The organism is Natronococcus sp. JC468, from assembly GCF_012163165.1.
GTDB lineage: Archaea > Halobacteriota > Halobacteria > Halobacteriales > Natrialbaceae > Natronococcus > Natronococcus jeotgali.
This window is the reverse complement of the sequence record NZ_JAAVUO010000018.1, coordinates 1-57671: the sequence shown is the minus strand read 5'-3', so window position 1 is coordinate 57671 and position 57671 is coordinate 1. Positions and strand designations below refer to the sequence as shown.

Sequence of the window (57671 nt, the reverse complement as noted above, 5' to 3'; positions counted from 1 at the left end):
GACACCTCGTTCGCACCACAGCTCCCAAGCCCACAGCAGGTCCGGATCATCCGCCGCCAGCCGATCGAACAGATCGGAATCCGGTCGCATACCCGTATTCAGGGACGGCCGGGATTTGCCTTTGTCGCCCGTTACAGCCCTCGAGACAGTCAGTTACGCGCTATTATCCTCGGCAGCGAATCGTGATGTAGCCCCGAACACTGTAGTGGGACCGCCCGGTGTCTCGAACGGTGCCCGAGACGACCGGGGTCTTGGGCGAGAGCCCTCGCCCGCGATCGTCCACCATGTGCGACGGTGCCGCATCATGCAACGACTCGCGTCCGCTGGAACTCGATCGTTACCCCTTACGGCGTGTCGGTGCAGACGTGGGCCACGAAGGATGGCTCGAGCGCACGTCTCGAGGCCGGCGAGCCCGTAGAGGGTGACTATGTCGAGCAGAAGGACGACGAACAGGAAGGCAGCGTCCCCGAAGATCCCGCCTTTAGGCCCGCAGTGCTGACGTGATCGGGATGCTTATCCCGGTTTGTGTCTCCAGAGTTAAGCGTGACTGTCTGACAATGGGGGATACTAACGCGGAGCTTTCCTTTGCCGCACTCGCGCATCGCCGTCGACGGGTCGTGCGGTCTCCCGTCCACGAACACAACGTCCTGCGCTTGCCGACCTCGCGGTCCGGGAACATGGAGCGCCGATCGACGGGATTCCAACCGACGCGATCACCGAGATCTCTCTGAGTTTGTACAGAGACCAGCTGAGAACGAGTTTGAGAAACGGATCTCTGAGCTGATAGCCGATCGTCACAGACTATCATGAAACATTAGTTATTTGTATTTCGCCAACTATTTATTCTCCGTCAAAGAATCTGCGTTCGACTTAATTGTCGCGCGCATCGTCTTGTAGTCACCCATGAGCCCACACCTAACAGAGCGGAGGAACAAATGAGATCCGGGGTACCGACTCACAACCACTCAACCGATCGAGCGGGGAGACCCGTATGAGCGAGTCCCAGTACGACTCTCCCCTCGAGACGGCCGCTTCCGTTTGTGTCGTCGGCCTTGGCTACGTCGGCCTTCCGCTGGCTGCCGCGTTCGACGCGGCAGGCAACGCCGTCACGGGGGTCGACGTCGACCCCGACAAGGTCGACACGCTCGAGTCGGGGATCGATCCCACCGGAGACGTCGGCGACGCCGCCATTGTCGACGGCGAGATCGAGTTTACGACCGACAGCGCGGCCATCGCCGATTCGGAGTTCGTGATCGTCGCCGTGCCGACCCCCGTCGACGACACCGAGACGCCGAACCTCGGGATCGTCGAGGCCGCCGCGCGGAGTGTCGGCGAGCAGATGACCGAGGGGACGACCGTCGTCCTCGAGTCGACCGTGTACCCGGGCGCGACCCGGGAAGTGGTCGTCCCAGCACTCGAGGAGGAATCAGGGCTGACTGCAGGCGAGGAGTTCGGCGTTGGCTACTCGCCCGAGCGGATGGTGCCCGGCGACACCGAGCATGGGCTGGCCAACGTCGTCAAGATCGTTAGCGCGCTGACCGAGGAAACCCGCGACGATCTGGTCGACCTCTATGGGACCGTCGTTGATGCGGGACTGCACGAGGCGCCCTCGATCGAGACCGCCGAAGCTGCCAAGTGTGTCGAGAACACCCAGCGCGATGTCAACATTGCGCTGATGAACGAGCTCGCGATGGTCTGTGCCGAGCTTGGGCTGGACACCGACGCGGTGCTCGAGGCCGCGGGCACGAAGTGGAACTTCCACGACTACCGCCCCGGACTGGTCGGCGGCCACTGCATTCCGGTCGATCCTTTTTATCTACTCTATCAGAGCGAACGCCATGGGTTCGATCCCGAACTCATCCGGACGAGCCGCGGGGTCAACGAGGCGGTGCCGGACCATATCGCCGACATGACTGTTCGGGCGTTGAACGAGAGCGAGAACGTACTGAAGAACAGCCGCGTGCTCATCACAGGACTGACCTACAAGCCCGACGTCGAGGACATCCGCACCTCGAAGATCAACAACGTCATCGCGGAGTTGCGGAGCTACGGAATCGAGGTCGTCGGCTACGACCCCCACGCTGACCCCGACGCGACGCGGGCGGCCTTCGACATCGAGATCCAGGACGCCTTCGACGTCACTGACTTCGATGGGATCGTCATCGGGACGCCCCATAGCGAGTTCCGCAGCCTGTCCCCCGGGACGCTGGCCGATCAGATGGCTGCCGACCCCGTTATGGTCGACGTCGACGGATTGTTCGACGACCACGCAGCAGAGCTGTTCACCTACAGGAGGCTGTAACCCATGTATCGCGATCACACGATCGGTGTTGTTATTCCGGCGTACAATGAGGAAGGATTCATCGGCGACGTCATCCGCGAGATGCCCGACTATGTCGACCGCATGTTCGTCATCGACGACTGTTCGAGCGACGGCACCTGGGAGGAGGTCCAGCAGGCTGCCAAGGAGGATGCGGGCGTCAGCGAGTCGTTGGTCGAAGCAAGCGGCGAGTCGCTCGGGTACGCTCAGGAGGTCCAAACCGACGGCGGGGTTCGGACCGACGGCGGCGGGATGCTCGCTGAGCGCGCGATCGTCCACGACCCCATCGGACGCGTAGTGCCGATCGAGCACCGTGAAAACCTGGGTGCTGGCGGCGCGATCAAGACCGGATATCTGGCCGCCCGTGAGGACAGTGTCGATATTACTGCTACAGTGGACGGCGACGGCCAGATGGATCTCGAGCAGATGACGCGGTTGTTGGATCCGATCGTCGAGGACGAGGCCGACTACGCGAAGGCGAATCGGTTGCTCTACAAGGAGTTCCGCGAGGAGATGCCGCCGTTTCGGTTCTTCGGGAACTCGATTCTGACGTTCCTGACGAAGATCGCCTCGGGCTACTGGAAGACGATGGACCCTCAGAATGGGTACACCGCGATCTCGAGCTACGCGCTGGATAACGTCGGGCTCGAGAGCATGTACGAGTACTACGGCTACTGCAACGACATCCTCGTCAAACTCAACGCAAAGGGGATGCGCGTTGCCGACGTCGCGATGCCCGCGGTGTATGGCGACGAGGAGTCCTCAATCTCGTATCCGAGCTACATCTGGAACGTCTCAGGGATGCTCCTGCGGGATTTCCTCTGGCGGCTGAAGACGAAGTACCTCGTGCTGGATTTCCACCCGCTCGCGCTGTTTTACTTCTTCGGTGCCGGAACAGCCGGTATCGGAATCCTCTCGGGTCTGTGGGCGATCTATACCGAAATCACGTCCAGTGCAGGAATATTTATGCGCGGTTCGGCGAGCATGATGCTATTCACGATGGGGAGTATGTTCATTATGTTTGCCATGCTGTTCGACATGCAGGTCAACAAGGACAGCGAAATCCAGATTCACGACTAATTCGTCTCTGGATCCGTCTCTCCCAGAAAATATTCATAATCGTATTTGATTATGACAGGTTCATCCTAGAGGGGTACTATTATATATTGGAACGAATAACGTATGCAGTAACTAATGAATTGTCAGATAAGCGTCTTTAGTCAGACGCCTGGATGGCGAGAGAGAACAAGGATCGGTGGAGGCGATCACTCGTGAGCGGAGACCGTACCGCGTGTCTTACGCTTGACCTCGAGAACGACTGGTACTTCGACGATCCCGAGTACGACCATCTGACGTTCGAGTATATTGACGACTACATCGCACAGATCCAACGCCTCAACGTTCCCGTCACCTTCTTCGTCGTCGGGAAGACCATCGAACGCTACCCCGAGGTCATCGACAAACTTGACACGGAGTTGGACAGCGAGTTCCACCTCCACTCCTACCAGCACGACACGTCGAAATCCTATGACTTCCGAACCGAGATCCAGCGCGGGAAGGACGCGTTCGAAGCGCACTTCGGGTACGAACCTCTGGGGTATCGTGCACCGCAAGGGAATATCGCCCCTGAGGAGTTCGCGATCCTCGAGGACGAGGGGTTCGCCTTTGACTCGAGCGTTTTTCCCTCGTATCGGCCCGGCATCTACAGCAACCTCGACAAACCGCTCGCGCCGTACGTCGCCGAGGGGACCGAGGAACTCGTCGAGGTCCCGATCGCTGCGACGCCCGGTACCCGGATCCCGGTCTGTCAGAGTTATCTCAAGCTGCTGGGACGGCCGTATCTGACGTATCTGAAGTACGCCCCATTGCCGGACCCACTGGTCTTCAACACGCACTTGCAGGACTTCTATCAGACGGCCTCGCACGACCGTCTCGAGCAGCCCAAGCAGTCGATCATGAAACGGAACTTAGATGAGTCGCTCGAGCTGTTCGCGGACGCGGTCGAACGGATTCGGGGTCGAGGGTATGAGTTCGGAACGATGGCTGATATCGTCGGTGCCTCGGCTCGAGCCGACACCAATCTGTCATACGACGAGTCTGAAGATCAGCTAGAGTCTCGAAAGACAGCGACCCAAACAGATAGATCAATAAGATTGGACTGAATCTGTTCGAACAGTAAGTCGCGATGATCCCTGAAAAATTCCGGCGGCACCTCTGGTACCGATTGGCTCGAACGGCGCCAACCAACTCGAGCCGCCGGTACGCGCTTCGAAGAATGAGCTTCGTCGAAGCCGAACCCTCCTCATACGTGGGACCGTCCGTCACGATTACGCCGTTGGGCGGACCAACGCCGAATCGGACGCTCCTCACGCTCAAAGAGCGAGCGACCGTGAGTCCGGACGTCACGTTTCTCACCTCGATGCACCCCGAAGAGGCTGAGATTCCGGGCTATGACGGCGAATACGCGCCGATTATTGTCAGTGAGGACGCCTGGATCGGTGCCGACGCTACGATCCTAGGTGGCGTGACGATCGGCGAACAGTCGATCGTTGGTGCCGGGGCTACTGTTACCGAAGATGTTCCACCACAGACGATCGTTGGTGGCGTTCCAGCAGAGAAGCTGAAAGATATCCCCCATACAGAATGACGCAAAAGAAAGCACTCGTACTCGATGGACGCACGCTCTCGAGTCTAGCCGTCGTTCGATCGCTCGGCCAGAAGGAGTACACCGTCCACTCCGGTGAATCGTTCAAGTGGAACCTCACCCGGTTCTCGAAGTACGTCGACAAACATTTCTCGTACCCTCCAGCCGAGGACGAGCCAAAACACTTCGTTAATACATTACTGAACGTCGTCAAGCAGGCCGATTACGATGTTGTGATTCCGACTCGCGATCGGACCACCGAACTCCTCGCCAAACACCAGGATCGGTTCCAGGAGTACACGAACCTCTACCTGGCCGAGGCAGACGTCATTTCGACGTTCATGGATAAGGGCGAGACGATCAAACTCGCTCGCGAGGCCGACGTTCCGACGCCGCCGACGTACTTCCCCGAGGAGACCGACCTCGAGACGATCAAAGACGAAATCGAGTATCCCGCGCTAGTGCGAGCGCGGCGGAGTTCGGGATCTCGAGGAATCGTTCGGACTGAATCGGACGAGGAGCTCGAGGACGCCTACGAAACCGTGCAGGAGGAGTACGAGACTCCGATGATTCAGGAGTATATCGAGAAGACGGGCTACACGACCGCCTGTATTCTGCTTGACGACAACCAAGAGCAAGTTGCCTCGTTCTCGTATGAACGGATCAAGGAGTATCCCCTTACCGGCGGGCCGACGGTTGTCGGCGTCAGTACTGACGACGCAGAGGCCAAGGAGGCCGCAACGAAGCTACTGCAGGAAGGGTCCTGGAAAGGTGTTGCAGAGGTCGAATTCATCCTTGATCAAGATGGTACGCCGCGTCTGCTTGAGGTCAATCCACGATTCTGGATGCCAGTTCATTTGGCTGTAAAATCTGGTGTAGATTTCCCATATTTAATTTCTGAGATAGCAATGGGTAATAATATTGAATATGATGAGAGCTACAATAGACAGCTTACTTATAGGTGGGTTCTTCCAAATGAGATTCTCTGGTTTTTATCCTCGGATAGTATGAATTTGCCTATTAAAAATATGTTTGAATCCAATACGTGTTATGGAGTCTTATCGGCTAGTGATCCATTCCCAATTGTAGGAACATTCGTACAATCATTATTCTTCTTACTAGATGATGAAAAAAGAGCTATGGTACTCAATAGAGGCTCCTAATGATGGATAATAACTCTTCAGAGGTGAAAGTGAGAGCTGTTGGTGATATAATGACGGGGATAGGGTACTTTCGCTCAGTAGCTAGTGAAGAAAATATACCAAAAAGAATTAAACGTCCGGAGGATTGTGTAGTTGAAAATGAAGTAATGAAAGAACTAAAAGAATCAGATATTTTGTTTGGGAATCTTGAAGGTGTAATATCCAGTGATTTTGAGAAAGTTAGAGAGAGTAAACCTCAGTGCTATATGTTTCCAATAGAAACTATAGAGATGTTATCTAAATGTGGTTTTGACATTGTAAATATTGGAAATAATCATATATTGGATAACGGGGAAGAATATGTAAGAGAAACTATAGAACATCTTAAATCAGCAGGCATTACTCCAATTGGTAACCCTTTAATGAGAGAGGATACAGTTAGAATAAATAAAGGATATAACTCCTTTGACTTTTTAGGATACAATCTTTGTAGAGATGATATGAACACTAGTAATATTATAGACGATGTAAATAGAACTAAATCAGAATCGAATATAGTAGTCGTATCTCTTCATTGGGGTAGGGGATCGGAACACATGCTTGAGCCGTCTCCAAAACAAGTTAGAATAGGCAGAGAAATTATTAAAAGCGGAGCAGATATCATTTTTGGCCATCATTCACACACATTCCAACCAGTAGAAAAATATAGAAATGGAATTATTGCCTATAGTTTGGGTAATTTTATATTTGACATGTGGAGAAGGGAGAATAAGGAATCGGGGATACTAGATATTAATGTCCATAGCGGAAAAGTAAGATCAGTAAATATTATACCAACTGAGGAGAGAAACTACAGAATACAGCTATCTAATAGCAATAGGATGCTGAATTTATCAAAGAGAGCTGGAGAGTCACAGCTAAATAGAGAGATTCAACCAGATGACTACTCCAAAGAAGCTAGAAGAATTATAAAAAACCATAAGAAGGAAGTATTAAGGCAATATATATCGAGTATGCATAAAATACCAATTTCAGTCCATAAAAACACTCTAAAACGGTGGATGAAGAAGGGGAACCAAAAGATAATTAATAGATATTCATGAACGTATTACAAATATCGACAACAAGCAATAAAAGTTTTTTGCAAGATCAGTTGAGATCACTCGGAGAGAGAGGAATAGAATGTGATCTAGTTGTTGTTAATTCTGGCCCAGACGATTATAACAAGAATTCGAATATAATAACGAAAAGAATTATAGGCGAGGCAGAATATTCTCCTCGATACTATGCATATGCCGCTGGAAAGTTGTATGTGAAAATTTGGCATAAAATAGTCCGGAATGATTACGACCTCGTACATGTGAATTCTGGATTAGCAGCACCAATGGGTCTACTTCAACCTACTCGACCAGTTGTAATATCATTCTGGGGATCCGATGTCATGGGTGCATATTTAGGAGGAAAATCAACTGATATTTGTGATTATTGTGCTAAAATAGCTGATAAAACAATCGTTATGAGTGAAGAAATGGATTCAAAACTAACATCTGATTGTGAAATTGTGCCCCATGGAGTGGATCTCAATAAGTTTAAGCCAATCAACAAACAGAAGGCAATAGATGAAGTTGGTTGGGATCCAAAGGAATATAATATACTATTCCCATATAAGAAAAATAGAAAAGAAAAAAGATACAACCTGGCTAAAAAAATCACAAGAAGAGCTGGAGAAATGACAAAGAAGCCTATTAATATACATAATGTAACCGGAGAGCCACACGAACGGATACCATATTATATGAACGCGTCTGATTGCTTACTTATTACATCTACTCATGAAGGCTCTCCGAATACCGTTAAAGAAGCGATGGCATGTAATCTTCCAATAGTATCGACGGAAGTAGGGGATGTAGTAGAGAGACTCAAAGGTGTCTCAAACACATATGTTGGGACTGATTCAGAAGAACTATCATCTGCCCTTGCTAATATACTTATGTCTGAACAACGGTCAGATGGGAGGAAGAAGACTAGTGAGTTTAGTATAGATAAGATGGGTTCTGACTTAGTTAAAATATATAAAGAAGCTTTTAGAAACCACCATGGCAACTAATCCAAAAGTTAGCGTTATCATACCCTTATACAATAGGGAAGATACTATATTACGCTGTATAAAAAGTGCATTGTACCAAACATACAAAAATTACGAAATTATAGTTGTGGATGATTGTTCTGACGATGATTCCGTGGGAATAGTTGATGATATAAATTCAAATAATATAAAATTGATAAGACATAATGAGAATAAAGGTGGAAGTGCTGCTAGAAATACCGGCATCAACCAATCTAATGGGGAATATATAGCTTTTCTTGATTCGGATGACGTATGGCATCCCCTCAAAATTGAATCTCAGGTAAATTTACTTGAATCTCGCGGAAAAGAATGGGTTGCCTCATATTGTAATGTTTGTTATATTTCCAATAGTATTTTGTTCAATACAATAAAGAACTCTAATGAGAAGGTGGAAAAAATGGAGGGGGGATCAGATCTAATTCCAGAAGTTCTATCTATGAATTTTGATTTGGGTGGATCCTCTACTCTGCTTGTGAAAAAAGAGACTGTTGATGAAATTGGTGGATTTAATGAAGAATTCGATCGGCACCAAGATTGGGAGTTTTTAATCAGATTACTAAAGATCGGAAAAATAACTCATCTGCCATATCCATATGTACGGAAGTATTCCACTTCCAGTCCTTCTATAGAAAAAGTGAAGAATGCAAAATACAAACTGATGTCTGAGTTCAGACGAGAAGTAGCAGCTGCGGAATCAAATGGCTATCCAGTGAGAAAGTATCACCGGCTTGACTTAGCTAACCAACATATGAGAAATGGTAGTATGTGTGAATCACTAAGGTTGCTTTCTCAATCAAAGTTCTATCTCAGCGGAGGAATGGGGTTTATAAAGGCGACCTTAGATAGACTGTTTCTAAACAAGATAAAATGATGGAATATATTCTAAACAGATCTGGGAAAATTTTATCGTTATCTATAATCACAGCTGTAGTAGGGGGTGTTAGTTTTGCATTTTATATTCAACAGCCAAATTTAGCTATTGAAGGTATGAAAATATTAGGAATCCCACTTATCATATCTGCAGTATTTATATTATCATTGGAGGATCCAATAAGGTTGAAAAACTATCTAAACATGCATGAATATTTGAACTATAGTATAGATACACATCTAAACCAGTCAAGAATAAATAAAATATTCTTTATAGTGTTTTCTCTTACAATTTTTTCCCTCTTACTAAGTTCTGAACGATATTGGTACTTCTTCGTGTTAGTTTCTTTATTGTTTTCTATAATATTGATCGAGGTGATTATTGAAAAGACTAGGAATAGTTATTCAATTATAATACATTGTGTGCTAACGCTGTTATTGATCTCCTTTAGTGTGACCCTTCTCCAACCGTTATACTATGGAATGACAGATATACTGTCACATTTTCAAAGGTCGGTGTATACGGGGTCAACTGGAACAATAATTGGTGAAAACGCTACCAGTTATGCAAGTTTCCCATTATACCATATATTTGTCGGATCTTTATTATCTTTGTTAGGAGACTATACCATAAAAACATTTTTCATAATTACAGGCCTTTCTTATTCCTTCACTCCTTCATTTGTCTATATATTCGCAAGGAGAATAACCAAACATGAAGGGTTATCTTGTGGATCTGTATTAGCATACTCAACATTACCAGTAGTTATATACTATTCAACATATGTTGTAACTAGAACGTTTGCATTTATCGGGTTTTTGCTCCTGCTGAGTCTCATCTTCCCAAGAAGAATTGGGAAACGGCCTGCATATTATGTACTATTCCTAGTCATATCTGTCTATATCCTCCTCGTTCACCAAGTGTCATTCATACAAATAATGTTCTTATTGGTGTCCCTTACCGTGGCATCTGCTATTATTTTGAAAAAGAACATACGAGAGTATAAGATGATATTATTCTTATCCATCATATTTATTTCATACTGGATATATAATGCTTCAGATCTCTTAAGTCACCTAATATCTATTCAAATACTTGGATTAGAGCATGCTTCTAATTATAGTGGTGCTGGAGTATCAACAATTAGCTTTCACCCTATCGAGTATCTAAATAGCCACTTCATGGTGTTATTTATATTTATTGGCATTGCAATAATCCTAAAAAGAAGGGAAGATGATTTGGTTATACTGGGAGTATTTGCTCTTATATGTTCTTCATTTATGGTATATAATCCGCTATATGTCATAGAGAGATTACAGTTATTTAGATTAGATCGGTTAGTATTATTAGTGAGTCCAATTACGGGTATAGTGATTGGGTTTACATTATGGTCCTTTGGGTCTAGTAATCAGAATAGACAGATACGCGTCCAAAATCTGGTATTAATCTTCATATTCTTTATATTCGTATTTTCATCGGTTACTGGTGGTATATATCACGATGCAGCTGCTGATTCTCCAGATATTGACTGGGCAGAGCCTCCAGAACATTTTTCTGAAAAGGAATTGCAGTCATTTGATTTTTCAGAACGTATCCCAGACAATTCTGAAATAGGAACAGATTATCACTCATATCGGTATTTAGACTCACGTTCCATAGGTGATCAAGAACATTCTCGTCAAGTGACTAGCATTGAAGACCCGAAAGAAACCCACATGGATTATTTACTAATCCGGTCAGGGCGACTATCTGGATCAGGGGTATACTTTGGTTCTGGGCGATCAAAATATTTATATAACTCCAGCATCCCAGTTTCAGACAAATCGGCTATTTACTCTAATAATAAATCTAAAATATACACATGACATCAATATTCACCAGATTTATCTCTGTTATAGGGTCGAAGTTTGGCACATTGTTGATAACATTAATATATACACCAATCTTCGTACGTTTGTTAGGGAGTGGTGGGTATGGTGATTATTCATTAATCCTTGCTATATTAAGTGTATTAATGACATTCATTAATGCAGGAGTGTTTGACGGAGTGAGGAAGTTCATTTCGGAAGATAGAGATTATGATAAGTGGGAAATGAAGGTTTTTGCATATTATTTTAGAATGGCAATCTTACTCCTGCTGGTTGTTTCATTAGGTATAGTGATATCTGTGTTCTCAGGTATATCTGACCTTATTTTAGGGGCCGAGTTTAGGTATTACTTTTTGCTTGCAATTTTTATATTAGTGTTCAGGCAAGTATTTGCAGTTAGTAGAGCGGCTTTAATGGGAATTGGAGCTGAGTCAGTTTCGGAGCCATTAGGTATCATAAATAAATTGATATTTACTTTAGTAGCAGTATCGCTACTTCTTCTTGGTTTTGACATCTATGGGGTATTATTAGCAGAAATAATATCACTATCAGTCATAGTGTTACTATCTTTTATTTACTTAAGAAATTATATAGATTTTTCATACATAATTAAACCAATAGGAGAAGAATTCCCAAAACATGAACTAAACAAATATAAGAAACAATCTGTAGTGCTAGTGTTATTACTGACCACATTATATAAGGTAGATATTATTCTGCTCAATCCGATTGCTGGTAGTACAGAAACAGGATATTATAGAGCAGCGTTAACTATTGCTGAATTTCTTTGGTTTATTCCAATGGCTTTACAAATGACTCTCCTACAGTCTACATCAGAGTTCTGGTCTAATGGACAAATTGGAAAGGTAAATAACATTTCTTCTCGTATAACCAGATATACTATTCTCTTAGTTAGTTTACTATCCATAGGAATTGCTATATTATCAAAATCATTTATTCCTCTCTATTTTGGTGAGGAGTTCTCAGATGCAGTTCTCCCATTGTTGATCCTAATTCCTGGTGCGTTCTTTTTCTCAATACTTAGACCGATGCTGTCAATTGGCCAAGCAAGTGGTAATTTAAGACCTTTAGTAATCTCAACCACGATTGCAGCCCTTCTAAATATCGTGCTAAATCTTTTACTTATACCTAAATATGGTATGTATGGAGCCGCAACCGCGACAAGCCTAAGTTATGGCTCTATGTTTGTGTTCCATATATGGGCTGTTTATAAAATTGGTTTTGATCCCTTCCAAGATCTGAGACTTCTTTCCATTGTGGCTACAGTACTTTCCTCTGGTGGACTTCTATTTGTTGTAGACCGCCTTATTTCGTCCCAACTTTTATCAATTATTGTGGTACCACCACTTGGATTATTTATATTCATTCTATTCTCTATAGCATACAAATCTATTTCAGCACAAGAGATTCAGGTAGGGGAAAGAAAAATTCAAAATATAATACATAAACTAGAATAAATTCGATTTAGAGATACATTCTCGCTGAGTTAGATATCGAAGGCTCTCACGGAGCAGTCTGGAACTGGTATATCGGCTGGCTGGCAGCGAACGCGACCCTCTGACGGTGTAATAATCAATATAATTTTACAAATTCCAGACCTGTTCGGTTGGGTTCAGAGATGATGAAGGCCAGAAGAAAGACGAGATCGATGTCGAGTTGATGTGCGCGCTTACGCGTGTGTTCGCAGATGTGTGACGAGAAGGTATCCAAGACGAGCAGAATCTGTCTTCATCGATTGGTTCACGAACTTGCCGAGCCGAACCTGCTCGGCAAACTCTTCCGAATCGACGGGACAGACATTCCTGTTGATCACCGTGACGACGACGCGAACTGGAACTACGACCACGCTGAAGACGATTACTACTACAGGTACGGTTGCTGTGTCGTGACCGCGGCAAACAGTATTCCGATCGCAACGGTGTTCACTCCCACGAAGAAGGTCGATGAGGAGACGGCGATGCGCGTTACGAGTGACGCGCTCGCCGTCGAAACCCCACGGTGAATGATCGGTGATTCCGAGTTTGACATGCTCAAGTGGCACGACTACCTGCTGGAGCAGGCGGTCGTGCCGGTTACTCCGTACAATCCACGAAATACGGACGACCCGCTGGAGATTAAGTATCGCGTCGAAGACAAAATTAAACAGTACAGCGACACAGTTCATCTCTGGCAGAAACAACTCGATAAGACGTATGATCAACGCTCACGGGTGGAAACCGCGATTGGTGTCTGCAAGGATCTCGGCCTCGGGACCACAGGTCCGAGGCCGAGTGAGGGTCAAAGCACACGTCTTTCTCGCTCTTTGTCTTCGCTTGGCTGTTGCGCTCGCTAATCACCATCGAGGGAACGATGTCGCCAGCCCAAACATCATGGTCTGAGAACCGTTCTGCACCACCACCCAGTTCGTGCATTATTATAATCGCCAGAGACCGCATCAATCGTTCGGTGGAAAGACGCCAGCGGGGTACTGAACTATACAGTGCTAGTTATCTTATTGATTAATATATCCGAGGTCCTCAAGATGTTCTTTATCAATCTCGTCCTGTTCTCGAACTGAACGGCTGTGTTTTTCAGAAAATACATTACTAGCTGTTTTTTTAGCCTCATTCCGGCCGAATCCTGGTTCTCCATAAATTACTTCACCACTTCTCCAGCCTTTTATTGCAGTATTCATCAATTGAATTGCATGATTCCTATTTAATGGAGAATATGAACTTTTTGTGAGAAGGTATCCCCACCATCCTAGTCGGTATAATAAATTCTTCTCCGTAAATAGATATCCTCCAGATTCATCCCATAAACTCCACTCAGTATCATCATGCTGGTTAAAAATAATCCGGTCTGTAGAACTCTGAGATAGTAGGTTACACCCATCTGTGTTTCCTAATAGAGACTTTTTATTTAATAATTCAGCAACAGTTGGAAGAATATCAACCTGGCCCATCCACATATCAGAATCGTGGCCTAATGAATTATTGTAAAAGACAGTTGGTACGTAAACCAATTCTGGGACAGTTCTATACCCATGCCCGTAAAATCCATGATCACCAAGAACCTCACCGTGATCTGCTGTAAATATGATTAGGGTATCCTCTAATAACCCCCTGTCCCTTAATACATCAACTCTTTTTTCGAATTTTTTAATGCTATTTGTAACACTATCATCATAATCTTGGCTTGCATTTTTTCGGTTATTGCTGCAATAGTCGCGGACAGAACCATCATATTCTTCTTCGGAATAATTATACGGAGCATGTGGGATTAAATCCCGTTCAAAATACACGAATGGTGGTTCAAGATTGTTTATAGACTCATGCGATAACCTTTTTGAAGTTCCTAGTACTTTCCCTAGTTCCTTTCCTTCATTGTAGAATGAGCTATTTTTGCACAGGTCGAATATTGTCTTATGGCTACTATCTAACTTATTATTGAATGATAAAACACCATGTTGAGTAGGATATTTACCAGTGAGGATAGACGCAAAACCAGGCGGGCTAGATATACCTGAAGCAACTGTCTTTATAACCTGTTGTCGGTCAAATTCCGATATAGCAGAATCATATCTGAGCGAATCCGATACAAATATAAATACGTTTTCAAAACCATCTTTTTTCTTAAGTTCCATATCTCTACCAATATGCTCATAATTTATAAATTATTCGGTAGCCTATTTATATAGTTTCTCCATCTACCTAATTAGTAATTGGTATATATTCAGTACCTCACAAAGCGTTCCTGCTCACTTGGGCTGAAGCCACAGTTTCATCCTGATCAGTAGTGATTGACGAAAGTTCTGACCGAAGATCGAGCAGAGTCGTCGCTGTCGGCGGCGGTCAGCCGCCGACGCGACGGCGTTCCACTTGCAGGGAGGCTGGCGCGATCGGGCGTTAGCGGTGAAACCGATTGTCCGGTGGCCGATTTGCAGGGACGGCCCGACGCACCGCGAGGGCCGTCCATGCTGCCCGACATACCATCTTGATGAATTCCTTGAACGACCAGGACCAGAGACGACGCCCGCCACGGCGGGGCGTTGCCACATACTCCCAATGCAGATACCGCCAAACGTTCTGTAACAGCAGACTCACCACGACATACAACAGCCGAACCACCGGATTTTGCGTTGTCGTCATTGCAATGCTTTGCTCGGAGAGCCGGTACGTCGCTTCGATACCGAAGCGTTTCGTGTAGTGGTATCGGGCGTCGCGTGGTGAGTCGATGAACGGCGCGTCAGCGGCATAGCCGTGACGCGCCACTCCATGTTCGTCGTACCGCCCGTTTTGGCAGGTACAGTCGATATAGACGGGAAACTTGACGATCACAGCTGGACCATCGAGTTTCGCCGTCAGATCGTATTGGATGACGCGGCTCCAACTTTCCGAGAGTTCCTGCTTGATCGTCTTTCCTCAACTAATGATTGGTATCACGTAGGCGTGGTTGTGCGCCTGAAGTAGCGTGAGACACTTGCTATCGTAGAATTCACGGTCAAGATAGACGGCCTTGACGCTGAGGTCAAGGCCGTCCAGAATCCCGAGAAACTCAGCGAGGACGCTGCTGGCGGTGTCGCCGTCGATGAGACGGCGCACCGCCAGCGTATAGCGCTTGTTCTGTACACGCACGTAGAGGTGGCATAGGCATGGAACGCGGTGGTTCCACGTTTCGCTTCTGAGTGATAGAGACCGCCTGTTCGTTTTCATCACCATAGTAGGGCCGCAGGAGGAGGTCTGCGCAGACCTCCACCTGCTCAGGAAGAACAGCGAGTGAATCCTTCTGGAGAAGCGTGTTTCCAACCTGTTCAACCGACTCAAGGTCGAATTTCTCGCGGAGATAACACAGAACGGTGTTTTGGTAAGGTGAATTGTTGCTGTTCTCACAAAGCTCTGAAACCGAGGTCCAGTCGGCGCACGAACCGACGAGGACCTCATAGATGTCTTCTGTGTCGACCTCAGCATTCTTGCCGAGGTCAAAATCAACGTCCTCGTTAAGGTTAGTACTCAAGGAATTTTTTGCAAGTCAAGGAACTGCTTGATCCAGTTTCCAGCGAATCTCACACGGTCAGTTAATTTCTCGAAGACAGTACTGACGAGAGCACGGAACTCCTCCGCGCTCTCGACGATCAACGGCGACATCTCTCACTTCAAACTCTTCCAGACCAATTCGATTAGGTTGAGATCTGATGATTCAACCACAAGAATACGAGATCAGTACCGAGTTGGGACGCTCGCTTACGCGTGTACTCGCACGTATTCAAGAAGAGATTATCTAAGACGAGCAGAATCCCGGCAAGCGGATTCTGCTCGTGGATTGCTTCGAGACACTCGCAAATCCGTTCTTTCGTCTGATCTTCCGGGAATGAGACGATACTCTCACCGTTGAGTGCACAGAAGCCGACTGCTGGTTCATCGATTCGAACCAGCGATCGCTCGATATGTAGGTTATCGACGTACCACATCCGACGCGAATTATCCCACGGCTAGGAATGTGACGCGTCGAAGAATCTAACAACAGTCTCGCCATCTGTACAAATATTGTCATCAAATTCCCAGTTACCGTCTTCATCGGCTTCATGTTTGTTGTAAGGCTGGTTATCGTTCTCGACGAGCGCCTCATCAAGGCGCTCGTCGAAGATCTCTTCAGCGTTACCAGGCCGTAACGGACGCTTTATTCGCGGAATCGAGTACGAAAACCCGAATTCATGGAGGAACGTGCTCAGATCATCTGGACGATACTCAACGTCGAATTACTCATTGAGAAGATACTGTATCTCCTGTTGTTTCCATGGTAGCCCTTACGCAGGAGTTTGAGAAGCTCTTCTTGTTCATCTTCGTCGAGCTTTGGGGAACGTCCATCCCCGAAGTCCGGCGTCAGTTGACCGAGTCCACCCACATTCCAGCGGCGACCCCACCGATTTCCGATTGATTCAAACTTCCCAACCCGATTTGCTGCCTCCTTAAGGGTGTCTCCTTCATAGAGATTCTTTACGAAGGTAAGAAGGTGGACGACCTTCGGATCGTCCGCCCCGGCCAGGAGTCAATCAAGCTCTTCATCAGAAAGATGGCGAACATCGTCCTTTTGACGATCGCCGGTCACTGTGGGCCGATTATCTCCCTCCAGCCCCAAAACTTTCCTCATATACTAATTTATTGAGTTGGCAAGGGAATTAAAGAGGTGGTTCTCGTGGATTGAATCCTCCGCTTGCTTTGCTTACTTGGACACAACTCAGCATTCGCATAGTGTATCTCGACCACGACTGATAACTCGCCAGGACAGAGCTGGAGACTTAAGCTGAGTCAGCAGGTGATACTTTGTGAGGGTCTGGTTTCATGTAATCCTCTTAAACAAGTGAACCAGCAAACACATATGCTGGCCTCGAATACACTCTTCTATGCCTATGAGTCAGCCGATTAACCGAACGATTCTTATCACAGGTGGGGCAGGATTCATCGGGAGCCATCTCGCGACCGAACTCGTTGAAGCGAACGACGTCCGCGTACTCGATAATCTGACTTCGGGTGAGCGCGCGAAGGTTCCCGAGGGTACGACGCTCATCGAGGGCGACCTCAGAGACGAGGACACCCTCGAGCGAGCCACCGAAGATGTCGACCTGATCTTCCACGAGGCGGCGCTCGTCAGCGTCCAGGGGTCGGTCGAGGCCCCGCTGACGAGCCACGATATCAACGCGACGGCGACCCTCGAGCTGTTTGAAGCCGCACGACGGGAAGACGCCCGTGTCGTCCTCGCCTCGAGCGCGGCGATCTACGGCCACCCTGAACAGGTTCCGATCGAGGAATCCGACTCGAAGACGCCGGCCTCGCCGTACGGTATCGACAAGCTCGCGATCGACCACTACGCGAGACGGTACAACGACCTCTACGATCTCGAGACCGTTGCGCTCCGCTACTTCAATGCCTATGGTCCGGGTCAAACAGCTGGCGACTACAGCGGCGTTATCAGCATTTTCTGTGACCAGGCGATTAACGACGAATCGATCACTGTGCACGGTGACGGGGGACAGACGAGGGACTTCGTCTTCATCGACGATATCGTCAAGGCGAATATCAAGGCTGCAACGACCGACTATGTCGGGATGGCCTATAATGTCGGTACCGGTCAGACCGTGACTATCCAGGAGTTAGCCGAGACAATCGTCGAAGTCACAGATTCTGCGTCCGAGATCACGCATACTGAAGGAAGGGATGGAGACATCCGTCACAGCGAGGCCGATATCTCCGCAATTCAATCCGACCTCGGATACGAACCGACCGTTTCGCTTTCAGAGGGCCTCGAACAGACTATCGACTGGTATCGTCAGCAGTAACGATACGGTATTTGAATGAATTAGAAATCAGATATAAAGTATTACTATAATAAAGGATTATACGGAATTGTTAAAGACCCTCGAGAAACGGAGACCGCCTGACTACTGACTTGTCCGTCCTCCAGCGAGGAAGAGGTCTTGACGGACAGGAGAACGACGATCTACCCAGAATAATACAGTATGGACCAGATAGACGAGCCCTCCATTTTATCCTGCTAATGAAACCTCTTTCCAACCGGCAACCCGTTCGAAACCGTTGGTGGGAACGTCGGCTATAGCCCATTGGTCACCTCCTCTCATAGAGATCAGCACTCATATTCGGAGTTTTGCACAAGGAAAATTGATCTCCTGTGAGAACCGCCTGCCAGAAGAAATTATGAACTAGTCTGCTAATCCCTATCACATCTCGAGGGGGCGCTTCGTACCGAACGTCGGCAACGTCCTCGAGCGTCACCTACATGCTGTCTCCGGCTCGGCCTTTTCCGGAGTGAGCCCCTGCCAGTAAGAGTACTCGAGTGACTCTCGCACAACCGCGATAGCGGACCCACCATCCGGGTGGTTTCGAATCACGTCTCGAGAGACGTGCCGAAAACGCCGCGACGAACTACTCGCAGGCGTGATACCATGTGTACAACTCTCCGAACAGCATTCGACACTCATGTGCCTGCTCAAGCACCGCGTCGGTCGGCTCTTCATCGCGGTTATGATCAGTCCACCACGAACACTGGGACTATTGTCCCAACTCGAAGGAAAGGAGGGCCATGTAAAGTTATACAGCGCGTAGACGACGGGACTGTAATGCGGTTCGATCACACTCAGTGAACGTCCGGTCGATAGACCGATACCGGTATATAGGACACGTCTCGCGGATACTTCGCTTCAGCTGTTCCTGTTGGCTGCACCCTCTAGAAACAGATTGGGATGTACCTCCAGCGACAGATCCTCGAGCATCAAGCGATCCTCTCGAGACCGCGTTCGATGCGGCGCTTCGTCTTGGTTGCCCCGCCTGCTGTGAAACGGCTGTCTGCAAAGATTCTCAGTTATCGAACTGGGAACCCTGGTAGCTTGGAGCAGTTCGAGACCCGACCTCAGCTATACCTCATAAAATATTGAAGGCTAACGTGGTACCACCGGAATTTACATCACTATCAAGATATTCGTAGATGGGATGGTAGCTCACCGATGAACTTTCAACGGTTACGCTGGGAAGAGGCACCCAAGGAACGGATGAGTACGCTCTACGAGGTGATCCTTGCGTTGCTCCCGGTCGTCGCGAGTCTCTCGGTCACGAGCTGGGGTCTCCCGCAAGTGGTGGGCTATCTTCTCACCGGCACGACACTCGTTTCGGTCTCCGCGTACGGTCTTCTACACCCCGACATTCGGCTGCAGTTCGACTCTGCATTTCTCGTGCTGATCGGCGGCTACTGGCTCGGACTGCTCGCACATTACTTCACTGCTCCTCATATGAAACTGCTCCAATATATCGCTGCCACCCCACTTGCGGTGTTTGCGCTGGTGATCGTCATGCCGGTGTTGATCACCGGTCGCGAGCAGGTCTTCACAATGGGACTCACACTTGTCGCCGTCGTACTCACAGTGATCGGAATCGCCATGCTCTGGCAGGAATTCCTGACAGGTGAGGATCTCTATGCGTCCGTCGGTGGCGCGGCGTTTGGTATTGATGGGATCCGTACGGCCTCGATCTTCGACAACCCAAACGGCTATGGATTCGTGATGATGGTCGGTAGCCTTGCGGCACTGTACACGTTCCTGTCTCGCCGCGGGGCAATCTGGTTCGGTGCGCTCATGGTCTGTCTACTGGGCTTTCTCCTGAGCGAGAGTGATGCGGCACTTGTCGGATTCACTGCCGGTTCAGTACTTGTGGTCTCGGGATTCGACCGCCGCTTCGGTGTTCTCGGGATCGCGTTCGCCATCGTTGGTGTCGCCGTCGCGATCCGTCTCGGTCACGTCGGTAACGTGATGGAAACAACGCTGCTGACCCGCGTCGACCGGTGGGTGGCCTCACTCGAGCGCCTCGCTCTCGATCCGATGCTTGGCATTGGGTTTGCCGATATCGCCGACGAGATCGGCGAGGCCCGAGGGCCACATAACTCCTATATCTACCCACTGCTCAACACTGGAATCATCGCCGGCAGCCTGTATCTGGGCTCGTTCGTCTACGCGCTTGGCCAGGGAATCCGCACACAGTGGACCCCGTGGACCGCTTTTATCGTTGGGCTCTCCGTCGCGATCTTTCTCTATATGGGCTTCGAGTCGCTTTTCCTCGGTGGGTTTAGCCCCTCTTCGATCATGCTGGGACTGTGTCTTGGCCTCTTGCTCTACTCCCCGGAGGCGGACGGACCAGTTACCGATATTCGATCGAAGTTCACGATTCGATAGCGCAATTCCGTCTCTTCAGCACGTTCTGACACAGTTATTACCCACGTTGACAACTACCGAAGAAACCCTCCAGCAAACCACCGCGGGTGGGAATGAAAGAGGCAGGCGGTGTAGACGAAGCACGACGACGTCCTCGCTCACTTCGTTCGCGAGGGCGAGACACGGGAAGCTACACTGACAGAGGCTTTCGGAACATTCCCCGCTCCGAGGATGAATCCACTACCCGGAGTCTCGAGGGTCATCGACCAACTCGAACAACCGCGTCCCCTCATGGACACAGTTCACGTGTCCGGCTGCCTCGAGGACCTCGAGCCGATTGTATACCGTGTTCCGCGAAAACTCCGTCCAGTCAACAAGTGCGCCCTTCGTCGCTCGCCCCTGCTGTAGTTGATCGAGAATTTGCTCGTCGGCTGGCCGCAGATCCTCGGGGTCCATCGGTTTACTGATCCGTGACATAGCCATGGCCATATATCCCGATAGTACGCACTTAGAACTGTTTGTGCGAACAGCTACTATGCATATGCATATTGCACAACTACTAAGAGCGACGCCTCCCACTACTCAATGAGCACGGAGCGCCTCGGAGAATCTGAGGCCGGTGTTCAAGGCACCGACCCCCGTGCTGGAGTAGCCAGCAATGTCGCATACGCCACCTACTACAGTAGATGTTTCGGACGGAGAGCACCGCGAGAACGCCACCCTCGAGAACCTCACACGAGCTATCGACGACCTCCGAGCGCAGAACGAACGGCTTGCCGATCGCGTGACAGAACTCGAGACGACCCTCGAGCGGACCGAACGCAGGGTCCAGTCCCTCGAGGAGGAGAACGAAACCCTGCAAAAGAGGGTCGACGAGGCGGAAGCGCTCACCGAGGCCACTAGAAACCGCACGGGCGCCAACAAGGACCGAATCGAGGAGCTCCAGGCGCGCGAACTCGAGAAGGGCGCCCATCTCCGAACCGATACCGTCGACGAACACGACCTCGAGCTCGAGACCGAGTACCTCGAGCGATTCACCAAGTCCGGCAGAACCTACTACCGCCTCCCGGGCACAGAGGACCCGCTCGATCGCACCGAGGCGACACTCGCCCACGGCGACCTGCTCCCGATCCAACAGCTCGCCAGACTCGACGAGGATATGCGTCGATCGACCACCAACGCCCTTCCCACGAGACTCGCCGCAAAGCTCTGGAAGGCGCACACCGAATCGACGGTTGGCGACGATCCCTGGGAGACGGGCTGCAAGAACATCCAAGCATACATCAACGCCGGCGACCTGAAACACTGGATCCGTCGCCAGGAGGACGGCATCAGCGACGCCTACGCCAAGAAGCTGGTCTCGAGGACGATCGACGCCGTCCTCGAGCTCTCGAAGAACCGCCTCGCGGTCCATAGGAAGACCCAGCGGAAGAACGGGCTCTCCTACACTGAACGACGGCTCGTCCTCCCGACGGACGCGGACATTCCTGGAACAACGACCGACAGTACACCGAAGACAGCCGACGTCCACGGCGAGAGATAGTCCCCATCCCAGCGAGGGCGCTTGAGGAGCACTCACACGCTCCCAACGCACCACCACCGCGACACGTCCACCTCGTACGCAGGGACGAGTAGCCGTCGGGCCGCCCTCGATCGGTCGTCGTCGGTCACCGCTCGAGACGCTTCCTGCACGATCCCCCGAGGACGCCAGCTGTCACCGGAGTCGATCGGGAATTCGAGAGCGTCGAGGACGGATCGACGACTCGAACTCGTCGGAACGCTCTCGAGTGCCCTGACGTCCGCGAACGTTCGTCTCGCTCGAACGCTCTCGCTCGGGACCGCGAGAGAGCGCTGATCGAACGACGGGTATCGCCCTCCCAATTTAATGTCCGAGAATGAGACCAGAGAGTATGGAATTCACGCTGACCGAGGATCGGTTCGTCGAAACGATGCGGACACAGGCGGAAATCGGTGGGACGGAAAACGGCGGTCTGCACCGCTTGGCGCTGTCTGACGCGGACAAGGAGGTGAGAGATTGGTTCTACGAACGGATGGAACGAGCGGGGTTAGACGTTCGAATCGACGAGTTTGGAAATATGTTCGGCCGTCGGGAGGGAACGAGAGATCTCGAGCCGGTGCTGGTCGGCTCGCATCTCGACTCCCAGCCCTACGGTGGTATCTACGACGGCGCGCTGGGGACGATCGCCGCCCTGGAGTTCGTTCGCGAACTCAATGACCGCAATATCGAAACCGAGCGTCCCGTCGAGATCGTCAACTGGACGAACGAGGAGGGATCGCGGTTCCAACCGACGCTACAGGGAAGCGGCGTCTGGGCCGGAACGCTCGATGTGGCGGAGCAGTACGCGGTGACCGACGAGGACGGCGTTACCGTCGAGGAAGCGCTCGAACGGATCGGCTACAAGGGGGATCACCCGGCGGAGCCGGCAACCGACTACGATTCGTACCTGGAACTGCACATCGAACAGGGGCCGTATCTCGAAAGCAACGGGAAAGACGTCGGCATCGTCACGGGCATCGTCGGCCTGACCTGGGGGGAGATCACGTTCTACGGGGAGGCGAACCACTCGGGGGCGACGCCGATACACCACCGCAGCGATGCGATGGTCGCGGCGGCCGACGTCGTGACGCAGGTCAGACGGATTCCGAGCACGCTCGGTGAGCGGACGGTCGGCACCGTCGGATCCGTCCAGGTACAGCCGGACTCGATCAACGTAATTCCGGGCGAGGTCTCGTTCACGTACGGCTTTCGCGATGCGAACGCCGAGACGATTCGGGAGGCCGAGAAACGCGTTCTACGGGAGGCCGAGGCTGCCGCCGAACGCGAGGGCGTAACGTTCGAGCACGAGGACCGCGCCAGTGCGGATCCGGTTTACTTCGACGACCGGTGCGTTGATGCCGTGCAGCAGGCGGCCGACGAACTACACTACGATTCTATGGAGGTGTTCAGCGGTGGCGTTCACGACGCGACTCACGCCAACGAAGTGTGCGACGCAGGAATGGTCTTCGCGGTGAGCGAGGACGGCAAGAGCCATACCGAAGCAGAGTACACCAGCTGGGAGGACTGCTACAGTGCGGCGAATACGTTGGCGAGAGCGGCGCTCAAACTCGCTACCGACGACGTGTGACCTTCGAGCTAGGCCAGCAGTTCGAGCACGGTGTTCGAGAGGACGGCGACGCCGATCGGAAGGCTGTCCTCGTCGACGTCGAACGTCGGCGTGTGGTGGCCGCCGGGATGATCGGTTCCGATACCGACGAACGCCCCCGTGCCGCCGTTCGATTTGACGGCCTGTAAGAGGTGTGTGAAGTCCTCGCTGGCCCCTAACGCGTCGCGCCGAACGATCGAGGAGACCTCGCTTCGATCCGCAGCGATTCGCGCAACGAGATCAACGACGCCCTCGTCGCTGTCCTCTCTCGGCGCATGCCCCTCGAGCGACGTCTCGACGGTACAGTCGTGCATTTCGGCGGCGGAGTCGAGAATTCGAACGGACGTATCGCGCATGTATTCCATCAGTTCGGTGGTTTCGCCGCGAACTTCGACGTCGACCGAAGCCCGATCGGCGATAACGTTCGAGGCGTTTTCAGAGCGGAGATTGCCGAGGTTCACGCGCGTGTTGCCACCCCCGTGCCTGGGGATTCCGTACAAGTTTTCGCCAGCAGCTACGAGCGCCTGGACCGCGTTTCGTCCCCGATTGGGCGCTAATCCGGCGTGTGCGGATTCGCCCTGGAACTCGACGTGGAACTTGCTCAGCGCGAGTGCGTCGTCGATACCCGCCACTACTTCACCCGTCGGGTGACCGAGACCGACGTGAACGCCGAGTAGATACTCGACGTCCTCGACGTGCGGACCGGCAGCCATCGGCTTCCCACCACCCAGAACCTCCTCGGCGGGCTGGAAAAAGACCTTGAACGTTCCCTCAAAATCGCTCTCGAGAACGGTTTTGAGCGTTCCCAGCCCGAACGTGATGTGAGAATCGTGCCCGCAGGCGTGCATCGCGCCGTCGTTTTCTGACCGGAACCCCTCGACGGCGGGCAGATGACCGTCGGCGGTCGCCTCCTCGATCGGAAGCGCGTCGATATCGACCCGAAGCCCGACGGTCGGCCCGGTACCGCGTTCGACGACTGCGACGACCCCCGTATTGCCGCCCCGGATTCGCTCGAGGACGTCGGATCGATCCGTCTTCGATTCCGCTCGCTCGAACCACCGCGAGAGTTCCGGTTCGTCGGGAACGCCTAAGCGCTCGGTAGGATCGATAGCGTCGGGACCGACGTGAATCTCGTCGACGTCCAGTCGCTCGAGCTCGTCGACGATCCGTGCAGTAGTTCGGAACTCGCGCCATGCGGGTTCGGGATATCGATGAAAATCACGTCGCAGCTCCACGAGATACTCGTTATCCGGTGTTGGAATATCTGATACCATGACACGCAGTTATCTGCTAGTGTATTTAAAACTACGAATGGACGCTCGCATTGGAGAATCGGGTGGAAATGGGGTGGACGTCCGTCTTCATAACGCTCTGATTGACGAGTTCAAAGTCCAGTTCTCTCCACCACAATCCAAAGAATAAAGTCGTTTGCAAGGTGGATTTTGGGTGGTATGGTACAACATACGGCGCTTCTGAGAAGCCTGCTCTATATGGACGTTGCAAACAGCGAATATATGTGGGCTGCTGCAGGTCTTGTTGTCCTGTTAGTAATCGCCCAGGCGGGTCTCTTCATGCGACGCGCCTACAGATCGGGAAAGCGGATGGGAATGTCCGAGGACCAGCTCAAAACGGGAGTGAGGGCCGGCATGATCTCGGCTGTCGGACCAGCGGTCGCAATCCTCATCGGGATGATGGCGCTGGTCGCGACGGTCGGGGGCGCGATCGCGTGGATGCGACTCTCCGCGATCGGTTCCGTGATGTTCGAACTTTCGGCGGCCGAACTTGGGACACAACAGTTAGGGTACTCTCTCGGTGACGAGGGGCTTACAGAGGTCGCGTACGCGAACGCAGTTTGGGTGATGACCTTCGGAGCGGTTGGTTGGCTCGTCGTCTCCGGGTTGTTCACCCCGCACATGGAAACGGTCAGACAACGGATCGGGAGCGGAAGAGAGGCACTGCTCCCGGTCATCAGTGCTGCAGCCATGCTTGGCGCGTTTGGGTATCTCGCTACCGGAGAGGTGATGTCCGGCAGCCCGTTTACGGCCTCCGTTGCTGTCGGTGGGCTCATGATGCTCGCACTGCTTCAAATTGCGGACAACAGAGATATTCAGTGGATCAGGGAGTGGGCTCTTGGAACCGCAATGATCGTCGGACTGTTCGCGGGCGTCGTCACGGAAGTGACGCTCGGAGGGTTATGGTAACATGGCTGGAAAACAGACGCAACAACGGTCTGAGAACCATGAGAAGGAAGAGGTCTACGAAGAGGAGTTCATTCCGTATATACACAAGTGGGGACGGAGAACGAACCTACTCGCTGTTGCGCTCTCGTTCGGACCGGCCTTGGTTCTACTTAGCGTGTACGGAATCCTGCCGCCGACGGGCGCCATTCTGGGCGGTTTCGTGTCCGTGATCGGTGCGTGGGGTGCGTTTTGGCTCGTCGAACCGATCTCCTACTATCCAGTACTTGGCGTCTCAGGAACGTATATGGCGTTTCTGTCGGGGAATATCTCGAATCTCCGGCTGCCGAGTTCTGCGGCAGCGCAGGAGGCTGCTGATGTCGAGATCGGCACGCCGGAGGGTGATATTATCTCTACGTTAGGTATCGCTGGATCGATATTCGTGAATATCTCGATTCTTACTGTCGGCGTTATTGGTCTCGTCTCCGTGTTTCAGGCGCTCCCGGGGCTGTGGCAAAACGCTCTCGAGAGTTATCTCGTCCCGGCGATATTCGGAGCGATTTTTGCGCAGTTCGGACGGGACTTCCCCAAAGTCGCAGCTATCGCCCTCGCTCTGGCTTTCGTGTCGAATCTGCTGTACGAATTCGGCTACTTCGCGCTCCTACCTGGTGACCCGATTTACGTGGTGATCATCGTCGCAGTCTTCGGTACGATGTTCATCTCGAAGTGGATGTGGGAACGAGGAATGATACGCGCGACGGACAGCTCGTAACCGCTGAGTTCGTACTCGCCGATAATATCGATGACTGGCGATTTTGAGGACAGTTTGCATTCGAGGCAGCCTCGAGTGCACCTGGGACGCTCGCTTTCTCCCTCACAGCTTCCATTCTTTGTGGGTGATCGGATCGATAACCTGCAGCCCTATCGTTTTCATCGCTCTTTCAGTTATATCACGCGTTAGCAGGCGGTATTCGAGTCAATATACTAGTGCCTGTTCATGGTGAGCACCCATCCGTCGGCGGGCTGTGAGCCCGCAGCGCGAGTTCGGTCAGACACAGCCGTGGCCTGCGCGGCGTAGGCAATTCGATCGTACCGAGACGGCCACCGACCAGCACTTCGGTCGCCCCGAGCGTTGGTGACCGGATTTGGCCAGGCGCACAGCCACGACAGAACAGTCGCGGGACGTCCCACTGTGTGGCGTCGGCACAGCGATACGCGTACGCGAATACAATGTCGGTCTCATGGAGCGGTGATCCACAGCCGATGCAGACGGCCGTGTCGGGTCTAGAGCCGACCGGGTGGCCGTGAAGGATCTGTGTCGGCGTTGCTGTGACGGTTGGCTCCTCGTGATGTTCGGCACGATACCGCCGGCAATTGTCAGCGGCCATCTTCATCCTCCGTGCTGTGGGCACTGAAACACGCAAAGCAGGGCAACTGGTCGCCGGTCGGACCGCTACACCAATTGTGGTCGCATATTTTTCTGCCGGTGCGTTTTTGACGGGTCGAGGTCGTAGTTGGCATTGCTTCTCGCCTCCCGAGAAGCGTGGTCCGGTGTTCCAAGCACCGGGCCACAGAGTTTCTGTAGGCATCACGCTTCTCATGTGGCTCTACTCTGGCCTCCTACTTAATAATTTGCTAAGCAAAATGCCAAGCTGTCTACTAAATAAATAGCTTAGCATATAGTGTAGTATTATGTTCTGCGAGGGCCGAACTGCTGCTAATGGTTAATCGGAACTACGTGCCAAATGAACGGGAAGAAACTATCCTCAATCTGTTCAAAGAAGGTAGAGAAACCGAAGAACCATGGGGTCGCGCAAATCCACAGTTCTTTCGTGAACAAACGGATCTCGACAAGGGACAAGTAGAGTATGCCCTTCGGAATCTTACTAATGCAGGTTGGATTCGGCGATTAAACAAGGGAGGATTATACGAATTTGTCGATGACCCACGCGAAGGGTAATCAACTCGACGGCCCAGTCGCTGATCTTTGGTCAAAGTTTCTTGTTCGCTGACCGCAACGCTCGCTGTGAACACTTCCAAAAATTTGGACGGTCTGTGACGCTGGCGGCCACGACAAGCCGTCTCGAGCAGCCGCTGCCAGACTCTGCTACTACTCGAGCGTGGCCACCCCCATCATGGCGTAGCGGAACGCGTCCAGGCAGTGGTCATCGGCAGTCGGCCCGCCGACGTGATCCGCCTTGTAGCCGTGAACCGCCTCGGGGTTAAGCCCCGAGGCACTTCACGCTCCAGGGATTTCAGCGGGGTTCTCATGGAGCTGCCTCTGCTGAGTGAATCGGTCCACGTCAGAACATATCTGAATTACCACCTCTGGACCCTGTACGACAATTCGGGTCACCGTAATCAAGCGGCTTTACTGATCCAACCAATAGTGCCAATCTGCGATCGCTTGCTCGGTCTCACCACTGGCTTCAACGGACTCCAGTTGACGCAGTGGTACGCCGAGTTCCCGATCCATCCACTCCACCGTCACGAACATCTGACTGAGCGTCGGCTCTGTCGGAGACATACCGACTACCCGTACCGTTTCACCCTTCTCCAGGGGCGACTCCTCGAGTTCCATGGCACATCGCGCTTCAAAGGGGAAGTCCATCGTGTCATCCAGATAGGCACACCAGCCCATCGCTTGCTCTTCTAGACTGTAGGTATCGACGATGATGTCCATCTCGATACGTTCCTCCCGTTCTTCGTCCTTGTCTGATGGCACCATGATCCACAGTAGGGTGCCTGAGAGTAAGACGTTCCGGGATGTCGGCATCTCGAACCCACCAACCGAGTCGGTATCGAGGTGGCTACCCGGTGTGTTCGTTGTCGGAGGCTCACCGAAACCGAGGATGAATACTGGCAAGGTCGTGTTGTCGATCCGCCAGTGTACTGCGCTATGGAAGTTCACAACCACAGTTCGGACAGAAATTTTCGTCGCCGTCCAGCAGCGAGAGGCAGTCGACACAGAGACGGTTGCTCGGCGAGGTGGCGATGTCCTCCAAGAAGTCCATCGCGGTCCGTGACGCGGCACCCGGCCTATAACCGTCTGCGTAGCCCGGAAGCGTCGAGGCCCACTGGACAGTTCCCTCGTCATCAACGACCGCGATGTTCCCAGCGACGTCAAGTTTTCCGTAGTGTTTAAACGCCTCTGAAGGAGTCTGGTCGATGGTCTGGTTCAGGTTCTGGTTGCGTTTGAGGTCACGCTCGTAGACTTCCTCGGGCGTCAGGGACCGTACTTCGCCGGGGAACTCTGTGAGAGGTCCGTGTTGTTCGTCGATTCGGTCGATCTCGACTGCGATGCCGTGCACGTCGTGAAGTGTTCCCAAGAGCCGGAGCGTGTGATCGTGCCACTCTCGGACATCCGCATCGGCGTAGTAGCGCAGGATCATGTGTCCGGTTCAGTCTTTTCTGCGGCCGCGATGCGATCTGAGAGACTTTGCGCGAGCCACTCGTTGGCGAGTTCGCTCGCATGATCGACGATCTCTTGATGGCTCATCCCCTCCATTTCGAAGGACTTGTAGACCTGCCATTGTTCCGCGCTTCGATTAAAGACAATCACGTACGTCCTCGCTTCCATCTCCAGTAAGAATGCTTCGATTTCGCTGGGTGTCGACCCTGGAAAACCCATGGCTCCGCGAATCTTCGAAGTATCGCTTTCGCCAATCTGCTTCACAATGTCGTCTGTAATGGGTTGGCTCGGGAGCGATGTGAGAAACGACGGTGATGTTTCTGAATCATCGGCCATATGTGGTGACTCACAGAGAGAGACCTTGAATCCGTGGACTCAATCGTGTCTTTCTGCTGTACCTTATCCCCTTCTCACTGCAAATAAAGAAATATGCTACACCGTCAACTCTGGGTACGTCTCAAGCGCGGCTAGATCCCCTCGAAGACGCGCCATCCAGGCCCGCGTAGGCCTTCTGCTTCTCGCCCGTGAGCTCGGTGGCCGCACTAAAGAGGGTTCGACACTCCTTCAGATTCACGTACTTGACGGCGGCGCGGGCGTGGCGGGCCGCGAACTCCCGACAGACGCGTCTCGTGGTGAGCGTTTTCCCGGTGTCGAGCGGGCCGTAAATCGACACCGTCGGCGGCAGGTAGCCCTCGTGGACGCCGTTGAGGATCGTCGCGAGCTTGCGCTCCTGGGCGTTGTGGGCGTGGCGAGCGGGCCAAGCCCGCCCTTGTCCCTGAACAGACTGTCATCGGGCGTCGTCTCGCCTAAGCGGTCGTCGTACGTGCTCATGCTCGGCGGAACTACGTGTGTCTGCGTGAGAGTCGCCCACGGAACGTACCGGTTCGGGACCAACGGCACGGTCGCTCGAACGCCGAGGCCCCGTTGGTGCCCGAGCTGGTCACCGCCTCGAGCCCTCACACACCGCGAGCGCCGCGCCGCAGGCGCCGTCTACGGATCGAGCGGGATCGTCCGCCTGCGCGTCGGGTCGGTCAGATACGGCTCGAGGTCGGCGGCGTCCTCGAGAACCACTACCCCGCGTTCGCGGTCATACTCGATCACGCCGTGGTCGGCCAGCCGCGGGAGGTGATCGTGGACCAGCCGCAGTTCGGCGCGCTCCCGGTCGAACTCGGCAGCACGATTTCGCCGCCGGGCGGCGAGCTGGTCGGCCAGGGTACCCACCGTGGCACGGCCATCGTTCTCGAGCAGTTCCGTCAGGACGTGCTGGCGATCGGTGTCGGCGAGAAGGGCGAACACCTCGTGGGTTTCCATACCTGTCCTCGGGAGGGGGCAGAAAAAAGGCACCTCCCAAAGCACGTGGGCGCTGTTGCATGAACGGTTCAGCTCGCGAACCCGCCGGGCGGCTGCCAGCACCGTACCGGCGACCGGCTCACACTCGCGATTTACCGTGGTGAGACGGATACCACGCCACTCACCCCGCGCGATCACACCCGGTGTGCCCACGGCGGTATGCTATCGTGCCCATCACGACGTAGCGAAGCGCGTCTAGGCAATGGTCGTCGGCAGTCGGCCCGCCGACGTGGTCTTCCTTATAGCCGTAGAACTCCCGGATGAGTTCCTGGCACCGCTCCGAGATCAACAGTCCGCCCGCGGGCTCGCCGGCCTGGCGAAACAGTATCAGCGCCTGCCGGGCGTCACCCCAGTGCCGGGCTACCTTGCGGACGCTGTATGTATGGATATCGTCGGGCACCGCACGGAAGGCGCGCTCGAGGCGGGGTTCGAGAATCACAGTCAGTGCCACGGGTGCACTACCGCTGGCAACTCGAGCTGATGGGCTGCTCGTACTGTGCGATTTCGCCGCACGGTTTCACCCGGTTCGAAATACAGCCAGGGTATACAGCGTAGTGGTAAATACAATTGTACGTAGATACTGCAATACCGATCGCCGGTAGTGTGGATGGCAAGAGAACGGAACTGATTGCTCACCGTAAACGGTCGGTTGGCATCTAACCATCCGACGGAGTCAATCAGTGAGAGCCTTGATGCCCTGATCAGTTCACCCCAACAGGGAACCATGATCGTGGTGCGTGTTCTTCCCTCATTTCTGTGGAGATATTCTTCCTCGAGAACGTGGAGTACTAAGAGATGAAACGACGGAGGAGGGATCGATCCATTCCGAAAAACCGTTATATATTGAGCGGAGACTAGTGAGATGTCAGTGCGGCTGTCCGAACTCAATCGTGGAGCGGATCACCGTCCCCTCACGAACCGCACTGATCTCGTACTCGTGGACAGTCAGGAGAGTCTTCTCTTAGAGCTCTCCTGTGCAATTCAGCGGTAGAGAAGTGAGACACAGCGTAAAAGCCGACAACTATAGCTGTGGGCGGATGTCAACCCGAATTGACGGCTTCTGGTCCTAACGAGCACGGTCGTTGAGAGCCAGCACCAGTGGGTGAACCGCCTCGAGGTCAAGTGGTTCAAGAGAGCAAAGCTCTCTCGTCATCAAGCGAAACCGCGGTTTCGCAGACATCGCGAATCTCTGATTTGCTCAGTCACGAAAGACGAAGTCTTCTGGACGCCCCGAGGCACTCAGCCTGCTCCGCCTGGAGAGCACTTCGCGAATATCCACCCATGTGCCTCGAGACTCGACCCTGAAGGTGAAAACTATCAACATAGATAAGAGCGTTAGCACCCGATTTATATACACCAAATTTACTAGGGAAAACAACAAAACCAATCGATGAGATAGTCGCTGCTATTGTACCCCTTCAGCGAATGTCAGGATTGTGGGTTCGTTCTTCGAGCAAAGAGTAGAGGTAATGCTCGTCCGAAACGGTGGAGTTCGTGTCCGTGCTGTGGCGGGACCGATTTCGAGCTCGTCACCTCTTAACATCCTCCTGCGCCTTCGTTCAAGAGCTTCGATGCAGCCCATCTGCGCTGGTCGAGGTTGTCACGAACCTGATGGTGAGTCAGGATGCTGGCCTCGAATATTCGGACGAGATGCATCGAGACCCCTCCAGACAACTGATCCGGAACGGTGAAACACGTCTCGTCCCCCAACCTCATTCGGCCAGTAGCTCTCAGGGAGCAGTGCCCATCACGCTGGTCGCTGATCGCCGAATACCTGGTACAGCTGATGTCCGATCTATAACGGCGCTTGTCGGCCACCGGCTGTGACGACCGAAACCAGTACCTCGAGAACGGAGTCGGCTCACGGCTATCCCCCAGGAACGCCGCCCGGTCGCTGGTTGCAGGAGCCCTGACATTCTTCTTCCCAGGGGTGGAGTCACCGGTCATGTACGACGAGACGCCAGCGCGGACCTACAACCTGCCATCGCCGGTCGATCTCCAGGCGATGCTTGCATCCCTAGGGATCGATCATCTTGTCGTTGATCCGATGCGGCTGTTCGTCATCTTCCGAAGTGCCGTACTCGATCTCACGGTCCGACAGGGAGATCTGGAGGCCGCAGACGTGGTCACGCTCGCGGTCCTCGATGGACCACCCCGATCAATGGAGACCGGGGTCGCCCTCCGGAAACGGTTGCTGGAACAGCTGGCACCCTCGACAGGAACGGACTGGATCGACGACGCCGGTCGTTGAGCGGAACGCGGCGCCACCCGGTAGCGGTCTCTGTCATCGGATAGGTCGTGGTTCGCTCGTTGACCAACCACACAGCGGGTAGTAGCCTTGAGTAGACAGCAGTTCCGTGAGCATACGAGACATGTTAGATTGCTGTCCCCGTCCTCGGTTCGGCTCGAGCGCGATCCGAGGCATCCACTGAATCGGTTGCGAGCCGTTGCTCCTCGCTCAGGGGTAGGCCTTCCTATTGTCGTCGGACTCGAGATGTGTTCCTCTCCTTGCGAACGCCCAAGTGTCCGTGGCCGTAACACCACGGTGCTAGTCGCGCGCTCGAGTGTATCGGTGCGGGCGGAATGGGGATCTCCCCGATAGTCAGGCTGATCGAGCACGGTGTTGCCAATCTCGAGGTCAACGTGCAGCTCATTCTTCGTCAGCAACGATCATCCCGAGATACGTCGACTCGGTCGCATAATCTGCCATTGTATCCCGAACCCACTGTGGCTCGAACGTCGTCTTGATCTGTTTCTGCCGTCCCTCACGCCCCTTCGATTCGATCCAGGTCTCGATGAGTCCCATTGTTTCGAGATCGATCAGGAGCGTACGGATCGTCCGTTCACTGAGATGGAACTCCTCGGGATACGCGTCTTTGGAGATGGAATCTTGTACCTCCGCTGTCGCGACGGGCTGTCTGATCTCACCACCCCGTTTCCAGCCAGTAATTCCAGTGAGCACTAGGAAGTGGTTGAACGGCAGGTCCAGCAGCGTCTCCATCGTCGCTTCCCGGTCAGTCGCCTCGAGATTTTTCTCGAGACAGTCTTTCGTCACTTCCTCGAGCCCTCGCTCGCTCGCGGTTTCGCCGGCCTGCCGGAAGAGCGTCAGTGTCTTCCGGGCGTCGCCCCACCGGCGGGCCGCCTCCCGAATTCCGTACTCGAACGCGTCCGCAGGTACTGCCCCGTCACGGAACGCTCGCTCGACGCGGGGCTCGAGGATCGCCGCCAGTTCCTCCTCGCCGTATGGTGGGAAGAAGACGGCGTCATCGCTCATCGTACTCTCGACGCGGCTATCCAGTCGCAGATCGACCTCCAGCAGTTCGTTGCTCAGCAGCCAGACCGAGAGGTTGATCCCACGGGCGAGTTTCCCCTCCCCGCGCAGGAGCCGGTAGAAAAAGTCGCTGGGGTCGTAGTTCGTATCCTGCTGGATGTGATCGATCTCATCGAGCAACAGGACCGTCCACTTAGGGTACTCCTCGAATGCCGTCCAAATCTCCTCGAAGACGCCGTCCAGCCCCGCGTAGGCGCCTTTCTTCTCGCCGCTAAGTTCGTAGTAGATCTCGTTGGCCGCGCTAAACAGCGTTCGACACTCCTTCAGGTTGACGTACTCGACGGCGACCGACTCGTTCCGGGTGGCGAACTCCCGACAGACCCGTCTCGTGGTGAGGGTCTTCCCGGTGCCCGGCGGGCCGTAGATCGAGACCGTCGGCGGCAGATAGCCGTCGCGGACGCCATTAAGAATCGTGGCGAGTTCGCGTTCCTGGCTATCGCGGGCGACGATCTTCCGTGCTTCGGGGAGCGGGTCGAGCGCACCCTTGTCAGTAAAGAGGCTCTCGCCCGGCGCCGTCTCGTCGAAGAGGTCGTCATATTTGGTCATGTTCCAGCGGAACTACGTGTAATGCGTTTGAGTGACGTGAAGGATAACGGTTCGGGGGAGACAGCGAGGTCAAAAAAGGACCAAATCCTGAGGAGGCATCAATTCGTGTTACGCGAAGAGCGGGACTCAAGAACCACACCTCGAGTACTCTCTGCGACGACTTCACGACGCGGGCTGGATCCGAACGACAGTCACGGGCTCAACGGGTTCGTCGAGGCTCATCGCGAAATTTGACTGTATTTTTACATCTCGAGACGTACACTAAAGCCCACATATCTCATCAACAGTTGTGAGAACGCCCGGCGTGCACGCGCTGCACAGTTGGCGTACCATTCTCGGTCCGTGCCCGGAACACTCCGATCGCCGTTTCGGAAGCATCGATCCCGTATCCAGAGAGTGAGAGTGGATTTCGTGTGCTTTCGGTTCGGATATCGGGTTAGCAGCAGTCAGTTTCAAGAATGTAGCCGAGACACGGAGGGTTGCGAAAGCAGACGAAGCAAACGAACGCCGGTTTGAAATAGCACAGATGACTACGTGACAATGCGCTGGCTGAGTCGTCAAAGCACACGAAATCTACACTCTTGATACTCAATTCAATCGTGACAATCACTGTACTCCGCGACGAGCGACGTCAAGCGAATAGAGCGAAACGCGCAGGTCAAATGCGCCGATAAACGTTGTGAACCTGTCACGAAGAGCTATTACGAGAACCAGAATGACGATCGTGAGTCGTTATCCGAGTATACGGAATTTCGTGTGCTTCGAGCGGTCGTCCTGTAGAGCTAGAAGAAAGAGAGAGTGGATTTCGTGTGCTTTCTATCTCAGATCCCGGCTAAAACCGGACACACTGCGGAATAACGATGAATCGGCGGAAGAGGCGAGAGCATACGAAGCAAACGAAAGGTGGTTTTAAGTAGTAGCGATAACGAAGTGTAGCCAAGGAATGTCCTCGCCGTTTAGCGATATTACGGACACAATTTTCGACAAGAAGTCGGTTCTAAGTGAGAGCTATCAACCCGAACAAATCCTCGAGCGAGAGAAAGAAATCGACGCGTTCAGTCACGCCTTGCAAGACGTCTTGTTCGGCCGCGAACCTGAGAACGTGTTTCTCTATGGGAAGGCAGGCCTCGGGAAAACAGCGGTGGCGAAGTACATGATGAACGAACTTCAGAGGGAGATAGAAACGCGAGAGAAAGCGGACGAACTCCACGTTCACGAATACAACTGCAACGGAAAGACACTGTTTATGATCGTTCGGCAGCTGGTAAACGATCTGCTTCCACCGAACGCGAGTTCGTTTCCGAAACGCGGTCTCGGAACCGGTGACGCGTTCGACGAACTCTACCGGCAACTCGATCGGCACGGCGGAACTCATCTTGTCGTCTTCGATGAAATCGATCACTTGGACGAAGCCGATACATTGTTATACGAATTCCCGCGAGCACGGTCAAACGGACATATTACGAATGCGATGGTTGGTATCATCGGTATTAGTAACAACTACACGTTTCGTCAGTCCCTTTCGTCCAAGGTGAAGGATACGCTGATGGAGGCGGAGATTTCGTTTAGTCCGTACGACGCCGGAGAACTCCAAACGATTCTCTACGATCGGGCTGAGCAAGCGTTCGTTGAGGGCGCGTGCGATAGCTCTGCAGTCGCGAAGGCTGCTGCGCTCTCGGCACAAGATATGGGGAACGCGCGGCAGGCGATCGATCTCCTTCGCGTCGGTGGTGAGGTTGCACAGCGGAAGGACGACGATACCGTAACCGACACACACGTCGAAGAAGCTCGGAATCTAGTCCAACGCGGACGGCTGCAGGACAAGATCCATGACCAAACCGAGCACGCCCAGTATATTCTGGAAACGATCGCGAAGTTAGATCAGCGTGGAGAGGTTCCCGCTCGATCGAAGACGATTCAGACCGGCTACGAGCAGGTTGCGGATGCCTACGGCACCTCCCCGCTAACAACGTTGAAAAGTATTCAAGACCACCTTTCCGATCTCTACATGCTCGGCTTTCTGGTTCGGCACGAACGAAACAAGGGCCTCAGTGGTGGGCAGTACTACGAGTACGAGCTCGATCTCGATCCGATGATCGTCCTTGAGACTCGAGAAACGATCGAGCAGCCACCTGAATAGAAAGCACACGAAATCTACTCTCTTCCACTCTGCGATGAAATCGGAGCACACGAAATCTACTCTCTTTCACTCTGCGATGAAATCGGAGCACACGAAATCTACTCTCTTTCACTCTACGATGAAATCGGAGCACACGAAATCTACTCTCTTTCACTCTACGATGAAATCGGAGCACACGAAATCCACACTCCATTGGCGACCCAGCGACAACCAGATTGCTGATTAAATTCCCGGCCGGCTCTCGAGGATGTCCTCACGGAACTCTGCGAGCGACGAGCAGACAACGACCACCTCGCTAATCGTGTGAGTCAACTACCCCGCCCTAACCGCCTACGGCGGTTTGAGGACGAGGCTTGCGTGCGGTTTCTCGGCATGGGACTCATACCGACGAAACTCGCTTGTGGCGCAGGGCCAGACGCCAGAGGCAATTTAATTAGCCGTGACCTCCACTCTACCCCCGCGATCTCGGTCACGGGCGACGGAGAGGCATATGGCGTCACGTTTGCTTCGTTGGTCCGGCTTTCGGGGCCGGTTGACTGCGACCCATCCATGCCGAGAAACGCACCGTGGCCTCGCTGGCACGCCAGCCCTCACGGACTGTCTGTGGCCCGTCATGGACAGTCGGACGTTCTCCGCGGGTGGTTGTAAATATTGGCACGTGCTCCTCCCCTCCCTACTCGCTCCCTCCGGTCGCTCCTTGATGAAGGGGACTCCGCGCGACCACGAAGTTGAACTCGAGAGCCATGTCGACAACCTCGAGAGCGAACAGGATGAACTGGCCGGCGACTCGATCGCCACGAGTCAACGATCAACGAGAAGGGCTCAACCCTCGAGGCCCTCGGGACAACGACCGACGAACTCGCAGCGATCACGAAGCAACCAGAAACCGTACGGGCGCGAACAAGACCCGCATCGAGGAACTCCAATCACGCGAACTCGAGAAGGGAGCCCACCTTCGCGAGACCAACGTCGACGAACACGACCTCGAACTCGACACCGACTACCTCGAACGGCTCACGAAGGCCGACGGACAGACTTACTACCGGACCCCCGATGCAGACGACCCACTTGATCGTACCGACACCACACTCGCCCACGGTGGTCTCCTGCCAATTCAACAACTTACCCGGCTCGACGAGGACATGCGCCGCTCGACAACGAATTCCCTCCCGACCCGACTCGCCGCAAAACTGTGGAAGGCACGGACCGATTCGACGGTCGGCGATAACCCCTGGAAGAACGGCTGCAAGTCGGTCCGTGAGTACGTAAAAGCCAGCGATCTCAAACACTGGATTCGCCGCCAGGAGGAGGGCATCAGCGAGGCCTACGCCAAAAAACTCGTCTCACGCACGATCGACGCGGTCCTCGAGCTCTCGAAACACCGCCTCGCGGTCAGCAAGCAGACCGAGCGAAAGAACGGGCTCTCCTACACGGAGTGCCGACTCCTCGTGCCGTCCGATGCTGCACTCCCTGGTGAGACAGCCGCGAGTTCGGAGACAGCTGGCGTCCACGGAGAAAGCTGACCACGGACCCAACATACTGCTCGAGAGAGCGTTCTCTCTCCCACGAATCCCATCTCCCACGCACGAAGTGGTTGTTCGAACGGGTCGGTTACTGTGGGGTCTCTCGCTTGCTCGGTCGTCGTCGGTTCAGACTCGAGACGGGCGGGGCTGGTGTGTCCGAGGACACCAGCTGTCCCCAGACCCCCTGCAGCCAACGATGTCGAGCGACGATCCGCCCGACAGTTGCCGACAGTACGGGGCTTCGCTGCTACAGTCCATCGAGTGCGTCATCCCACATCTCGACGTGCGCCTCGTATCGGATGGTCGCAACGTCATCGAGTGTGATCCACTCCTCGTCGTCGGGCTCGGTATCGGATGGATTCAGATTTTCTGTAGCGAGACGCTTCATATGGGTATCCTCGAGTGTCTCCGCGACAGCCATAGCAACGGTGTCCCCATTGAGATAGGAACCGAGCCACGTCTCGAGAGCGACACCGAGTTCCTCTTCGGAAAACTGTCGATACCCATGATACACCGTGTACAGTTCACCGAAAAACAGCTGAAGCTGCTCGGCTCGTTCGCTGGCCTCCGCTTCTGTTTCCTCGTCAGGGTCTTCATCACGGTTGAAATCTATAACCCACTGAAGGTATTGTCGTTGCCGTTTCTTCTGGAACTCCAGAAGGGTCGTATGGAGCTCATACACTGCGTGTTGTCGAACCTGTATCGCGACTCGATTGCGCTCGGTAAACGCCTGGTCCACCATCCGATAACGATGTTTCGGGCAGGTCTCCCAAAGCGCCTCGAGCCAGTCGTCCCTGTTGTCGGCTGCTGCCTTCAGAAACACCTCGAGACGCTCGTCGGGCGACAGTTCCTCGAGGAGGTCACGCTGGTCCTCGAGATCGCGCTCGAGCCGACGCTTCGTCATCGGGACCACCTCTCAAGTGCTCGCAGAGACTGCTTAGTCATTGGACCGTGCCTCCTTGGCGGCTTCCAGTAACTCGAGATCTGACTGCATCTCGTCGATATCCGTATCCTTCATCAGCAGGCGATACTGGCCCGCAAGCGACCCAAGCGTTCGCGTCCACTTGATCGCGAGTTCTTGGTTCTCCTTCGAGTCCAGGTCCATTTCCTCGAGATGAGTATCAATGAACTGGATTCGCTCTGAGAGCGTCTCGAGGATCTGTTCGCGCTCAGTGTCCTCATCGGAGGTGCTCGAGAACGTCATAGCGACCCCCTCTTTAGAGCGGAGTAGACTGGCTGCGCAGGGCTGTGACTGAGGCGAGATACGGACGCGCCATTGGTTGTAGACTGTGAAATAAATTGATAGTACATCTTCAGCGGAGACTATTGCCGCAATCAAAATAAGGGCTGGTATATTGGAGGGTGAAAGTAAAATAATACGACTATTAGAGCTAAAGCGAGGTCGAGGGTTCTCAAGTGACCTCCTCGAGATCTATCACTCGAGAGATAGCGGACGCTACCCGCTCTGGAATCGCTTGTGTTGGCTATGATTCGATCCGAATCCACCGCTTATGCGACGACTCAAGTTCGAGGTCGGAAGGGCCGTTGAGAACGGTCTCGCTGCTCGGGGATCATACTCGAGCACATCGGAATCTCCACTGAAAAGAGGTGATCACCACTGAAACTTTCTCAGTCAACTAGTCTAATTTGCACAGATTGTCCTAACAGATAATTATTAGTAGTATGGGCGACTACCCGTAGATGGGTGGATGCACTCGGACCCTCCGACGGCGCCATCCGACGAGCGTCCGATGCTCCGACCCGTCTCGAGAGGGGACTCACGATCCAGGCTGATCTCTCCCCTCTTTCCCCCCCCCTACCCGCCCCTTCATTCATACCCGTTCTTAGCGAAACCGAATCGATGAGACTCACCCTCCGCGGACCACCGCTTTGGCTCTCGTCTCCTATCGAGTGACCGACCCGGAGTATGGGGAGTCTCACAACGTCAGCCATAGGAATGTCAATCCCGGCCGCTTTCTGTCTCCTGTTCGTCCGTATCAGCCGCTTGTTCGTCCTCGGCCGAAGAATCCTGAGGGAGCTCGGTATCGGATTCCTGGTCAGTAGCTACCGCTTCGTCGCCCACGGAGTCGTCTCCTCGAGCGAGCAGTGCTGGATACCTCATCCAGATCACTCCGATGACCATAATCACAATACCGAGTAGCGCGAGTAGTGGATCCTCTATCATGTCCCACAGACCATATTTCGTATGACTTGCCTCTGATTCTAGTACTCGTCTTCCGGGTAGCTATCAACGTGCAAACAATCTGTCGAGAACAGGTGGTATATCAGTTGCTATCTATGATACCGTTTTCAGACTGATCTAGAATATACTTATTTGAGTTGCAACCAAAGACGTAGCAGAGTGACCCAGCCGATTCCGACTCAGTGTCCTGAGTGTGGCGCCATGGAGATCCGTGTCTCGAAAATTCCACCATACGATCACGACCGCGGTGATGGGTGGGTAACGCGTGCGGACTGCAAAGTCTGTGACGAGTACGTCAACTGGTTCGATTGAGACCCTGCGAGCCGGCTACACCACTCTGAGGTCACTCTTCGCATCCCATCTGGCGCTCTTGAGAACTGATCTAGTCGACACTCTATTCTATATCAACAGGTACTGATCAAAATTCATATCTCATATCTATAAATGCATGGACAGTACTATATCTCGAGAACACAATGGATCTCCAACGGCGGCTTCGGGAACCGATACGAAACAGCTCACCACTGCCGTATGCGTTCCCGGTTCTTGCGATACTCCCGATTCTCAGCAGCTTCTTGGTCTCGAGTTGGCTCGTCTCCCAGACGGTCGGCTACCTCCTGACGGGATCCGTAATCATAGTGATCGTCGCATGTGGCCTCCTCCACCCCGGACTTCGGTTGCAACTCGCTCCGGGCTTTCTTGTCCTGTTTGGAGGGTACTGGGTCGGACTGGTCGTTCACTACTTCGCAACGACTCACTCGGAAGTCCTCCAGTATATCCTCGTGACACCGCCGACGGTCATCGCAACCGTGATCGTCCTCCCAGCGCTGATTGACGACCGGCGACAGGCGTTTACGATGGAGGTGACCGTCGTCGCCGTGTTGCTCACCCTGGTCGGACTCGGGATGCTCTGGCAGTGCTCTGGCAGGATGCTCAGACGAGCGAGTCACTCTATCTTTAAACAGCGAGAGAATCCCGCCCTTTAGCGCGGGCGTGAATCGCGTCACCCGATTCCACAGCCGCCGTTAATCGGCCGAACTGGATTCCATACGTTCGTCGATGCACTCTCTTACAAGGCTCGACAGGTTGATGTGATTCTCCCGGATCCATTCGTCCTGTTCCTCTCTGATTGTGACGTTTCTTCGTTCCACAGGCTCCCTACACCATCGGAACACATAAGTGTTCATAGTGTGTATCGTGTGGTATGGCAGAGGAGGTGACGAAAACACTCGAGGCGACGCTTGTACCACCGACACAGGGGAAAGCGGTGCGTCTCCGTCGCCTTCTCTCCACCTACCGCGAGGCGTTGCAGGATGCGTTCGACTCCGGTGCCGATACGATGAACGGTGTCTCCGACGTAGTAACGCCGTTCGACCTACCCTATCAGGCGAAGGCTGCACTGTGTAGCTACGTCCCGAAGCTCCGGAAAACGTACAACGCCCGCGAACTTGATGACGAACACCCGCTTCGGCTCACGAACCAAGCCGCGAAGTTCGATTGGGACGAATCTCGGCACCACGAGATTTGCTGGAACGTTCCTCTGCCGGGCTACGGCACGAACTTCTGGATACCGCTCCGAGTCAACCCCGAACAAGAATCGCTGTGGCACGATCTTCTCAACGAGGACGCGAAGGCCGGACAGATTCGGCTTCAGCAGAACCGGAATAGCTGGGTGTTGCACGTCACCGTCACGTACTCGGTTGAAGGCCCCGAGACGGACGACGACGAGACGTACATCGGCTTTGATATTGGCGAATCAGCGTTGATTACGGGCTGTGCCCTCAAGCGCAACACGCCGACGAAGCCGATGCTCGAAACTGGCAGTCGTGCCCGGCAGCTCCGCAAGGAGATGTTTACGACGCTCAAGCGTCTCCAAGAGCGTGACGCCGCAGAGTGGCGAATCGACGAGCGTTTCGACCACTACCAGAACGCCCTTACGGATATCGTCGAGAAAGCGTCTCGAGAAGCCGTTGAGTACGCTAAGTCCTTCGAAGACCCAGCAATCGTACTCGAGGACCTGTCGTACATCCGTGAGAATCTGGACTACGGGAAGTTCATGAACCGACGCTTGCATGCGTGGGCGTTCGCCCGTCTTCAGGGCCGAATCGAAGACAAGGCCACCGAAGCCGGTATTCCGGTCCGGTTCGTGAATCCACGCTACACGTCCCAGACGTGCCACGAGTGCAGTCACATCGGTCGCCGGAGTCAGCAAGCGGAGTTCAAGTGTACGAACGACGACTGCCACGTAACGGAGTTCCACGCAGATATCAACGCGGCGGCGAACATCGCCAGTCGCGTAGATCCGTGGGGAGAGAGCGTTCCTTGGGAACCGGAACGCGATGACTCGCCTCGGAATGGGAGCGCCAGTGACAGCGCCACAGTCCACCGCGAGACGAGCGAGCAATCCTCGCAGATGACGCTCGCGGCCTACTCGGACTGAAACCTACGGCACAGCCGGAATCCCACTGTCGTGGGAAGCCCCGCCGTTTACGGCGGGGAGGATGTCACGCGTATGTCGGGGGGACTGTGTTGGGTATCGATGGTATTCGGACGGTCTCGATCTTTCACAACCCGAATACCTACGGGTTCGTCATGATGGTCGGGAGCCTGACTGCACTGTATACCGCCCTCATTCGCCGTCGTCCGGCCTGGATCGGAGCGCTTGGACTCTGTCTCCTCGGCCTTTTCCTGAGCGACGGAACGACCTCTCTCGTCGGATTTGTCGTTGGAGCGATCCTCGTCCTGTCGGGAACCGATCGGCGACTTGGCTTTGTCGGCGTTGCAATCGCGCTTCTCGGTGGCTACGTTGCGATCCGCCTCGGCCATGTTACCACTGTAATGGAGGGGACTCTGATGATCCGTGTCCACAGCTGGGTTGCCTCACTCGAGCGCCTCGCCGCGGATCCCCTGCTCGGTATCGGATTTGCTGATACGGCTGCCCAGATCGGTGAGACGTACGGCCCGCACAACTCCTATCTGTATCCGCCCTTGAGTACTGGACTCCTTGCCGGGAGTCTCTACCTCGGAGCGCTTGCTTACGCCCTCGGTCAGGGTCTCCGAAAATCCTGGACCCCCTGGAACGCCTTCGTCGTTGGGCTCTCGATAGCGATGTTTGTCTACATGTGCTTCGAATCGCTCTTCTTGGGCGGTCTCAGCGTCTCGTCGATCGTGCTGGGGCTCTGTCTCGGGTTACTGCTGTATTCCTCAGCGGCAGACGGTCAGGTCGAGGGCCTCTCCGCAAAGTTTGATATCCGGTAGGCAGCGTTCTCTCGAGAGCCCGTCCTACAGTATTGCTTTGCTTCTCTGGCCCAAACCTGGAGACCCTCGAGCGTGGAAGTCTCAGAATAACTAGCAGCAGAACGACGCCAAGAGTGAGCGAGGCAAGAGATAGCTCACAACACAGTCCTTGTCCGTTGAACTCGTCGCGACGGGAGAAGCAGATAGCCAACCGAGATCGATAGAACGACCGAAAGCACAGTGTATCCGAAGACGTTCTGTGTTTCCATGAGCTGGATAATAGCAAATCCGAACACGAGAACGAGGGGAGCGAGACTAGGGAGACGTCGTCGTAGCGCGTAGACGATCGAACCGAAGTAGAGCGTCACGTATGCAAGGCCCCCGAGAAGCCCCGTTGTGAGGGTCAGATACAGGTACGCATTGTGCGTTCCGTCGCCCTGGAACTGCGGCTCGGCTGTATAGGGCTCGATCAGTCCACCACTGCCGCCAAAGCCGTACCCAAGAATCGGTTCCTGTGCGATCGCGCGTACGGTCGCTTCCCACAGAACAAGCCGGCCGCTGAGTGTGGTTCCGGTGATCGGCGCGATTACGAAATACATCACGGCGACCCCGAATAGGACGCCTGCACCAGCCAATCCGAGTATCTTGGCGAACCACTCCTGACCCGCGTAAACGTAGACACCGATCAGGACAAGCGAAACGAAAAACACAATCAAACTTGTCATCGAGTTACTCAGGAACAGCCCCAGTACGTTCAGCCCGAGGAACAGGCGATCAGTAACGGTGTCTCGCTCAAGGATGAAGAGGACGCTGATGATTGCACCGGCGAAGGTGAGCCGACCTAGGACGTTGGGATTGTCGACGACGGAACTCATGCGCGGGAGTTCGATGAACCCAAACGAGAGTGGCGTCTGCCACAGATACGGAGCGAATGCTGCCGAGTCAATTACCAGTGCAAGAAAGAACACTGGAAGTCCAAGAATAACGAGCGAGCCGCTCACCCACATGACGAACTCGAGGAACCGCTCCAGGGAGAGCAGTCGCGGAATGAGAAAGAGGTTTATGGCAACGATGACGGGAGTTGCGAGAGCCGACCCGACGTTTGTTATCGATTCGAAGTTTCCAAGGACGATCTGGAGGAGGTAGAGTGTGCTAATGACCACCCACGAGAGAAGTGCAAATCGGGGGATCGTATCGATCCATCGACGAACGTTTGCCCGAGGATTCCCCTCTATCAACACACCGTACAGCAGAGCCGTTCCAAGGCCGGCGTAGGCCAGAAACACAACCGCAGAGCCGACCGCACTGGGGAGCCAGACGGTAACCGGTAAAATACTCGCAACGAGAATACCGAGCACTGCCAGAGCGAGCGCATCGTAGTCACGTCCCCACTCCGGAGTGAGTGTCTCAGTTGCCATTCTTCGTTACAAAAAGTTTCCATTCAGTAGCTCTGTCATTCAGCATAGCGGACCATGCAGTCTCTCAGCACTAAGGTATACCGCTATCTACGAAGATAACTCCACCTAGTCAAATATCATACAATTTCAATCCTTCGCCGATATTTTTGGGAAGGTTTTTAACTTTATTAGCTAACTGAAAGAGTATGGATTTGCCGGGGGAAAACAGACCTGATATCTCGATGTATGTCCCCTCACTGCGAGGAGGAGGCGCTGAACGGGTTATCGTTCGGCTTGCGAACCAGTTCGCAGAGCAAGGGTATTCCGTAGAGCTTGTTCTTGGGCGGGAAGAAGGAGCATATCTTGATCACGTCTCCGAGGCAGTCACCGTCGTCGATCTCGACACACGTCGCTATCTCGCAGCGGTCCCGAAACTCGTCGACTATCTCCGTACACGGCGTCCGACGGTCCTCCTGTCGACGATTGATACCGCAAACGTTGCAGCGATCGTCGCCACAAAACTGTCACGAGTGGAGACTCGCGTGGTTATCCGCATTTCGAACATGATGAGCGTCAAAGAGGAGATGTTGGATCAACCGAAACATCGACTCGTCCATCTGACTGCGAAACGCACATACAAACACGCCGATCACGTGATCGGGGTTTCTGCGGAGGTAACCGACGATGTGGTTACGAACTTCGGCGTTCCACAGCGTCGTGCCAGTACGGTCTACAATCCAGTTGTCAACGAGGATCTCCGTTCGCAGAGCAGCGAACGTGTCGACCATCCCTGGTTTCACTCTGATCGCGAGCGGCCAATCGTTCTCGGGGTCGGAGAGTTGGCTGACCAGAAGGATTTCGCGACGCTCATCGAAGCGCTTGCAGCCACCGATTACGACCCCGAGCCCCGACTCGTCATCCTGGGAGAGGGACAGAACCGGGAACCCCTCGAGCGACTCGCGAGGGAGCACGATATCGCCCATCGTGTTGATTTGCCAGGATTTGTGGACAATCCCTATAGCTATATGGCAGACAGTGACGTGTTTGCGCTGTCATCGAAGTGGGAAGGGTGTCCGAACGTCCTGATTGAAGCGATGGCGTGTGGCACTCCACTCGTCGCAACGGACTGTCGGAGTGGTCCACGGGAGATCCTGGCAGCCGGAGAGTATGGGGAACTCGTCCCCGTTGGTGACGTCGAGAAACTGTCCCAGGCGATCTCGAGTACACTCGCCGCAGACCACGACACGGACACCCTCGCGCAACGCGCAGAACGCTTCAGCGTCTCCGCGATTGCGGACGAGTATCTCCACGTGCTCGAACACGGAGTTGTACACGAGAGCCACGCTCGCCACTCTGAAACGACCTCAACAACGGACACTCACTCGTGACTGAGGGAGTCCTGTACATTGCCTCCGGCAAGCCGTTCGTCAAGGAGGCGGCGGTCTCTGCTGCGCGGCTCAGGGAGTTCATGCCACACACGCCCGTTGCAATTGTTACGGACGTTGCCGGCGTCAAGACGGCGGGCACACCGTTCGATCAGGTGATTCAGGCTGATGACTCTGACCGAGATTTCGGAGACCAGATCCGATATCTCGAGAAAACACCGTTTGATCGCACGCTGTGTCTTGATACCGATATCTATCTCGATGCCGCCGTGGAAGACGTGTTCGAGGTTCTGAACGCGTTTGATATCGCTGCCGCACACAATCAGGACGGAAGTGCGTATGAGGTGTCTGGAGTGCCAGACGCGTTCCCGGAGTACAACACCGGGGTTGTCGCCTATCGAATGAGCCCCTCGTTCCGAGCGTTTCTCGAGGAGTGGCGCGACTACTACACTGAGCTGGCGTCGGGCGAGAACAGTCAGAACCAGCCCGCGTTTCGGAAGGCGCTGTACGAATCCGAGCTTCGAGTCGCGACACTACCATCAGAGTACAACACGATGGTGCGGTACCCTGGCCACGCTAAAGGGCCTGTCAAGATGTTTCATGGGCGGCTCTTAGATATCAACTCTCCGGGCGCCGGGAAGTATATCGACGTCCCGAAAGCCGCCGCGACCATCAACTCGACCGAGCAACACCGCACGTGGACACTTCTGGGTGGGCTCCAGCTCCATACTGATAAACGAGATTCCCCGCTACACAAGTATCGGCTCCGAGCCCAGGAGCACGGAATCAGAGAGGCAACCCGGCGTGCTATTTCGAAGATTTGGTCCCGAACTGCGGATGATCAGTAAGTTCGTTGCTGTGGGAGTGCAATGTCGGCCACTCCGACTCGGTATCCTAACGCTTCCATTCCGTCAGTAGTAGCAGAACAGACGAGTTCTTCCCGACAAAATCGGTTACGAAGAGACGTCCGAGATCGTATATCGATACTTCCCGGAGTCCGAGCGCTGGATTGCACTGGGAAACTCGAAGTCAACAGCGACCTCCTCGCCCATAATACGTTCTGTCTGGGAGATGATCTCCTCGAGAGCCGATTGCGGCGGGTCATCCCGGGACACCACGAGGCGAAACACGATCGTATCAGTACTGGTCTGGTGAATCTGGAACCGATCGATCCACTCGTAATGATACAGTGTCTTACGAAGCGCGCCCGGATACACAAGCGTCCCGTCGGGCGTGACGAAGTGATCAGTCACGCGACCACGGACGTTGGCGATCATCGGCCAGCTACACCGACAGTCACAATCCTCCGTATGGAAGGCGGCGACGTCGCCAATCCGATACCGGATAAGCGGCATCGAGTAGTTTGAGAGCAGGGTAATCACGAGCTCCCCCGTTTCACCCGGTTCGACAGGCTCGAGGGTGTCAGGATCGAGAATCTCGATATAATGAATCAGCGGGCAGTAGTGAAGTCCCGTCCCGTAACGGCACTCGCTCGCGACGGTCCCGAACTCTCGCGAGCCGTAGCGGTTGTGCACTGGACAGTCAAATACCCGCTCGATTTGCGCTCGCATTTCTGGCCGAAGCGTTCCAGCCGTCGTCATTACCGAGGAGGGAGAGTAGACAGCAAGGTCGTTCTCTTCGATAAACGCAGCAACGTTCGTAATCGCCTCCACGTAGGCGTGTATCGTCGCCGGCTGTTCGCTGTTTATTGTCTGGACCGCATCGCGAAAATCGTCCTCGGACATCGAATACGCGTTGATCCAGGTGATATTCCGAAGCCATTCTCGGGCCTTTGATTTGACCGATTTCTCGCCAAACAGATCGTCCTGCGATCCCCAGACCTTGACTTTCGGATCCGAAAGGGTTCGACCGCCCCACTCGTCAAACACCAATTTCAGCCCCTCTCTCATCGAGAGATAGTGGCCATCTTGGACGAACTCAGTCGGCTGGCCGGTCGACCCACTGGTTGCGTTCGTCTTCCATTCTCGAGTGGACAGATCATCGCTCTTGAGTCGTTCAAACTCGTTTTGCAAATCGGCCTTCTCTAAGAGCGGGAGCTCCTCGAACTCGGTCGCTTTCGGCTGTTCGTCGAACGTCTCTCTATAGTATGGGACGTTCTCATAGGCATGATCGAGCAACGATTGCAGTCGACGGGTGGTCCGTCGCTCGAGTTCAACAGAAGAAAGCGATTCCCAGTCACTGATAGTCTCGTATCTTTTCGGAACTGAATGTCTATAGTTAAGAATTGGTTTCCAGAGATGTTTTCTTAACGCCATATCGGGTCGTACGCTGGATTTCTCTTAGATGTACTGGTCTGCTGTGAGATATCTCTCTGTTCTATTGTTTTATAAGGGTGAGTGCTATCAAGTGATATTCCTGGGAAAGTATTAATTGATGGTATATGGGAACTAAATATAGATGTCCGAGTCGATACCACCACAATGTCCCGAGTGTGGATCTACAGATCTAAAACTAACTCGTGTCTCTCCAACGGACCACGAAAAGGGTGAGGAGTGGGTCACACACGCTAAATGCGAACAGTGCGACGACTATCTCGAATGGTTCGAATGAATTCTACACAGTTGTCCACAGTGGACGTCTGATTTTAGCTCGCTCACTCATAACAGCAAAGTCATCGTTCGCGTAGTCCGTGAAAGCTTTCGTCACTCGACCGTGACGCTTTTCGCGAGATTGCGTGGCTTATCGATCGACCGGCCGAGTCGGTTTGCGAGCCAGTAGGAGGCCAACTGCAGCTGGATGTTTGCTAAGATCGGTGTCAGATAGGGGTGTGTTGACGGCACCTCGAGAACGTGGTCGACGTATCGTTCGACCGTCTGCGGCGCGTCGGTCACCGCAATAACGGGCGCACCACGAGCCTGTACCTCCTTGACGTTGCCAAGCGTCTTTTCGAGACGCGATCCCTCAGTCAACAGTGCAAAGACCGGCGTCCGTTCGGTGACGAGCGCGAGCGGCCCGTGCTTGAGTTCGCCGGCGGCGAATCCCTCGGCGTGTTTGTACGTGATCTCCTTCATCTTCAGGGCCCCCTCGAGGGCGACCGGGGCGGTATACTCCCGACCGATGAAGAAGTAGGCGTCCGAGTCGACGTACGCATCGGCGAGCGCCTGTGCCTGGGAGTTCTCGAGAACGGTCTGAATCTGCGCGGGCAGCTCAGCCAACCCCTGCAAAAACGCCGGCTCGGCAGTCTCCGCTAACACGCCAGCTACCAACGCCAGCGCGACTTGCTGGCTCGCGAACGTCTTCGTCGCCGCGACACCGATCTCAGGACCGGCCCGGATGTAACAGACATGGTCGCACTCGCGAGCGGCCGAACTGCCGACCGTATTCGTCAGTGCCAGTGTGACTGCACCAGCCCCGTTGGCTTCCCGCAGTGCCCGCATCGTATCAGCAGTTTCACCACTCTGGGTGACGCCGATTACGAGCGTCTCCTCGTCGACGGGGACGGTCTCAGCGCGGTACTCACTGGCAAGGAAGGTCTGGGCGGCGATGCCGTGTTCGCGCAACAGGCGGGCCCCGTAACGCGCAGCGTGATACGACGTGCCACAGGCAACGAGCTGGACTGTGGCCGGCAACTCGAGGTCAGCGAGCTCCTCGAGCAGAATGTGGTTTGTCTCGGGATCGACCCGCCCACGCAGACAGTCCTGGATCGCCCGGGACTGTTCGTGGATTTCCTTTTTCATGTAGTGCTCGTACGATCCCTTGCCAGCGTCCTCGGGATCCCAGGCGATCTCGTTAACGACAGGCTCGACAACAGCTCCCGTCTCGTCACTGACCGTTACGGTCTCCGGCGTGAGGGTCGCGAACTCGCCGTCCTCGAGGTAGATCACCTGATCGGTGTACTCGATGAAGGCGGGGACGTCGCTCGCGAGATACTGGCCTTCGTCACCGAGCCCGATAACGAGCGGTGACTCGTGGCGTGCGGCATAGACGGTATCGCTGTCGGCGAACACGGCGGCAATAGCGTAGCTCCCCTCCAAGCGGGCGATCGCTTCGCGGAACGCGGGTCCATGGTCGAGCCCGACCTCGAGACGCTCCTCGATCAGATGGGGAATAACCTCCGTATCGGTCTCGCTCTCGAAGACGTGGCCACGCGCAGTGAGCTCATCGCGCAGTTCCTGGTAGTTCTCGATGATCCCGTTGTGCACGACCGCAATCTGTCCCGTTTCATCGGTATGGGGGTGAGCATTAGCGTCCGATGGGGGCCCGTGTGTACTCCAGCGAGTGTGTCCGAGTCCGGTCGCCCCAGGAACGGGTCCCTCCGGAAGAGCCGACTCGAGTGCTGATACCTCGCCCTCGCGTTTGTAGACATCTACTGCCTCATCGACGAGGGCAACGCCTGCGGAATCGTAGCCGCGGTACTCTAACCCAGAGAGCCCAGTCAGTAACACATCGATCGCATCGTTAGTACCGGTATATCCAATAATTCCACACATTAGTGATCCCCACGGTTGCCGTTCGATTGGACCTGTACTGGAAGAGGGAAAGCACAGATAGTCTGCACACTCAACATACCAATACTAACGAGAGTAGTATTGTTTATTTATTTCGGTTATTGGTCAGTCAGGAATCATCATTGAGCATGTGTAATTCCGTCGAATACGGGTCATGTCTTGAGTTCACAAACAGCCTGGTTAATCCTACCAGTTCTTCTGCTCACAGACCCGAGACACTGTACAGCACCACGACTATCGTAAGCAGGATCCCAGTGATGCCCGCGATAAGCCGTAACTGTGATTCGTTCATGGAATATTACTTAATTTCCAGGAACAAAATTCTACTGCAGTATACAGATATATTATTGCCGGAAAGACTCTTTCTTGTCGGCCGCTCGTTTTTGAGGACCGACTCTCGATTTTGCAGAGGTATTCCGATAAACGTTCCGCATAAGCGTTCTCTTCATGATAAAAACAATGAATTTATAGCCCAGTACCAACAGTAGTGGGTGATGAACAAACTTATATTGACGACTACATAGAGATTGACAATGGCAACAACGAGTGGCCGTGGAGATGGGATAACCGAATACTGTGATCGATGTGAGAGCGACACAGTACATTCGGTGACGATTCAGATTCGAACGGAGAGTTCGAAACAAGAAAATATGGAATTTTCTCGAGAACCGTATCGGATCAGCACATGTAACAGATGCGGAACCCAACAGAGTCAACGAATGAACAATGCTTGAAAGATACTGTCTTCCGAGAAGTCCTCACTCCCGGGTTCCAAGGAACGGGCTCTCCCTACGGTCAACCGCTTAGCTACCTGCTGCACTAGTATTCGCTTGAAACATCAAGGCAAGACAGTCGTTTTTAAGCACTCGAGATAATCCGATGTTGGATACCTGCCTGCCCTCTGGAACCGTCTTTGACGGCCAAGCGAGCAAAGGGGTTCTCACCCAATGAACTACGATATATACTCTAATATAAAGATAGAATACAAACGGATATATGATCGTAGAAACTGGGTAGAACCAACAACCACGGATGAGAGAGTATTTAGTCGCAGTCATTGCGGGGATCGTTCAGGGAATCGTCGAGTGGCTCCCAGTCTCGAGTCAGGGGAATCTCTCAATCGTTCTCACGATGTTGCAAGTGGACCCCGAAGTTGCGGTCCAACTTGCACTCTTTTTCCAGGTTGGAACGACCCTCTCCGCAACAGTGTACTATCGGGACGATCTGCGGACGATCCTCCAGAGCTTACCGAACTGGCGTCCAGGCTCGGCGTACGATGGCGACAACGCGATCACATCCTATATCGTTGTAGCGTGTGTGATGACCGGCCTCATCGGGATCCCGCTGTATGTATTTGCAGTCGATCTCGCTGGCCAGCTGTCGGGAGGCCTCTTTGTCGCCGCGATCGGTGTGCTTCTGATCCTCACGGGGTGGATCCAACTCACCTCGAAATCGGTTTCGATGGGAGGACGTGACAAGCCGACACTGTGGGATTCGATCATCGTTGGCTCCGTACAGGGCGTTGCGATTCTCCCCGGGATCTCTCGATCGGGTATCACGACGAGTGCGCTCTTGTTCAGGAGCTATGAGCCGCCGACCGCGTTCCGTCTGTCGTTCTTGCTTTCGATTCCTGCGAGCCTCGGAGCAGCCGCACTGACGATGGCGGGCGCCGGTGGTCTCCCAGGAATCGGGTTGGGCCCTGCCCTCACGGCGTTCGTTATGAGTGGGCTTGTGGGTTACCTGATGATCGATACACTCATGCGAGTTGTCGATCGGATTCCCTTTGCAGCAGTCTGTTTTGGGCTCGGCGGACTGGCTATCGTTGGAGGGGGAGTCGTCTCGCTGATCGCCTGACCCTCCGTCTCGGTGCTCCGAGAATCGGTCGTGCCGAATCACTGTCCTCGAGACGCTTGTACTGAACCTCCAGTAGATCTTACTTCAATGCCAGACGTCAATCGATTCTTAACTGAACCCTGATTCATTGCCATCAGGATCGAGTTTTTATCATTTCAATTTCCCTCACAAGGTTTAATATGATCCACAGAAGAGAAAACACACTGAATGGTAACTGGGTGGCTTTATCGTGGAACAGCAGCGGGAGGGACGCTCCTGCTGGCACTTGGGGCAGGCCTACTCGGGAATTCCGTCAGTGGGACTTCTCAATCGCCGACCCTGCTTTCGGTCGCGCTTATCTGTGGGCTTGTGGGCGTTGTACTAGCTCCACTGTATACACCGCGGCCACGGTCAGTACCGACGGTACTCACGCGGACTGCAACTCGACTTGGAGTCGCATGTTTCACCCTTCTGGTCCTCAATGGAATCGGACTGACCGCCGCACCGGAACTCCTGACGACGGCTGTAACGGGCGTTCTCCTGGTTTTGACACTCCCGGTCTGGTATCTGGTATGCCGACGCGATAGCGGAGACCAACGCGTACTGGTACTCGGTGAAGATCCCACCCGTCTCAGAACGACGATTCGCTCGCTGCCGACGACGCCCGTTGGCTTCCTTTCGCCGGTCCTCACCACCCACTCGTCGGAAACAGAATCCACAGAGAAAGAAGCGGCCGATTCGAAAGCTGCGATTGCAACCGACGGCGGCGTTCAACCGGACACACAGATCAGAACGATTGCTGGCACTGACCGTATCAACGGGCTCTCCCGGTTCCCGTCTGTTCTTACGAAATACGATATTGATTCCGTCGCGCTCGCGTTCGACGAGAACAGTCGAACACAACACTTCGAAATCCTACAGATCTGCCATACTCACGGGGTGAACGTACTGGTTCACGATTCGTTTGCCGACTATGTACTCACCACAGACACCGTCGGCGAACACCTCACACAGGTTGATCTGAAGCCCTGGCCGTGGTACAGTCGAGTAACGAAGCGGCTGTTTGATCTGGTCTTTGCAGTGGGGGCGTTGATGGTTGCGACACCGCTGCTGGTGATTATTGCAGTTGCGATCAAACTCGACTCGCCCGGTCCGATTTTGTACGGACAGACCCGACGCGCACGGTTGGGCGGCACGTTCCCAGTGTGGAAGTTTCGGTCGATGCTTCCGGAAAGCGAGGATGCCAATCCGGGGTGCTCTCAGGACCGGATTACCAGCGTTGGACGAATCCTGCGAAAAACGCATCTGGATGAGATCCCGCAGCTGTTATCGATCCTCACCGGAGAGATGAGTGTTGTCGGTCCCCGTCCGGTGTGGACCGAGGAAGAGGAGCTGCTGCAGGACGAAATCGAGTCGTGGTCGAAACGATGGGCTGTCACACCCGGTCTGACGGGGCTGGCCCAGGTTCGAAACGTGGATAGTACGAACGGACAAGCAAAACTCGAGTCCGACCTCGAGTACATCCGCAGGCAATCGATCGGGTTTGACCTCTATCTCGTCGCCGTTCAGCTCTGGCAGGTGATGACGGATTGTTACGAGATGGTCGCCGAACAGGATTCCAAAAACGATTCGAGTCCGCAAGCGAACGAGCAAACCGACTAACGACGCCCATCTATGACCGAGACTACCAGCGGCGAACAATCCAGTAGCGACGTTTCGATGCTTCTCGCCGTGTACGCCGGTGACGAACCAGCGGATGTCGATACCGCGCTCGAGAGTGTGTTCTGGCAAACACACCAACCCACAGAGGTAGTTCTCGTCCAGGACGGGCCGGTTGGGGAGGAGCTAACCGCCGTCATCGAGGACTGGACCCAGGAGTATCCGGAGATCATCCGAACCGTCGAACTGGCTGAGAACCAAGGCCTCGGTCGTGCACTCCAGGCTGGCATCAAACACTGTTCGTGCGAGTTGGTCGCTCGAATGGATGCGGACGATATTTCTGTCCCGACGCGCCTCGAGAAACAGGTCGCATTTATGAATGCCCATCCGGATGTCGACGTGGTTGGCGGTCATATTGCCGAGTTCAGTGATGATCCGGAACAGATCGAGGCAGTCCGAACCGTCCCAACGGATCCTGAGACCGCAGCCGAGAGCGCACCGTACCGCTGCCCGCTCAACCATCCGACGGTGATGTACCGAAAGAGCACGATTCTGGCCGCTGGTGGGTACGGTGATCGCCGGTCGATGCAGGATCACGAACTCTGGATTCGGCTTCTCGATCACGGATACACACTCACGAACCTGGATGACGTGCTGGTCAAGGCGCGAGCCGGGGCTGACCTCTATGACAGACGCGGGGGGATCGACTACGCCAGAACGGAGTTTTTGCTGTACTACGAGTTCCTCCAGTCAGGGTACATCAGCCTCAGAACCTTTCTCATAAACGTTCTCTCTCGGATCCCGGTACGGCTTGCGCCACGACCGGTACGCGGTTTTATTTATAACCACCTTCTGCGGTGAGGAGTGATCTGGGCCTCACGGGCCATGATAGCCCGTTACTGGCGAGCCGTCCTCTGCGCCATACTGCTCGAGGTCGACATCAGTCACGACTTCCTGGGAGGTGACCTGCCACGTGCCGTCCTGGTCTTCCATCACGAGGCGGACCCACTCGTTCGTGTCCTTGGCTGTAAACACAAGCCGTTGCCGGGGTGCATCCGCCGGAGTCCACTCGAGGGCGATTGAGTTCGACATCTTGGTTATCCCCGATCGATCTGCCGTTCGGACGCTACGGACGGAGTTATTCCTTTCTTCCAATCCCCCGATTCGAAGCGCTCCCCGAACAGGACCCTTCCTCTCTGTACTGAGAGAACAATCGACCTGAGGGACAGTGTGTCTTGAATATCCATTTTACCTGAATACATAATAACTGAAGCGTAGATACTAAAATATTATGGATATACTCATGGATTAGAATGAGATTCTATAGAGCTAGATATTCTAGGCGATCCCTCCTAACACTCACTCGGGCCCTGTTCGCTTGACCGGGACGTATTGCCCTCAATCAGTGCGGAGCGTCCGGAACAGGGATTGTGCATCAGCGCGGAACCGCTCGTTCAGGGACAGGGTCGCAAAATAGACCGCGGCGCCGCCAGCGATAGCCAACAGCAGCGTCACCAGCCCGGAGATCTCGACGAACGTGAGGGCGAGCCAGAGGACGAGGAACATCACGACACTCCCGCCGACGGCCCAGACCGCAGATGCCCACTCGATAGTGACCGTGAGCTCCTGTGACAGGAACCACCATCGCACGCCGAGCCCGATAAGCAGTGAGAGAGTGGTCCCAAGCGCCGCTCCGGCGAGACCAAACGCCTGGATGAGCACGATATTCAACACGAGATTGGCAGTGATATCGACGAGCGCACCGATCGTGACACGGTCCGCCCGATCGATTCCGAGCAGACATTTCCCGACCACCGCACGGACCATCCGTGGTCCCTTTCCAGCCAGCAGAATCACAAGCGCACTGGCCGCGATCGTATATTCGGTGCCGAAGAAGATTCCGAGCATCTCCTCGCCGAGCAGCCACGCTCCGGCCGTTGCGGGGATCACTAACACCAGTCCGGGCGTAATCGCCTGTGGGATCATCGCCTCGAGCTGGCGGACGGAGTCGTTTGCGTCCCACGCGCTTATCTGCGGGAAGATGGTTTCACCGATCGCCCCGATTAGGACCTTGAAGATCTGTGAAATGCGCCAGGCGAACTCGTAGGCAGCAACAGCCGCCGGCGTCATGAACACACTGATCAGAAAGACGTCCATCCAGTTGTGGACCTCGCCGTCGATCGACGGGATCACACTGTAGATTCCGTACCCGGCGAGTGACCGGCCCAGCGAGAGACGTGGCTTGCCGAACGGCGTCTGTTGTCGGTGCGTCGCCCAGAGGAAGCGAACGACGTAGCCGGCGATGAGCGCAGAAACCAATCCCTGGAGCCCGTAGCCGGCCGTGGTAAGCACGACTCCGGTTCCGATCCACGTTACCGAGTACGACAGCTGTATGATGGCCGTCTCGCCGACTCTGAGTTCCCCACGGATGACCCCGACCATCAGCTGGCTCAACTCCCGAAAGACGAGAGCGACGATGAGATACGGCGTGAGGTCCGCACCGAGATACTCCGTGACGCGCTCACTAAAGAGGATGATACCGCCCGAAACGATGACAAGCAGCCCGAGTTTCATCAAGAGCCCGGTCGTGAGATACGCTGCTTTGTTGGCAGTTGACTCGCTGATTCGCTTTTCGATCGCCAGTCGAAGCCCCATGTTCGACGGAATAACGAGAAACGACAGCAACGCCTGAAACATAAAGAAGATCCCGAGTTCGGTCGCCCCAACAGTTCTCGCGAAGTACGCCAACCCAAGGAACGAGATCAGCGAGGACAACGACCGGGCCGAGAACATCTTTGCCCCAGATTTGAGAAGATCCATTATCAGAACTGGTAGTTAGTTGCCTAGATATATATTTCGGATTCTTGTGGTATTAGATGAATTGAGGCGCTAAGCCCCCTTCCTCAGCGAGCGCCGAAGGCGCGAGCAGGGAGGGAATACAGCGTCCCCAGAAATCTCCGATTTCTGGTGTGCGAACGAATCGCGGAGCGATTCGTCCACGCCGCACGGTTTTCATACATGATTCGGTGGCAGGTCCACAGACCCACGCAGTCGCAATTCTTTTGTGCATAAAGTATATATTATGTATATAGTGAAACGGACCACAATCACTCTCCGAGAGGACCAACACGAGTGGGTTCAGGAACACCACCTGAAT

Annotated in this window: 46 protein-coding genes and 5 pseudogenes (1 of these 51 running past the window's edge); 30 read left to right on the top strand and 21 right to left on the bottom strand. The window is 53.9% G+C overall.

What is annotated here, in order from left to right; all coding sequences use genetic code 11:
- Positions 1-90, bottom strand: the 5' portion of a protein-coding gene (locus GWG54_RS12150; protein ID WP_167938022.1) for a hypothetical protein. It extends 84 nt beyond the left edge of the window; only the first 90 of its 174 coding nucleotides appear in the window; the start codon lies at positions 88-90; the stop codon falls past the left edge of the window.
- A gap of 901 nt (positions 91-991) precedes the next feature.
- Here GWG54_RS12150 and GWG54_RS12145 point away from each other — a divergent pair.
- From GWG54_RS12145 to GWG54_RS12100, 10 genes are all read left to right on the top strand, one after another.
- A complete protein-coding gene (locus tag GWG54_RS12145) occupies positions 992-2302 on the top strand; it encodes a nucleotide sugar dehydrogenase (RefSeq protein ID WP_167938021.1) in 1311 nt (436 codons plus the stop codon).
- A gap of 3 nt (positions 2303-2305) precedes the next feature.
- A complete protein-coding gene (locus GWG54_RS12140; RefSeq protein WP_167938020.1) occupies positions 2306-3400 on the top strand; it encodes a glycosyltransferase family 2 protein in 1095 nt (364 codons plus the stop codon).
- Positions 3401-3591: 191 nt separating this feature from the next.
- Complete coding sequence (locus GWG54_RS12135) at positions 3592-4482, top strand: polysaccharide deacetylase family protein (RefSeq protein WP_312854285.1); 891 nt, start codon at positions 3592-3594, stop codon at positions 4480-4482.
- A gap of 113 nt (positions 4483-4595) precedes the next feature.
- Entirely contained in the window at positions 4596-4967 is a 372-nt protein-coding gene (locus GWG54_RS12130) for a DapH/DapD/GlmU-related protein (protein WP_245242799.1), read from the top strand.
- Entirely contained in the window at positions 4964-6127 is a 1164-nt protein-coding gene (locus GWG54_RS12125) for an ATP-grasp domain-containing protein (RefSeq protein ID WP_167938017.1), read from the top strand. Before GWG54_RS12130 ends, GWG54_RS12125 begins: the two co-directional genes overlap by 4 nt.
- 2 nt (positions 6128-6129) lie before the next feature.
- A complete protein-coding gene (locus GWG54_RS12120; protein WP_167938016.1) occupies positions 6130-7209 on the top strand; it encodes a CapA family protein in 1080 nt (359 codons plus the stop codon).
- A 38-nt stretch (positions 7210-7247) separates the two neighbouring features.
- Complete coding sequence (locus GWG54_RS12115; RefSeq protein WP_167938015.1) at positions 7248-8213, top strand: glycosyltransferase family 4 protein; 966 nt, start codon at positions 7248-7250, stop codon at positions 8211-8213.
- Positions 8203-9105, top strand: a complete 903-nt coding sequence (locus GWG54_RS12110) for a glycosyltransferase family 2 protein (protein ID WP_167938014.1) — start codon at positions 8203-8205, stop codon at positions 9103-9105. The genes GWG54_RS12115 and GWG54_RS12110 overlap by 11 nt, the downstream gene beginning before the upstream one ends.
- On the top strand, positions 9105-10970 hold the full coding sequence (locus GWG54_RS12105; protein WP_167938013.1) for a hypothetical protein: 1866 nt from the start codon (positions 9105-9107) through the stop codon (positions 10968-10970). Before GWG54_RS12110 ends, GWG54_RS12105 begins: the two co-directional genes overlap by 1 nt.
- Entirely contained in the window at positions 10967-12451 is a 1485-nt protein-coding gene (locus GWG54_RS12100) for a lipopolysaccharide biosynthesis protein (RefSeq protein ID WP_167938012.1), read from the top strand. Before GWG54_RS12105 ends, GWG54_RS12100 begins: the two co-directional genes overlap by 4 nt.
- Positions 12452-12586: 135 nt before the next feature.
- Here the strand turns inward: GWG54_RS12100 and GWG54_RS21370 are convergent.
- Positions 12587-12719, bottom strand: a pseudogene (locus tag GWG54_RS21370) (IS630 family transposase); the annotation flags it as partial.
- Between GWG54_RS21370 and GWG54_RS21300 the strand changes: the two are divergent.
- A pseudogene (locus GWG54_RS21300) lies at positions 12682-13326 on the top strand (transposase). The pseudogenes GWG54_RS21370 and GWG54_RS21300 sit on opposite strands and share 38 nt — an antisense overlap.
- A 64-nt stretch (positions 13327-13390) precedes the next feature.
- Positions 13391-13465 (top strand): annotated as a pseudogene (locus GWG54_RS21365) (integrase core domain-containing protein); the annotation flags it as partial.
- 20 nt (positions 13466-13485) lie between these two features.
- Here GWG54_RS21365 and GWG54_RS12085 read toward each other — a convergent pair.
- The 3 genes and pseudogenes from GWG54_RS12085 to GWG54_RS12075 all read right to left on the bottom strand — a co-directional run bounded on the left by GWG54_RS12085 (position 13486) and on the right by GWG54_RS12075 (position 17018).
- Positions 13486-14619 (bottom strand): sulfatase-like hydrolase/transferase, encoded by a 1134-nt coding sequence (locus GWG54_RS12085; RefSeq protein ID WP_167938010.1) that lies wholly within the window; start codon positions 14617-14619, stop codon positions 13486-13488.
- Positions 14620-14881: 262 nt separating this feature from the next.
- Positions 14882-15989, bottom strand: a pseudogene (locus tag GWG54_RS12080) (ISH3 family transposase).
- Positions 15986-17018 (bottom strand): annotated as a pseudogene (locus GWG54_RS12075) (IS630 family transposase). The pseudogenes GWG54_RS12080 and GWG54_RS12075 overlap by 4 nt, the downstream one beginning before the upstream one ends.
- Before the next feature lie 364 nt (positions 17019-17382).
- Between GWG54_RS12075 and GWG54_RS12070 the strand changes: the two are divergent.
- The 4 genes from GWG54_RS12070 (at position 17383) to GWG54_RS12055 (ending at position 23834) form a co-directional block, all read left to right on the top strand.
- On the top strand, positions 17383-18309 hold the full coding sequence (locus GWG54_RS12070; protein WP_167938009.1) for an NAD-dependent epimerase/dehydratase family protein: 927 nt from the start codon (positions 17383-17385) through the stop codon (positions 18307-18309).
- A gap of 1227 nt (positions 18310-19536) precedes the next feature.
- Entirely contained in the window at positions 19537-20709 is a 1173-nt protein-coding gene (locus GWG54_RS12065) for an O-antigen ligase (RefSeq protein ID WP_245242798.1), read from the top strand.
- 637 nt (positions 20710-21346) lie between these two features.
- Positions 21347-22231: a hypothetical protein gene (locus GWG54_RS12060; RefSeq protein ID WP_167938007.1), complete on the top strand. Its 885-nt coding sequence runs from the start codon at positions 21347-21349 to the stop codon at positions 22229-22231.
- 367 nt (positions 22232-22598) lie between these two features.
- Positions 22599-23834 carry a Zn-dependent hydrolase gene (locus GWG54_RS12055; protein ID WP_167938006.1) on the top strand — a complete coding sequence of 412 codons (1236 nt, stop codon included), beginning with the start codon at positions 22599-22601 and terminating at the stop codon, positions 23832-23834.
- An 8-nt stretch (positions 23835-23842) separates the two neighbouring features.
- On the opposite strand, the gene GWG54_RS12050 is transcribed toward GWG54_RS12055, so the two are convergent.
- Positions 23843-25126, bottom strand: coding sequence for an amidohydrolase (locus tag GWG54_RS12050; RefSeq protein ID WP_167938005.1), 1284 nt, complete (start codon positions 25124-25126; stop codon positions 23843-23845).
- A 177-nt stretch (positions 25127-25303) separates the two neighbouring features.
- Here GWG54_RS12050 and GWG54_RS12045 point away from each other — a divergent pair, with 177 nt between their 5' ends.
- Together GWG54_RS12045 and GWG54_RS12040 are read left to right on the top strand one after the other, a co-directional pair.
- Positions 25304-26053, top strand: coding sequence for a DUF5058 family protein (locus GWG54_RS12045; RefSeq protein WP_167938004.1), 750 nt, complete (start codon positions 25304-25306; stop codon positions 26051-26053).
- 1 nt (position 26054) lies between these two features.
- A complete protein-coding gene (locus GWG54_RS12040) occupies positions 26055-26801 on the top strand; it encodes a hypothetical protein (RefSeq protein WP_167938003.1) in 747 nt (248 codons plus the stop codon).
- A gap of 1599 nt (positions 26802-28400) precedes the next feature.
- Here GWG54_RS12040 and GWG54_RS12025 read toward each other — a convergent pair.
- From GWG54_RS12025 to GWG54_RS20860, 6 genes are all read right to left on the bottom strand, one after another.
- Positions 28401-28757 (bottom strand): calcium-binding protein, encoded by a 357-nt coding sequence (locus GWG54_RS12025; protein ID WP_167938000.1) that lies wholly within the window; start codon positions 28755-28757, stop codon positions 28401-28403.
- A gap of 169 nt (positions 28758-28926) precedes the next feature.
- Positions 28927-29421 (bottom strand): zinc ribbon domain-containing protein, encoded by a 495-nt coding sequence (locus GWG54_RS12020; protein ID WP_167937999.1) that lies wholly within the window; start codon positions 29419-29421, stop codon positions 28927-28929.
- Positions 29418-29777, bottom strand: coding sequence for a hypothetical protein (locus tag GWG54_RS12015; RefSeq protein ID WP_167937998.1), 360 nt, complete (start codon positions 29775-29777; stop codon positions 29418-29420). Before GWG54_RS12015 ends, GWG54_RS12020 begins: the two co-directional genes overlap by 4 nt.
- A gap of 121 nt (positions 29778-29898) precedes the next feature.
- Positions 29899-30114 carry a hypothetical protein gene (locus GWG54_RS21280; RefSeq protein WP_312854283.1) on the bottom strand — a complete coding sequence of 72 codons (216 nt, stop codon included), beginning with the start codon at positions 30112-30114 and terminating at the stop codon, positions 29899-29901.
- 317 nt (positions 30115-30431) lie between these two features.
- Positions 30432-30752, bottom strand: coding sequence for a hypothetical protein (locus GWG54_RS12005; RefSeq protein WP_167937997.1), 321 nt, complete (start codon positions 30750-30752; stop codon positions 30432-30434).
- A 160-nt stretch (positions 30753-30912) separates the two neighbouring features.
- Complete coding sequence (locus GWG54_RS20860; protein WP_312854282.1) at positions 30913-31230, bottom strand: hypothetical protein; 318 nt, start codon at positions 31228-31230, stop codon at positions 30913-30915.
- 1506 nt (positions 31231-32736) lie between these two features.
- Between GWG54_RS20860 and GWG54_RS11995 the strand changes: the two genes are divergently transcribed.
- Positions 32737-33042, top strand: a complete 306-nt coding sequence (locus tag GWG54_RS11995; protein WP_167937996.1) for a hypothetical protein — start codon at positions 32737-32739, stop codon at positions 33040-33042.
- A gap of 399 nt (positions 33043-33441) precedes the next feature.
- Here the strand turns inward: GWG54_RS11995 and GWG54_RS11990 are convergent, their stop codons facing one another.
- Positions 33442-34668, bottom strand: coding sequence for a Cdc6/Cdc18 family protein (locus tag GWG54_RS11990; RefSeq protein ID WP_167937995.1), 1227 nt, complete (start codon positions 34666-34668; stop codon positions 33442-33444).
- Positions 34669-35611: 943 nt separating this feature from the next.
- Between GWG54_RS11990 and GWG54_RS11985 the strand changes: the two genes are divergently transcribed.
- Complete coding sequence (locus GWG54_RS11985) at positions 35612-36808, top strand: orc1/cdc6 family replication initiation protein (protein ID WP_167937994.1); 1197 nt, start codon at positions 35612-35614, stop codon at positions 36806-36808.
- Positions 36809-37578: 770 nt separating this feature from the next.
- Positions 37579-38331 (top strand): hypothetical protein, encoded by a 753-nt coding sequence (locus tag GWG54_RS11980; protein WP_245242797.1) that lies wholly within the window; start codon positions 37579-37581, stop codon positions 38329-38331.
- Between the two features lie 247 nt (positions 38332-38578).
- Here the strand turns inward: GWG54_RS11980 and GWG54_RS11975 are convergent, their stop codons facing one another.
- The 3 genes from GWG54_RS11975 to GWG54_RS11965 form a co-directional block, all read right to left on the bottom strand.
- Positions 38579-39235, bottom strand: coding sequence for a hypothetical protein (locus GWG54_RS11975; RefSeq protein WP_167937993.1), 657 nt, complete (start codon positions 39233-39235; stop codon positions 38579-38581).
- A gap of 33 nt (positions 39236-39268) precedes the next feature.
- Positions 39269-39535, bottom strand: coding sequence for a hypothetical protein (locus GWG54_RS11970; RefSeq protein ID WP_008424925.1), 267 nt, complete (start codon positions 39533-39535; stop codon positions 39269-39271).
- 756 nt (positions 39536-40291) lie between these two features.
- Positions 40292-40516, bottom strand: a complete 225-nt coding sequence (locus tag GWG54_RS11965) for a hypothetical protein (RefSeq protein WP_008424927.1) — start codon at positions 40514-40516, stop codon at positions 40292-40294.
- A 494-nt stretch (positions 40517-41010) separates the two neighbouring features.
- Here GWG54_RS11965 and GWG54_RS11960 point away from each other — a divergent pair, with 494 nt between their 5' ends.
- The 3 genes from GWG54_RS11960 to GWG54_RS11950 all read left to right on the top strand — a co-directional run bounded on the left by GWG54_RS11960 (position 41011) and on the right by GWG54_RS11950 (position 43792).
- Positions 41011-41520, top strand: coding sequence for a hypothetical protein (locus GWG54_RS11960; RefSeq protein ID WP_167937992.1), 510 nt, complete (start codon positions 41011-41013; stop codon positions 41518-41520).
- Between the two features lie 218 nt (positions 41521-41738).
- Positions 41739-42974: an RNA-guided endonuclease TnpB family protein gene (locus tag GWG54_RS11955; RefSeq protein ID WP_167937991.1), complete on the top strand. Its 1236-nt coding sequence runs from the start codon at positions 41739-41741 to the stop codon at positions 42972-42974.
- Between the two features lie 89 nt (positions 42975-43063).
- Positions 43064-43792 carry an O-antigen ligase gene (locus GWG54_RS11950; protein ID WP_245242795.1) on the top strand — a complete coding sequence of 243 codons (729 nt, stop codon included), beginning with the start codon at positions 43064-43066 and terminating at the stop codon, positions 43790-43792.
- Between the two features lie 134 nt (positions 43793-43926).
- Here the strand turns inward: GWG54_RS11950 and GWG54_RS11945 are convergent, their stop codons facing one another.
- Entirely contained in the window at positions 43927-45189 is a 1263-nt protein-coding gene (locus tag GWG54_RS11945) for an O-antigen ligase family protein (RefSeq protein ID WP_167937990.1), read from the bottom strand.
- 185 nt (positions 45190-45374) lie between these two features.
- Between GWG54_RS11945 and GWG54_RS11940 the strand changes: the two genes are divergently transcribed.
- Positions 45375-46556 (top strand): glycosyltransferase, encoded by a 1182-nt coding sequence (locus GWG54_RS11940; protein ID WP_167937989.1) that lies wholly within the window; start codon positions 45375-45377, stop codon positions 46554-46556.
- Positions 46553-47401: a hypothetical protein gene (locus GWG54_RS11935; protein ID WP_167937988.1), complete on the top strand. Its 849-nt coding sequence runs from the start codon at positions 46553-46555 to the stop codon at positions 47399-47401. Before GWG54_RS11940 ends, GWG54_RS11935 begins: the two co-directional genes overlap by 4 nt.
- 105 nt (positions 47402-47506) lie before the next feature.
- On the opposite strand, the gene GWG54_RS11930 is transcribed toward GWG54_RS11935, so the two are convergent.
- Together GWG54_RS11930 and glmS are read right to left on the bottom strand one after the other, a co-directional pair.
- Positions 47507-48691: a phenylacetate--CoA ligase family protein gene (locus GWG54_RS11930; protein WP_245242794.1), complete on the bottom strand. Its 1185-nt coding sequence runs from the start codon at positions 48689-48691 to the stop codon at positions 47507-47509.
- A gap of 525 nt (positions 48692-49216) precedes the next feature.
- Entirely contained in the window at positions 49217-51004 is a 1788-nt protein-coding gene (glmS, locus tag GWG54_RS11925) for a glutamine--fructose-6-phosphate transaminase (isomerizing) (protein WP_167937986.1), read from the bottom strand.
- 551 nt (positions 51005-51555) lie between these two features.
- Here glmS and GWG54_RS20850 point away from each other — a divergent pair.
- The 4 genes from GWG54_RS20850 to GWG54_RS11905 all read left to right on the top strand — a co-directional run bounded on the left by GWG54_RS20850 (position 51556) and on the right by GWG54_RS11905 (position 55375).
- Complete coding sequence (locus tag GWG54_RS20850; protein WP_083898861.1) at positions 51556-51756, top strand: hypothetical protein; 201 nt, start codon at positions 51556-51558, stop codon at positions 51754-51756.
- 298 nt (positions 51757-52054) lie between these two features.
- Positions 52055-52876: an undecaprenyl-diphosphate phosphatase gene (locus GWG54_RS11915; protein WP_167937985.1), complete on the top strand. Its 822-nt coding sequence runs from the start codon at positions 52055-52057 to the stop codon at positions 52874-52876.
- Between the two features lie 525 nt (positions 52877-53401).
- On the top strand, positions 53402-54517 hold the full coding sequence (locus GWG54_RS11910; RefSeq protein ID WP_245242793.1) for a sugar transferase: 1116 nt from the start codon (positions 53402-53404) through the stop codon (positions 54515-54517).
- A gap of 12 nt (positions 54518-54529) precedes the next feature.
- Positions 54530-55375: a glycosyltransferase gene (locus GWG54_RS11905; protein ID WP_167937983.1), complete on the top strand. Its 846-nt coding sequence runs from the start codon at positions 54530-54532 to the stop codon at positions 55373-55375.
- A gap of 15 nt (positions 55376-55390) precedes the next feature.
- Here GWG54_RS11905 and GWG54_RS11900 read toward each other — a convergent pair whose 3' ends face one another.
- Together GWG54_RS11900 and GWG54_RS11895 are read right to left on the bottom strand one after the other, a co-directional pair.
- Entirely contained in the window at positions 55391-55606 is a 216-nt protein-coding gene (locus GWG54_RS11900; RefSeq protein ID WP_167937982.1) for a hypothetical protein, read from the bottom strand.
- 306 nt (positions 55607-55912) lie between these two features.
- A complete protein-coding gene (locus GWG54_RS11895; RefSeq protein ID WP_167937981.1) occupies positions 55913-57334 on the bottom strand; it encodes a flippase in 1422 nt (473 codons plus the stop codon).
- Between the last annotated feature and the right edge of the window lie 337 nt (positions 57335-57671).

Coding starts and splice junctions, on each gene's coding strand:
- GWG54_RS12145 (WP_167938021.1), top strand. CDS start 992: ATGAGCGAGTCCCAGTACGACTCTCCCCTCGAGACGGCCGCTTCCGTT.
- GWG54_RS12140 (WP_167938020.1), top strand. CDS start 2,306: ATGTATCGCGATCACACGATCGGTGTTGTTATTCCGGCGTACAATGAG.
- GWG54_RS12130 (WP_245242799.1), top strand. CDS start 4,596: ATGAGCTTCGTCGAAGCCGAACCCTCCTCATACGTGGGACCGTCCGTC.
- GWG54_RS12125 (WP_167938017.1), top strand. CDS start 4,964: ATGACGCAAAAGAAAGCACTCGTACTCGATGGACGCACGCTCTCGAGT.
- GWG54_RS12120 (WP_167938016.1), top strand. CDS start 6,130: ATGGATAATAACTCTTCAGAGGTGAAAGTGAGAGCTGTTGGTGATATA.
- GWG54_RS12110 (WP_167938014.1), top strand. CDS start 8,203: ATGGCAACTAATCCAAAAGTTAGCGTTATCATACCCTTATACAATAGG.
- GWG54_RS12105 (WP_167938013.1), top strand. CDS start 9,105: ATGGAATATATTCTAAACAGATCTGGGAAAATTTTATCGTTATCTATA.
- GWG54_RS12100 (WP_167938012.1), top strand. CDS start 10,967: ATGACATCAATATTCACCAGATTTATCTCTGTTATAGGGTCGAAGTTT.
- GWG54_RS12085 (WP_167938010.1), bottom strand. CDS start 14,619: ATGGAACTTAAGAAAAAAGATGGTTTTGAAAACGTATTTATATTTGTA.
- GWG54_RS12070 (WP_167938009.1), top strand. CDS start 17,383: ATGAGTCAGCCGATTAACCGAACGATTCTTATCACAGGTGGGGCAGGA.
- GWG54_RS12065 (WP_245242798.1), top strand. CDS start 19,537: ATGAGTACGCTCTACGAGGTGATCCTTGCGTTGCTCCCGGTCGTCGCG.
- GWG54_RS12060 (WP_167938007.1), top strand. CDS start 21,347: ATGTCGCATACGCCACCTACTACAGTAGATGTTTCGGACGGAGAGCAC.
- GWG54_RS12055 (WP_167938006.1), top strand. CDS start 22,599: ATGGAATTCACGCTGACCGAGGATCGGTTCGTCGAAACGATGCGGACA.
- GWG54_RS12050 (WP_167938005.1), bottom strand. CDS start 25,126: ATGGTATCAGATATTCCAACACCGGATAACGAGTATCTCGTGGAGCTG.
- GWG54_RS12045 (WP_167938004.1), top strand. CDS start 25,304: ATGGTACAACATACGGCGCTTCTGAGAAGCCTGCTCTATATGGACGTT.
- GWG54_RS12040 (WP_167938003.1), top strand. CDS start 26,055: ATGGCTGGAAAACAGACGCAACAACGGTCTGAGAACCATGAGAAGGAA.
- GWG54_RS12025 (WP_167938000.1), bottom strand. CDS start 28,757: ATGGTGCCATCAGACAAGGACGAAGAACGGGAGGAACGTATCGAGATG.
- GWG54_RS12020 (WP_167937999.1), bottom strand. CDS start 29,421: ATGATCCTGCGCTACTACGCCGATGCGGATGTCCGAGAGTGGCACGAT.
- GWG54_RS12015 (WP_167937998.1), bottom strand. CDS start 29,777: ATGGCCGATGATTCAGAAACATCACCGTCGTTTCTCACATCGCTCCCG.
- GWG54_RS12005 (WP_167937997.1), bottom strand. CDS start 30,752: ATGGAAACCCACGAGGTGTTCGCCCTTCTCGCCGACACCGATCGCCAG.
- GWG54_RS11995 (WP_167937996.1), top strand. CDS start 32,737: ATGTACGACGAGACGCCAGCGCGGACCTACAACCTGCCATCGCCGGTC.
- GWG54_RS11990 (WP_167937995.1), bottom strand. CDS start 34,668: ATGACCAAATATGACGACCTCTTCGACGAGACGGCGCCGGGCGAGAGC.
- GWG54_RS11985 (WP_167937994.1), top strand. CDS start 35,612: ATGTCCTCGCCGTTTAGCGATATTACGGACACAATTTTCGACAAGAAG.
- GWG54_RS11980 (WP_245242797.1), top strand. CDS start 37,579: ATGAACTGGCCGGCGACTCGATCGCCACGAGTCAACGATCAACGAGAA.
- GWG54_RS11975 (WP_167937993.1), bottom strand. CDS start 39,235: ATGACGAAGCGTCGGCTCGAGCGCGATCTCGAGGACCAGCGTGACCTC.
- GWG54_RS11970 (WP_008424925.1), bottom strand. CDS start 39,535: ATGACGTTCTCGAGCACCTCCGATGAGGACACTGAGCGCGAACAGATC.
- GWG54_RS11965 (WP_008424927.1), bottom strand. CDS start 40,516: ATGATAGAGGATCCACTACTCGCGCTACTCGGTATTGTGATTATGGTC.
- GWG54_RS11960 (WP_167937992.1), top strand. CDS start 41,011: ATGGATCTCCAACGGCGGCTTCGGGAACCGATACGAAACAGCTCACCA.
- GWG54_RS11955 (WP_167937991.1), top strand. CDS start 41,739: ATGGCAGAGGAGGTGACGAAAACACTCGAGGCGACGCTTGTACCACCG.
- GWG54_RS11945 (WP_167937990.1), bottom strand. CDS start 45,189: ATGGCAACTGAGACACTCACTCCGGAGTGGGGACGTGACTACGATGCG.
- GWG54_RS11940 (WP_167937989.1), top strand. CDS start 45,375: ATGGATTTGCCGGGGGAAAACAGACCTGATATCTCGATGTATGTCCCC.
- glmS (WP_167937986.1), bottom strand. CDS start 51,004: ATGTGTGGAATTATTGGATATACCGGTACTAACGATGCGATCGATGTG.
- GWG54_RS20850 (WP_083898861.1), top strand. CDS start 51,556: ATGGCAACAACGAGTGGCCGTGGAGATGGGATAACCGAATACTGTGAT.
- GWG54_RS11915 (WP_167937985.1), top strand. CDS start 52,055: ATGAGAGAGTATTTAGTCGCAGTCATTGCGGGGATCGTTCAGGGAATC.
- GWG54_RS11905 (WP_167937983.1), top strand. CDS start 54,530: ATGACCGAGACTACCAGCGGCGAACAATCCAGTAGCGACGTTTCGATG.
- GWG54_RS11900 (WP_167937982.1), bottom strand. CDS start 55,606: ATGTCGAACTCAATCGCCCTCGAGTGGACTCCGGCGGATGCACCCCGG.
- GWG54_RS11895 (WP_167937981.1), bottom strand. CDS start 57,334: ATGGATCTTCTCAAATCTGGGGCAAAGATGTTCTCGGCCCGGTCGTTG.